Raw genomic sequence first — 57671 nt, forward strand, 5'->3', positions numbered from 1 at the left:
TGCGATGCAATTTGGCCGCGCGACGGCGCACATTCAGGCCACCGGGCAGGATGCCCTCGTGCTTGAGGCCGTGCTCGACGCAATCCTGCATGGCGCGCCACAGGTGCATCAGGCCACTGCGGATTTCCTCTTCGCTGCGCCAGACCTTCTCGTTGGCCATCATCAGTTCGGCCACCCGCAGGTTGTGCGTTTTACACAGTTCCAGCAACTCGGCCGCGCTGGAAAAATCGTATGGCAGCTCGGTGCGATCCATGTCGACCACCCCGCTGCTGGCTTGCGCCTCATCGACGACAAAACCGCCGCCGACCGAATAGTAGGTGTCGCGATGCAACTCGCCGTCATCGCCTTCGACAATCAGGGTCATGGCGTTGGGGTGAAACGGCAGGTTTTCATCGATCAGGCGCATGTCCCTGGACCAGATGAACGGGACCGGCAAACGTCCGTCGAGCAACAACGTATCCGTTTCGCGCAGGATGTCGATGCGCAGGCCGATTTGCGACGGATCGATCGCATCCGGCCACTCCCCCATCAGGCCCATGATCACCGCGTTGTCGCTGCCGTGACCGATACCGGTGGCCGACAACGAACCGAACAGCTGGACCTCGACACGCCGTACCTGTTCCAGCAACCCACGCTCACGCAAGCCTTGCACGAACAAAGCCGCAGCCCGCATCGGCCCCACGGTGTGGGAACTGGAAGGGCCGATACCGATTTTGAACAGATCGAAAACACTGATAGCCATGACTGCCGAACTCCTGGGTGTACCTGCGCCGCACGCAAAAGCGCCCGGTGGCGGAGCTGCTACGCTCAAGCTGCAATCCGCCGAGATGGCCGCATGATCGGGCTTTTACCGTGTCTTTCGACGTCTCACACCGACGCACTCATGCCCACTAACGCCGCGTGTCTTTTACGCAGCGTTTTCGCCGTTTTTTTGCGGATCAGAGGGACAAAGAGGGCTGAAAAAATCTGTAAACGACGTCACCGACACTGGATGCGACCCTCCCTGTACTGGATACGACGCACCCTGTAGGCGTCAGATTTTCACTGGTACATGATCATATCGACTCGATTGCACGGCGCCGTAGTAGAGCTGTCTCCAAACGCCACCCAACCGCAACCTATAAGTGCGGTGGTCCAGTCGGAACACTGCCAAAAAAAACACCAAGGAGTCCATCCATGAAAGGTTCCCCGTCGTTGTTGTTGGCCGCCATGCTAAGTCTGCCGGTTCTGGCGCATGCCGCAGAACCGGCGCAATGCAGCACCGTAAACTTCTCCGATGTCGGCTGGACCGATATCACCGCAACAACCGCGACCACCAGCGTCGTGCTCAACGCCTTGGGCTACAAGACCAAGACCACCATGATTTCCGTGCCCGTGACCTATAAGTCCCTGGCCGATGGCAAGAACATGGACGTGTTCCTCGGTAACTGGATGCCGACCATGGAAAACGACATCAAGGCTTATCGCGAGGCCGGCACCGTGGAAACCGTGCGCACCAACCTCAAGGGCGCCAAGTACACCCTCGCCGTTCCTCAAGCCTTGTACGACAAGGGGCTGCACGATTTCGCCGACATCGCCAAATTCAAGAAAGAACTCGACGGCAAGATCTATGGCATCGAGCCCGGCAACGACGGTAACCGTCTGATCCAGACCATGATCGACAAGAACGCCTTTGGCCTCAAGGACGCCGGTTTCAAAGTCGTCGAGTCCAGCGAGGCAGGCATGCTGTCGCAGGTCGAACGCGCACAGAAACGCGACACCTCCGTGGTGTTCCTCGGCTGGGCGCCGCATCCGATGAACAAGCGCTTCAAGATTCAATACCTGACCGGTGGTGATGACTTCTTCGGCCCGGACTTCGGTGCCGCCACCGTGGCGACCAACACCCGCAAGGGCTATGCGCAGGAGTGCAGCAACGTCGGTCAGTTGCTCAAGAACCTGGAGTTCACCGTCGACATGGAAAGTGAACTGATGGGCAACATCCTGGACGACAAAATGAAGCCTGATGCGGCCGCCAAGGCCTGGCTGAAAAACAATCCACAGGTGCTCGATACCTGGCTCGCTGGCGTGACCACCATTGACGGTAAACCTGGCCTGGAGGCCGTGAAAGCCAAGCTTGCGCAGTAATTGTTTATGCCGGACGGCTCCGGCCGTCCGGGCTGTTATTTCCTTGCATGCGGACGTTCAATACCATGCTGATTGATCAGAAAATCCCTTTAGGCCAGTACATCGCGGGCTTCGTTGAATGGTTGACGCAACATGGCGCCAACACCTTTGACGCAATCGCCGTGACCCTGGAAACGATGATCCACGGCGTGACGTTTGCGCTGACCTGGTTCAACCCGCTGGCATTGATCGGCCTGATTGCACTGCTGGCACACTTCATCCAACGCAAATGGGGCCTGACCGCGTTCGTCGTCGCTTCCTTTCTGCTGATCCTCAACCTTGGGTACTGGCAGGAAACCATGGAAACCCTCGCCCAGGTGCTGTTCGCCACCCTGGTGTGCGTGCTGATCGGCGTGCCACTGGGCATCGTCGCGGCGCACAAGCCGATGTTCTACACGGTAATGCGTCCGGTACTCGATCTTATGCAGACCGTACCGACCTTCGTTTATCTCATTCCTACCCTGACCCTCTTCGGGCTGGGCGTGGTCCCGGGCCTGATCTCCACGGTGGTGTTTGCGATTGCCGCGCCCATCCGCCTGACCTACCTGGGTATCCGCGATGTCCCGCAAGAATTGATGGACGCCGGCAAAGCCTTCGGCTGCTCGCGTCGCCAACTGCTCACACGGATTGAACTGCCCCACGCCATGCCGAGCATCGCGGCCGGCATCACCCAGTGCATCATGCTGTCGCTGTCGATGGTGGTGATCGCGGCACTGGTAGGCGCCGATGGCCTGGGCAAACCGGTGGTCAACGCACTGAACACTGCTGATATCGCCCTGGGCTTCGAAGCGGGCCTGGCGATCGTACTGCTGGCGATCATGCTCGACCGTATCTGCAAACAACCCGACGCCAAAGTAGGGGGTGACGCATGAGCATAATTCGCTTTGAAGACGTAGACGTGATCTTCACCAAAGATCCGCGCGAAGCACTGAAACTTCTCGATCAAGGTTTGACCCGTGGCGAGATCCTGAAAAAGACCGGGCAGATCGTTGGCGTCGAAAAGGCCAGCCTGGATATCGAAAAAGGGGAAATCTGCGTGCTGATGGGCCTGTCCGGCTCCGGCAAGTCCAGCCTGCTGCGTTGCATCAACGGCCTCAACACCGTCAGCCGTGGCAAGCTGTTCGTCGAGCACGAAGGCAAGCAGATCAACATTGCGTCCTGCACCGCCGCTGAACTGAAAATGATGCGCACCAAGCGCATTGCGATGGTATTCCAGAAGTTCGCCCTGATGCCCTGGCTGACGGTGCGCGAAAACATCAGCTTCGGCCTGGAAATGCAGGGCCGACCAGAGAAGGAACGACGCAAGCTGGTGGACGACAAGCTTGAGCTGGTAGGCCTGACCCAATGGCGCAACAAGAAACCCGACGAGCTTTCCGGCGGGATGCAGCAACGGGTGGGCCTGGCCCGCGCCCTGGCGATGGACGCCGACATCCTGCTGATGGACGAACCGTTCTCCGCACTCGACCCGCTGATCCGCCAGGGTCTGCAAGACGAACTGCTGGAACTGCAGCGCAAGCTGAGCAAGACCATCGTGTTCGTCAGTCACGACCTCGATGAAGCCCTGAAACTGGGCAGCCGCATCGCGATCATGAAAGACGGGCGGATCATCCAGTACAGCAAGCCGGAGGAAATCGTCCTCAACCCTGCGGACGACTACGTGCGGACCTTCGTCGCCCACACTAACCCGCTGAACGTACTTTGCGGTCGCAGCCTGATGCGCACCCTGGACAAATGCAAACGCATCAACGGTTCGGTGTGCCTCGACCCGGGTGGCGATTCGTGGCTGGACCTGGCCGAAGGCAACACCATCAAAGGGGCACGGCAGAACGGATCAGCGCTGGATTTGCAGAACTGGATACCGGGTCAGGCGGTTGAAGGTCTGGGTCGTCGACCAACCTTGGTGGACTCGAACATCGGCATGCGTGACGCGCTGCAGATTCGTTACCAGACAGGTAACAAGCTGGTGCTGCACGATAACAACCATGTGGTCGGGATTCTGGGGGACAGCGAGCTGTATCACGCTTTGCTTGGGAAGAACCTGGGGTAAGGCGGGATGAAAAAAGGGATCGCGATGAGCGATCCTTTTTTATTGGGTCAGGGAAAAAGCCCCTCACCCTAACCCTCTCCCAGAGGGAGAGGGGACTGATTGGGGGATGCTTCAGAGCTACACCGACCTGATCCTGCTTCATCGAATCCATAATCGACTCGATTTTTCAGGTCGACGCATTGCGCAAGACAACGCGGTCGACTCCCTCTTCAACGTTACACCCGCCTGCTGCTCCTCCATCGGATCCATAATCGACTCGATTTTTCAGGTCGACGCATTGCGCACGACAACTCGGCCGGCTCCCTCTCCAGCGTTACACCCGCCTGCTCTTGCTCCATCGGATCCATAATCGACTCGATTTTTCAGGTCGACGCATTGCGCATGACAACTCGGTCGGCTCCCTCTTCAGCGTTACACCCGCCTGCTCCTCCTCCATCGGATCCATAATCGACTCGATTATTCAGGTCGACGCATTGCGCATGACAACTCGGTCGGCTCCCTCTCCCTCTGGGAGAGGGCTGGGGTGAGGGCTGGATTGCGGATCAATCGATGGCCGCAGGAACAACGCGGCCCTAACCCCGGGCCGCGTCACTGCAACTTCAGCTATAAACCCGGCCAAGGAGCTGCCGATGGCTTTCAAAGTGATCGAGCACGTCACGGGTGATCTGATCCTGGGTGAAGCCCATCAAGTCGTAGTCCTGGCTACCGTTGTGCAGGTACACCTCGGCGCGGTAGTAACGCTGACGCGTCTCATCGGACTGGGCCGACTCGGTCGGCGTCGCCAGATAGCCATCCAGGCTCACTTCGTAGACAAAAGGGTTGCCCTCTTCCATCTCGACCCGCACGCCCATGCAGCGCTTGGATTTACCCAATAACGTCTGCACTTGCAGCCCTTGAGCACGCATCTGCGCCGTCGCATCGGCCAATGCCGGGCTCACCTGCTTGTCCATGAAACGCTGTACCACCGACTGGCTCGGTTGCAGGTCCAACTGTGTCAGACGCTCGCTGAAGCCACGGCGACCGCGTGCAGCCAGTTCCGCTTGCTCCTGTTCGATCTGCACGTCCTGGCGCATGGCCTTGTGCAAGCCAAACATGAAGCAGACAAGCACCACCGAGAACGGCAGGCCGGCCAGCACCACCATGGTCTGCATGGCTTCGAAGTTACCGGCGAACAACAGACCGATAGTCACCAGGGTGATCACCGCCGACCAGAAGATCCGCAGCCAGTGTGGGGCGTCTTCGTCGACGGTGCCGCCCTTACAGGACAGGTTGGCCATCATCACCGCGCCGGAATCCGCAGGCGTCAGGAACAACACGAAACCAACAAAAATCGACACGCCGATCACAACCTTCGACGCCGGGTAATGCTCAAGCAACTGGTAGATCGCCATGGACGGCTGTTCCAGAGCCGTCTTCCCGAGTTCCACCGCCCCGTGGTTCATCACCAGGTCCAGGGCCGAGTTACCGAAGATCGACAGCCATGCCAGGGTGAAGCCCAGAGGAATCAGCAACACGCCAGCCACCAGCTCACGCACCGTACGACCACGGGAAATACGCGCGATAAACATGCCTACGAATGGCGCCCAGGAAATCCACCAGGCCCAGTAGAACAGGGTCCACAGGCCCAACCAGCGGTCGGACTTCTCGCTGTCGCCTTCATACACGTAAAGGTCGAAAGTCTTCAGCACCACGCCGTTCAGATAGTCACCGACGTTTTGCACGAAGCCATTGAGCAGGTGCAGGGTCGGACCGAACAGCAGGACGAAAATCAGCAGGCCGCTAAACAGGATGATGTTGAGGTTGGACAGACGACGAATGCCGTTTTCCACCCCGGACACGGCAGCGATGGTCGCCACGGTGCTCATCACGATGATCACGATCAGCAGGTTGGTGTTGCTGTGTTCCATGCCGAACAGGTTTTCAAGGCCCGACGACACCTGCAGCGAACCAATCCCCAGGTTGGTCACCAGCCCCAACAGGGTCACGAACATGCCGAAGCCGTCCACCGCATGACCGGCCGCGCCTTTGACCCAACGCTCGCCCACCAGCGGATACAGCGCCGAACGCAATGCCAGCGGCTGGTTATGCCGATAAGCAAAGTACGCCACCGCCAGGCCGACCAAGGCATAAATTGCCCAGCCATGCAGGCCCCAGTGCAGGAACGTCAACTGCACGGCCTGACGAGCGGCCAGGTTGCTGGCGGCCACGCCTTCCGGCGGGTTGAAGTAGTGGTCCAGCGGCTCGGAAGCACCGAAGTACAGCAACGAAATGCCGATGCCCGACGAGAACAGCATCCCCGCCCAGGCGCCGTAGCTGAAGTCCGGGGTGTCGTCCTTGCTGCCCAGCTTGAGCTTGCCGTAGGACGAGAACGCCAGGCCGACCACGAAAACCAGGTAGGCGGCAATCACCACCATGTAGTACCAGCCGAAGCTGCGCGACAACCAGGCCTGCGCCGTGCCGAGCATTTTGCCGGCCTCCTGCGGGGCGATAATCAGAATGGCGGTCAACAACAGAATCAGCGCGGTAGAGGTGTAGAACACCCAACCGTTGACCGTCACCTTCTCGGGTGGGGTCTTTATTAGCGAGGCAGAACTCATGGCACAGATGCTCCGGGCAGTGCGAGAGAAGACGCAAGACAAACGAATTACCCGACCAATCGCTTTGTGAGCAGCCGACCAGCGGGTGATATAAAGACAGCCATAAAAAGCTCGAACCCTCTTGAGCGCCGTGGCGCGTAGGTTTCGAGCATTTTCGGAAGTCGTTTTTTTCGCCGCGATGCGTAGGAAAAATCTGTAGGCAGCGACGATTTGTCGCAGATCTTATTCTTTGTTGATTGAACGTTCAATCAAAACAAAATAGACTGGCCCTCGATCCGATAGACGTTTTGCGTCTGCCGGAAGGCCTAAGGAGATGTGCAAGATGCCCAAGGTCGGTATGCAACCCATCCGTCGCCAACAGTTGATCGAAGCTACTTTGCAGGCGGTCGACCAGGTCGGAATGGGGGACGCCAGCATTGCGCTGATCGCCCGTTTGGCCGGTGTCTCGAATGGCATCATCAGTCACTACTTTCAGGACAAGAATGGCCTGATCGCCGCCACCATGGGGTACCTGATGACTGTCCTGAGCGAGAACGTCACCGCACGTCGACAGGCGCTGACAGATGACAGCCCGCGGGCGCATCTGCAGGTGATTATCGAAGGCAACTTCGACGCCAGCCAGGTCAATGGCCCGGCAATGAAAACCTGGCTGGCCTTCTGGGCCACCAGCATGCACCAGCCGTCTTTGCACAGGTTGCAGCGGATCAACGATCACCGCCTGTATTCCAACCTGTGCTGCCAGTTCCGCCGTGTGATGGCGCTCGATGATGCGCGCAGCGCGGCCCGTGGCCTGGCAGCGTTGATCGACGGATTGTGGTTGCGCGGCGCGCTGTCGGGAGATGCTTTCGACACCGGGCAGGCGCAAAAGATTGCTTACGAATACATGGATATCCAATTGGCCAAGCGGGTGAGTTAGAGCACACATAAACGCTCAACCCCTGAACCGCCACTGATCAGCGTCGCCCGGTTGCATGGCGCGCCCGGTGGTCAACGCCAACCACTTATGCACTTGCGAGGACTATATGGCCCGTTTCGAACTGCAAAAACTCTACATCGATGGCGCGTACAGCGACGCCAGCAGCGACGCCACTTTCGAAGCCATCAACCCGGCTAACGGAGAAGTCCTCGCAAAAGTACAACGTGCGACCAAGGAAGACGTCGAGCGCGCCGTAGTCAGCGCCGAAAAGGGCCAGAAAATCTGGGCCGCCATGACCGCCATGGAGCGTTCGCGCATCCTGCGTCGCGCCGTGGAAATCCTGCGCGAGCGCAACGACGAACTGGCTGCCCTGGAAACCCTGGACACCGGCAAGGCTTACTCCGAAACCCGTTACGTCGACATCGTCACCGGTGCAGACGTGCTGGAGTACTACGCAGGCCTGGTGCCGGCCATCGAAGGCGAGCAGATCCCACTGCGCACCACTTCGTTCGTCTACACCCGTCGCGAGCCACTGGGCGTTGTCGCCGGTATCGGCGCGTGGAACTACCCGATCCAGATCGCGCTGTGGAAATCCGCACCGGCCCTGGCGGCCGGTAACGCAATGATCTTCAAACCAAGCGAAGTCACTTCCCTGACCACCCTGAAGCTGGCCGAGATCTACACCGAAGCCGGCGTGCCGAATGGCGTGTTCAACGTTCTGACCGGCAGCGGCCGCGAAGTCGGCACCTGGCTGACCGAGCACCCGCGCATCGAGAAAGTCTCGTTCACCGGCGGCACCGACACCGGCAAGAAAGTCATGGCCAGCGCTTCGAGCTCCTCGCTCAAGGACGTGACCATGGAACTGGGCGGCAAGTCGCCGCTGATCATCTGCGACGACGCCGACCTCGATCGCGCCGCCGACACCGCGATGATGGCCAACTTCTACAGCTCCGGTCAGGTCTGCACCAACGGCACTCGCGTGTTCGTACCGGCGCACCTGAAAGCCGCTTTCGAAGCCAAGATTGCTGAGCGCGTTGCACGCATCCGCATCGGCAACCCGGAAGACGAAAACACCAACTTCGGCCCGCTGGTCAGCTTCGCCCACATGGAAAGCGTGCTGGGCTACATCGCCAAGGGCAAGGAAGAAGGTGCACGCCTGCTGTGCGGCGGCGAGCGCCTGACTGACGGTGAATTCGCCAAAGGTGCGTTCGTGGCACCCACCGTGTTCACCGACTGCACCGACGACATGACCATCGTTCGTGAAGAGATCTTCGGCCCGGTCATGGCGATCCTGTCTTATGAAACCGAAGAAGAAGTGATCCGCCGTGCCAACGATACCGACTTCGGCCTGGCCGCCGGCATCGTCACCAAGGACCTGAACCGCGCTCACCGCGTGATTCATCAACTGGAAGCCGGTATCTGCTGGATCAACGCCTGGGGCGAATCCGACGCGAAGATGCCGGTCGGTGGCTACAAGCAGTCGGGTGTTGGTCGTGAGAACGGCATCAGCTCGCTGAACAACTTTACCCGCATCAAATCGGTACAGGTCGAGCTGGGCGATTACGCCTCGGTGTTCTGATTCGCACGCATTCTGGAGTGAACGCCATTGTGGCGAGGGGGCTCGCCCCCGCTGGGCTGCGAAGCAGCCCCATCCAGACGCCGCATGCTTTCAGATAGAACGAGGTCGCTGAATTTGCGACTGCTGCGCAGCCGAACGGGGGCAAGCCCCCTCGCCACGGGTGCGCGGCGTCACGGCGACCTTTGACCTGACCAACTCCAAAGAGGGTGCATTCAATGTCCCAAGAATTCGATTACATCATCATCGGTGCCGGCTCGGCCGGTAACACCCTGGCGACCCGTCTGACTGAAGACGAAGGCGTCACCGTCCTGCTGCTCGAAGCCGGCGGCCCGGACTACCGTTTTGACTTCCGTACGCAAATGCCGGCTGCGCTGGCGTTCCCGCTGCAAGGCCGTCGCTACAACTGGGCCTACGAAACCGATCCGGAGCCACACATGGACGGCCGTCGCATGGAATGCGGCCGCGGCAAGGGCCTGGGCGGTTCCTCGCTGATCAACGGCATGTGCTACATCCGCGGCAACGCCATGGACTACGACGGCTGGGCGAAACTGCCAGGCCTGGAAGACTGGTCGTACCTGGACTGCCTGCCGTATTTCCGTAAAGCGGAAACCCGCGACATCGGCCCGAACGACTACCACGGTGGCGACGGTCCGGTCAGCGTGACCACGCCAAAAGCCGGCAATAACCCGCTGTTCCACGCCATGGTCGAAGCCGGCGTGCAGGCCGGTTACCCGCGTACCGAAGACTTGAACGGCTACCAACAGGAAGGCTTCGGCCCGATGGACCGCACCGTGACCCCGAAAGGTCGTCGCGCCTCCACTGCCCGTGGCTACCTGGACGTGGCCAAGAAGCGTTCGACCCTGACCATCGTCACCCACGCCCTGACCGACAAGATCCTGTTCGAAGGCAAGCGTGCGGTCGGCGTTCGTTACCTGGTCGGCGATGCTGAAGAGCGTGTTGAAGCCAAGGCGCGCAAGGAAGTGCTGCTGTGCTCTGGCGCCATCGCTTCGCCGCAGATCCTGCAACGCTCCGGCGTCGGCCCTGCGCAACTGCTGAACAAGCTCGACATTGCGGTGGTCCACGACCTGCCGGGCGTCGGTGAAAACCTGCAGGATCACCTTGAGCTGTACCTGCAATACGCGTGCACCCAACCGGTCTCGCTGTACCCGTCGCTGCTCTGGTACAACCAACCGGCCATTGGTGCCGAATGGCTGTTCAACGGCACCGGCATCGGCGCCAGCAACCAGTTCGAAGCCGGCGGTTTCATCCGCACCCGAGAAGAGTTCGAGTGGCCGAACATCCAGTACCACTTCCTGCCGGTGGCGATTAACTACAACGGCAGCAACGGTGTGAAAGAGCACGGCTTCCAGGCGCACATGGGTTCCATGCGTTCGCCAAGCCGCGGTCGCATCCAGGCCAAGTCCAAGGACCCACGCCAGCACCCGAGCATCCTGTTCAACTACATGGCTACCGAACAGGACTGGCAGGAATTTCGCGACGGCATCCGCCTTACCCGTGAAATCATGCAGCAGCCGGCACTGGATGCCTTCCGCGGTCGCGAGATCAGCCCGGGCATCGAAGTGCAAACCGACGAGCAACTGGACAAGTTCATCCGCGAACACGCCGAAACCGCGTTCCACCCGTCCTGCTCGTGCAAGATGGGCACCGACGACATGGCCGTGGTCGATGGCGAAGGTCGCGTGCACGGCATGCAAGGCCTGCGCGTGGTCGATGCCTCGATCATGCCGATCATCACCACCGGCAACCTCAACGCCCCGACGATCATGATGGCCGAGAAAATCGCCGACAAGATCCGTGGCCGCCAGCCGTTGCCGCGCAGCAAGGCTTCGTACTACGTGTGTGGTGATGCGCCGGTGAAGGGCAAGCCGATGCGGGAAGTGGGCCAGACTGCGTAAGACGCTGCACCGCGTCACGGCTATTCGCGAGCAAGCCCGCTCCCACACTGGATCTTCGGTGAACATATATATTGTGAACACCCGAGGGTAAATGTGGGAGCGGGCTTGCTCGCGAAGGGGCCTTATAAAGCGACACCCCTCTATCTGGCTCACCCGAGTCAAACCTTCCCAAACCGCTCCATCCTTGCTCCCACCACCACGCAGGCCTAATCTAGCGCCACGCAAATGTTTCACCCTCCCCTCGCAACATCGATGCTCCATACCAAGGAGGTTTCTGAATGTTCGATTTCTACCCCCAGCTCAAGCAGCGCTTCGCTGCCTTGCGCACGGGCGCTGAATTCTTTTCCCTGCGTTATGTGCGCGAGTCTGGCCAGTACCTGTCGGTGCGCAAGAACGTCGCCGAACCGCCAAGCCTGAGCCGTGACGAAGGGGCGATGCTGACGGTGCGGGTCAACGGCGTCGAAGCCTATGCCGCCACCAATGACCTGTCGCAACAGGGCTTGCAAGCCGCCCTCGAACGCGCCGAGCACCAGGCGCGCCGGCTCAAGCCTCACGCCCTGCTGGATCTGCGCGAGCAATCCGTTTCCAGCGACCGTGCCGACTACTTTTCGCCGAACCTCGATCAACCCTTCCCGACCCTGAGCGACTGCTACGCATTGCTCAGTGCCGAATCCGCCGCCGTCCCCAAGGACGAGCGCCTGGTGAACTGGCAGGTGAGCATCGGCATCACTCATGTCGAACAGATATACCTCAGCAGTGCCGGTGCCGAACTGCGTCAGGCCCAGCGTTTCGTCTACCCCGGCCTCGATGTCACCGCCTACGACGGCAATGACAGTCAGACCCGTACCCTCGGCCGGGAAAACTTCGGCCAACAAGGTGGCTTCGATGTCATCAGTCGTTGCGGCCTGATCGGGGCCGGCGCACGAGTTGCCGATCAGGCTCTGCAATTGCTGTTGGCGCCGAACACGCCGCAAGGTCCGCGCGACCTGCTGCTGATGCCCGACCAGATGATGTTGCAGATCCACGAATCCATCGGCCACCCGCTGGAGCTGGACCGCATCCTCGGCGACGAACGCAATTACGCCGGCACCAGCTTCGTCAAAGCCGAAGACTTCGGCAGCCTGCAGTACGGCTCGAAACTGCTCAATGTGACCTTCGACCCGGACATTCCCGAACAACTGGCCAGCTACAGCCATGACGACGACGGTACGCCCGCCAGCAAACAATTCCTGATCCGCGAGGGTCTGTTGCTGCGCCCGCTGGGCGGTGCCCTGTCGCAATTTCGCGCCGGCATGGAAGGCGTCGCCAACAGCCGCGCCTGCGGCTGGAACCGTCCGCCAATCGACCGCATGGCCAACCTGAATATCGAGCCCGGCGATCAACCGCTGGAGCAACTGATCGGCAACATCGAGCACGGCATTCTGATGAGTACCAACCGCTCCTGGTCCATCGACGATGCGCGCAACAAATTCCAGTTCGGCTGCGAATGGGGCCAGTTGATCGAAAACGGCGAACTCAAGGGTGTGGTGAAGAACCCGAACTACCGGGCAATTTCCGCGCAGTTCTGGAAAAGTCTCAGCGCCGTCGGCGATGCCAGCACGTTCAAGGTCCTCGGGACGCCGAACTGCGGCAAGGGCGAGCCGAATCAGGTAATCCGCGTCGGCCATGCTTCACCTGCCTGCGTGTTCAGCAACGTTGATGTGTTCGGGGGAGATGCCTGATGACTACTTTCACGATCTCGTCAAAAGCCCAGGCCGAATCGTTCCAGGCCTTGGTCGCCGGATTGCGCGCAGCTCTGCGCGAACCGGAACAGTTCACCCTCAGCTACGCCGCCGAGTCGTCGGCCTTCGTGCGTTTCAACCACGCCAAGGTCCGGCAAGCCGGGCAAGTGCAGCAGGCGAGCATCGGTTTGAAACTAATCAACGAGGGCCGTCACGCCGACCTGCAAATCACCCTGGCGGACGATCCGCAAGTCGACCTTCAGCGTCTGACCGAAGGTCTGCAACAGCTGCGTGAAACCTTGCCACTCCTGCCGAAGGATCCGTACCTGCTGCTCAACCACAATGGTTGGCAAAGCAGGAACGTGCAGGAGCATCCACTGCCGGACAGCGAGCAGGTGATTGCTGAAATCACCCAGGCCGCCGAAGGTCTCGATCTGGTCGGCTTCTATGCCGCCGGGCCGATCAGCCGTGGCTTTGCAAGCTCCGCCGGGGCGTTCGGCTGGCATCAGGCCAACAGTTTCAACTTCGACTTCAGCCTGTTCCATGAAAACGGCCAGGCAGTGAAAGCCAGCTACGCCGGGCACGACTGGAGCAGTGAGGGTTTTGCCAAGCGCTTCCAGCAGGCCCGTGAGCAACTTGAGTTTCTGGGGCGGCCGTTGCGCACGTTGGCGCCGGGGCAGTACCGCGCTTACCTCGCCCCCGCCGCGCTGGAGGAGATCATGGGCATGCTGTGCTGGGGCGGTTTTTCCGCGCAGTCGATTGCCAGCAAAAGCAGCCCATTGCAGAAGCTCTACGCAGGAGATCAGACGTTCAGCCCACTGGTTTCGCTGGATGAAAAAGTCACCGGCTCGCTCAGCCCGGCGTTTTCCGCCGAGGGTTACCCGCGCAGCGATCTGCGCTTGATTGTCGAAGGCAAGGCCGGGGCGCAAATGGTCGGCTCGCGCAGTGCCGCCGAATACGGTCTGACCGCGAACGGCGCCAGTGGCGGTGAATCGCCGAGTGCGTTGAACTTGCAGGCGGGTGATTTGCCTGAGGCAGATGTACTCAAACAACTCGGCACCGGTTTGTACATCAGCAACCTGTGGTACCTGAACTACTCGGACCAACCGGCGGCACGCCTGACTGGCATGACCCGGTTTGCGACGTTCTGGGTCGAGAATGGCGAGATTCAGGCGCCGGTGAGCACCATGCGGTTTGATGACAGCGCCTATAGCCTGCTGGGTTCGCAACTGGAAGCGTTGACCCAGGAACGCGAGATGCTGTTGTCGGCGAGTACCTATAGCCAGCGGGACACTGCGTCGTCCCTGTTGCCGGGGGCGCTCGTCAGCCGGTTGACCCTGACCTTGTAAACACAAAACCCTGTGGCGATGGGGCTTGCCCCCGTTCGGCGGCGAAGCCGTCGTAAATCCAGGATGCGTTTTTTCTGATGAAACGCATTTGCTGTGCAGGGACTGCTTCGCAGTCCAACGGGGGCAAGCCCCCTCGCCACAATGGTCCATTCCAACCCAACAGAGGTCCCATGCCCAACCGCCCGCCTCTCGACGCTGTCACCGCCCGCTGGATACCGTGGGTCGTGGCCATTGCCTTCTTCATGCAGTCCCTCGACGGGACGATCCTCAATACCGCCTTGCCGGCCATGGCCGCAGACCTGGCGGAAGACCCGCTGCGCATGCAGGGCGTGATCATCGCCTACATGCTCACGGTCGCCTTGCTGATTCCCGCCTCTGGCTGGATCGCCGACCGCTTCGGCACCAAGAAAATCTTCTTCAGCGCGATTCTGCTGTTCAGCCTCGGCTCGCTGCTCTGCGCATTGTCCACCAGCCTGACCCAGTTGAACGGCGCCCGGGTGATTCAGGGCCTGGGCGGTGCGCTGATGCTGCCGGTCGGGCGGCTGGTGGTGCTACGCGCCTACCCGCGCTCGGAACTGGTGCGGATCATGGGCTTCATCACCATTCCCGGCCTGCTCGGACCGTTGATCGGCCCGACCATGGGTGGCTGGATGGTGCAATACCTGACCTGGCACTGGATTTTCCTGATCAACCTGCCGGTGGGGCTGGTCGGTTGCTACGCCGTGTGGAAATTCATCCCCGACCTGCGCGGTTCCGAGCGTACCCGTTTCGATAGCCTGGGCTTCGTGCTGTTCGGCGCGGCCATGATTCTGATCACCGTCGCCATGGAAGGCCTGGGCGAACTGCACCTGCCGCACTTGCGAGTGATGCTGCTGCTGTTCGCCGGCATGGCGTGCCTCGCGGCCTACTGGTTGCGCGCCGGACATATCGAGAACCCGCTGTTTGCACCGTCGCTGTTCAAGACCCGGACTTTCGCCGTCGGCATCCTCGGCAACCTGTTCGCCCGCCTCGGCAGCGGCGCGCTCCCCTTTCTGGTGCCGTTGTTGCTGCAAGTCGCATTGGGCTATTCGCCGTCCCAGGCCGGGATGAGCATGCTGCCGCTGGCTGCAGCGGCGATGGTCGCCAAGTGGGTGGCGCGGCCGCTGATCGAGCGCCTGGGGTATCGCATCGTGCTCACCGGCAACACCCTCGCCTTGGGAATCATGCTGGCGGGCATGGGCCTGGTCAGCGAACAGACGCCGTACTGGCTGCTGTTGTGCCTGCTGGCGGTTCTCGGCGCGATCAACTCCTTGCAGTTCACCGCGATGAACACCGTGACCCTGATTGACCTCGACGACGCCAGTGCCAGCAGCGGCAACAGCCTGTTGTCGGTGGTCGCGCAATTGTCCCTGAGCCTGGGGGTGGCCTGTGCCGGTGCGCTGCTCGGCGGGTTTACGGCGGAAATCGGAAATGACGGCGTCGAGACCGTATTGGGTGCATTCCAGCTGACGTTTGTAACCGTTGGAATCATGGCCATGCTGGCCGCTACGATCTTCTCGCAGCTCTCAAAGGAAGACGGACGGCGCGTCAAACGTCCGGAACAGCACATCGAACCTTAGGGCGAATGGCCACTGGGCTGGTACACTGCGCGACATTTTGTTTTGCAGGCCAGTCCCGTGACCACCATCGCCACCGAATTTAATACTTTGCCGCTGTCCGCCGCCATGCTGGCTAACCTCGACTCCCTCGGTTATGCCCAGATGACGCCGATCCAGGCGCAAAGCTTGCCGGTGATCCTCAAGGGGATGGACCTGATTGCCCAGGCCAAGACCGGCAGCGGCAAGACTGCCGCCTTCGGTATCGGCCTGCTGAACCCGATCAATCCGCGCTATTTCGGCTGCCAGGCATTGATTCTTTGCCCGACCCGCGAGCTGGCTGACCAGGTTGCCAAGGAAATCCGTCGCCTGGCCCGTGCCGAAGACAACATCAAGGTTCTGACCCTGTGCGGAGGCGTGTCCCTCGGCCCGCAGATCGCTTCGCTGGAGCACGGCGCGCATATCATCGTCGGCACCCCGGGGCGCATCCAGCAGCACCTGCGCAAAGGTTCGCTGGTGCTTCACGGCCTGAACACCCTGATCCTCGACGAAGCCGACCGCATGCTCGACATGGGTTTCTACGATTCCATCGAAGAAATCATCATGCAGGCCCCGGAGCGCCGCCAGACCCTGCTGTTCTCCGCCACCTACCCGGTAGGTATCAAGCAGTTGGCCTCGAAATTCATGCGCAACCCGCAGCAGGTGAAGGCCGAGGCGTTCCACGACGACACTCAGATCGAGCAACGTTTCTACGAGATATCCCCGGAAGAGCGCATGAGCGCCGTGACCAAGGTCCTGGGCCACTTCCGCCCGGCGTCCTGTGTAGCATTCTGCTTCACCAAGCAGCAGGTGCAGGAAACCGTCGATCACCTGACCGCCAAAGGCATCTCCGCGGTCGGCCTGCACGGCGATCTGGAACAGCGCGACCGCGACCAGGTACTGGCCATGTTCGCCAACCGCAGTACTTCGGTACTGGTTGCCACCGACGTTGCCGCCCGCGGCCTTGATATCGATTCCCTGGACATGGTGATCAACGTCGAGCTGGCCCGTGATTCGGAAATCCACATCCACCGCGTGGGCCGTACCGGCCGTGCCGGTGAGAAAGGCCTCGCGATCAGCCTGGTCGCACCGTCCGAAGCCCAGCGTGCGCAGGCCATCGAGCAGTTGCAGAAATCGCCGTTGACCTGGGATCAGGTAGACAACCTCACCAATCAGGGCGGTGGCCCGCTGCTGCCGCAGATGAGTACCCTGTGCATCGGTGCTGGCCGTAAAGACAAGGTTCGTCCGGGCGACATTCTGGGCGCACTCACCGGTGATGCCGGCATCCCCGGCGCCCAGGTCGGCAAGATCGCGATCTTCGACTTCCAGGCCTACGTGGCCGTGGAACGTGGCATCGCCAAGCAGGCCTTGCAGCGTTTGAACGATGGCAAAATCAAAGGCCGCTCGTTGCGCGTGCGTATTTTGTAAGCGATCTTCCAATCAAAGAAGGTCCCCTGTGGGAGCGGGCTTGCTCGCGAAAGCGGTCTATCAGTCGACATTGATGTTGAATGTGATGGCCCCATCGCGAGCAAGCCCGCTCCCACAGTTTGTTTTGTGGTGATACATCGAGAGGACACCGTTTTGCGCTCTACCGAAGTCGTGATCATTGGCGCTGGCGCCGCAGGGTTGATGTGTGCACTGACCGCCGCCGGGCGTGGGCGCAAAGTGTTGTTGCTCGACCACGCCAACAAGGCTGGCAAGAAAATCCTGATGTCGGGCGGTGGACGCTGCAATTTCACCAACATGTACACAGAACCGGGCAATTTCCTTTCGCAGAATGCGCATTTCTGCAAATCTGCCCTGGCCCGCTATACCCAGTGGGACTTCATCGGCATGGTGGCCAAGCACGGCGTGCCATACCACGAGAAAAAACTCGGCCAGCTGTTCTGCGATAACAAATCCAGCGACATCCTCGAAATGCTGCTCAACGAGTGCGATCAGGTCGGCGTCAGCCTGCACCTGGACACCTCGATCCAGACCATCGAGAAACTCGAAAGCGGTTACCTGCTGGACACCACGCTCGACCAGATCACCTGCGAATCCCTGGTAATCGCCACCGGCGGCCTGTCGATCCCGACTCTGGGTGCCACCGGTTTCGGCTATCAGGTGGCCAGGCAATTCGGCCACGAACTGCTGCCGACCCGCGCCGGCCTGGTGCCGTTCACCATTACCGATCAGCTCAAGGTCCTGTGCACCGAGTTGTCCGGTACGTCGGTGGATTGCCTGGTGAGCTGCAACGACCAGAGCTTTCGCGAGAACATCCTGTTCACCCACCGCGGCCTCAGCGGCCCGGCGATCCTGCAGATTTCCTCGTTCTGGGAATCCGGCGACACCGTTGAAATCAACCTGATGCCGGACCACGACGTGCCGAGCTGGCTGCAACAGCAGCAAGCCGAACGTCCGAACAGCGAACTGAAAACCCTGCTCGGAGAAATTTTCACCAAGAAAATGGCCAACCTGCTGGCGGACAACTGGTTCGTCTCCAAACCGATGAAGCAGTACACCCATGCGGAACTGGCGGACATCGCGGAAAAACTGGCGAGCTGGAAAGTGGTCCCGGCCGGCACCGAAGGCTATCGCACCGCCGAAGTGACCCTGGGCGGCGTCAACACCAACGAGGTGTCTTCCAAGACCATGGAATCGTTGAAAAGCCCCGGCTTGTATTTCATCGGCGAAGTGCTCGATGTCACCGGGCACCTGGGCGGTTTCAACTTCCAGTGGGCCTGGGCATCCGGCTACGCCGCCGCGCAGTACGTCTGACCAACTGGCGTACACAAAACAACTGTGGGAGCGGGCTTGCTCGCGAAAGCGTCGGATCAGTCAACATTGATGTTGAATGACACACCGCCTTCGCGAGCAAGCCCGCTCCCACATTGGGTCTGTGATGATTTGCAGAGTGTATTCGCACAAGGAAGGAACAGATTTTGCTGTCTGATGTGATCGCCGCCATTGCGTCGACGTCATTAGTGGCTCAATTTAGCGTCATTGCCTCGGAAGGCCTTCGCACTTCATGTCATCGACTTCGTTCAGCCAGTCTCTGCGTCGCCTTTGGGCGCTGGATAAATTCAGCTACAGCGTGCGGGTGTTCATCGCCCTGACCGGCACCATGGCGCTGTGTTGGTATCAGGATGAAATGGGCCTGTTGATCCCGTTGTTCCTGGGGATCATTGCCAGCGCCCTGGCTGAAACCGACGACAGTTGGCAGGGCCGTCTCAATGCACTGGCGGTCACGCTGGTGTGTTTCCTGGTCGCTTCGCTGTCCGTCGAACTGCTATTCCCCTACCCGAAAATCTTTATCGTCGCCTTCGCCCTGGCTGCCTTCTGCCTGACCATGCTCGGCGCCCTCGGCGAACGCTATGGCGCGATTGCTTCAGCGACCTTGATCCTGTCGGTCTACACCATGATCGGCGTGGACCAGCGTGGTGGTGCGGTCACCGATGTCTGGCACGAACCGGTGCTGCTGGTGGCCGGTGCAGCCTGGTACGGTCTGCTTTCAGTGCTTTGGCAGGCGCTGTTCTCCAACCAGCCTGTACAGCAGAGCCTCGCGCGGCTGTTCCGGGAGCTGGGGTTTTACCTGAAGCTCAAATCATCGCTGTTCGAACCGATCCGGCAAATGGACGTTGAAGCGCGACGCCTGGAGCTGGCCCAGCAGAACGGCCGGGTGGTGGCGGCGATGAATGCGGCCAAGGAAATCATCCTGCATCGGGTTGGCAACGCCCGGCCGGGATCGAAAGTCAGTCGCTACCTCAAGCTGTACTTCCTCGCCCAGGATATCCACGAGCGCGCCAGCTCATCGCACTACCCCTACAACGCCCTGGCCGAAGCATTCTTCCACAGCGACGTGCTGTTCCGCTGTCAGCGCCTGCTGCGCCAGCAAGGCAAGGCCTGCCGGGCACTGGCCGAATCGATCCAGATGCGCCAGCCATTCATCTATGACGCCAGCTTCGCTGAAGCCCTGAGCGACCTGGACGCCTCCCTCGAACACCTGCGGGTGCAGAGCAACCCAGCCTGGCGCGGCTTGCTCCGCTCCTTGCGGGCACTGGCGGCGAACCTGGGTACCCTCGACCACCTGCTCAGCGACGCGAGCAACCCTGATGCCCTGGCCGACGCCACTGACAGTAGCCTGCTCGATCGCTCGCCACGCAACCTCAAGGACGTGTGGACCCGCCTGCGTACGCAACTCACGCCGACCTCGCTGCTGTTCCGCCACGCCCTGCGATTGCCCCTGGCCTTGAGCATCGGCTACGCCATGGTGCATTTGATCCACCCTTCCCAAGGCTACTGGATCATCCTCACCACGCTGTTTGTCTGCCAACCGAACTACGGCGCGACACGACGCAAACTCGGCCAGCGGATCATCGGCACCGCCTTTGGCCTGACGCTGGCCTGGGCGCTGTTCGATCTGTTCCCGAACCCGCTGATCCAGTCATGCTTCGCCATCGCCGCCGGGGTGGTGTTCTTTATCAATCGCACCACCCGCTACACCCTGGCGACGGCGGCAATTACCTTGATGGTGCTGTTCTGCTTCAACCAGGTGGGCGACGGTTACGGGCTGTTCCTGCCACGACTGCTCGATACCTTGCTCGGCAGCCTGATCGCCGGGCTGGCGGTGTTTCTGTTCCTGCCGGACTGGCAAGGCCGACGCCTGAACAAGGTGCTGGCCAATACGCTGACCTGCAACAGCATTTACCTGCGCCAGATCATGCAGCAGTACGCCGCCGGCAAGAGCGACGACCTGGCCTACCGCCTCGCCCGACGCAACGCACACAACGCCGACGCTGCGCTGTCGACCACCTTGGCGAACATGCTGATGGAGCCGGGGCACTTCCGTAAGGAGGCGGATGTCGGCTTTCGCTTCCTGGTGCTGTCACACACGCTGCTCAGCTATTTGTCAGGCTTGGGGGCACACCGGGAAACGCAGTTGCCGGCCGATGTTCGCGAGCACCTGATCGAAGGCGCCGGGGTGAAGCTCGCCACCAGCATCGACGAAATAGCCCAGGGGCTGGCCAGTAAATCCTCGATTGCGATCCAGAGCGACGAAGAAGAGGCGCTGGCCGATACCCTTGAGCAGATGCCCGATGAAATCGATGAAGGCCAGCGGTTGGTGCAGACACAACTGGCGTTGATCTGCCGGCAATTGGGACCGTTGCGGACGCTGGCGGCGCATCTGATCAAGGACACCAGCGAAGCTTGAGACATGCGGCGCCTGGAGGGGCCTCATCGCGAGCAGGCTCGCGATGAGGCCCGCTCAAACAACGCCGAACCCGCCGCTGGCAGCTAACGCCCTACATCCCATGCTGCCTCATCAACCTGGCATAACTCCCATCCGCCTTCATCGCCGCAATCGCGCGGTCGAAACCAGCGACGATCTGTTCGTGCTCCGGGTTCTTCAGGCTAACCAGAATGTGCAGACTGTTTTCGCTCAACGGCTTGGGCAGGAACTCCACGGCATTGCGCACCTTGGGCACTTCGCGAGCGAGGTAGTAACGGGCGACATATTCGTCTTCAAGGGTCAGTTTGACCCTGTTCGCCGCGACCATGCGCACTGCCATGGCGAAGCTGTGCACCGGGACTTTTTGCAACGACTGGTCTTCATCGAAGGTCGATGAATAGGCGTAACCGCGCACCACCGCAATCGGATAGGTGTGCAGTTGCTGCAGATCATTGAATTCGATGGGGGCATCTTTGCGCTTGAGAAACCGCACGCGGTTGAGCAGGTACTGCGCGGAAAACTGGCCAAGTTTTGTGCGCTCGTCGTTGTACCAGGCGTTGACCAGCACGTCGTACCGCCCCTCGCCCACCCCCCGCAGAGCCCTCGCCCAGGGCACCTGTTCAAACTCACTGGCATAACCGGCCCTGGCCAGTGCGGTACTGACAATATCCGTGGCCAGGCCGCCATTGATCAACGTGGCATCGGTAAAGGGAGGCCAGGCATCGGCGACCAGACGCAGCCTGTCAGCGGACACCCCCTGGACCTGCAACAGCAATCCGATCAAGGCCAAAGCTCGATGCAATCGCGGCATGCTGGAAAATCCTTAGCGGGCGGTTTGCCCGGTGTGCTTTCAGCCAGAACCCCAAGGCCCCTTACCGGCATATCCCGGGTACTCAAAGTAGCTCATCGGAGCCACTGCAAAGCGCTTCATTGCAGAGTACACAAAGGCGGCGCAACCGCGAGCAATCAATGATGGCATTTTGGACATTGTTACAGATTGATCCGCCATAAAGACTTCTGCCACCAGTGCGCTTAGTATCGGAGGTACGTTTTCAGGAAATCAAAACATGACAGTCGATTGGATCTGCAAACACCACAGCGATCTGGGCAAAGAGCAGCTGTACGCCATTCTGCAGTTGCGTACCGAGGTATTTGTCGTCGAACAGAAATGCGTTTATCAGGACATTGATGGCCAGGATCTGGAAGGTGACACCTGCCACGTGATGGCCTGGGACGGCAACCGACTGGTGGCCTACCTGCGGCTGCTGGACCCGCAATCACAGGGTGGTGACGTGGTGATCGGCCGGGTGCTCACCGCACCGCACGCTCGTCGCAGTGGCCTGGGTCACGAGTTGATGGAGCAGGCGCTCAAGCAGATCGAAAAATACTGGCCCGACATGCCGGTCTATCTCTCGGCACAGGCACATTTGCAGGGGTATTACGGGCGATACGGGTTTGTCGTGTCGGGTGAGGAATATGTCGAGGATGGCATTCCACACATCGGGATGCGTCGCTCCTGAAGTGCTTCAACCCGGATTGCCGCAGGGGATCCGGGTTATACGGCAGGCTGCACAATACTGAAGCTCAGGGATACTCCAGCACTGCCTTGATCTGCTGCAGATTGCCCTCGATCCAGCCACGATCGATCGCGCCCCACTCGCGAATCCGGTAGCGCCCCGCATGGTTGCGCGCTCCCTCTTCCTGCTCGAACTCGCAAACAATATCCAGATCCGCCAAGGCCGCGATGGTGTCCTGGGCGGTGCGCCGTGGCATGCCGGTGGCTTCGGTCAACGCCGGGACGCTGCTGGCCAGCCCGCTGTCGATCAGGTACGCCACGTACAAGCGGCGATAGAAACTGCTTTTGGTCTTGCTTACGTCCATCTAACGCTCCTTGAAAGATCGTCTATTGCATATCCCGCCACGTCAGGTACACCCGAACATCAAACTCGACTTGGTGATACCCCGGCAACATGTGCTCGCAAAGCTTGTAGAACGCCTTGTTGTGGTCCGATTCCTTGAAGTGTGCCAGTTCGTGCACCACGATCATTTTCAGGAACTGCGAAGGCGCATCCTTGAACAGCGAGGCAATGCGAATTTCCTTTTTGGCCTTGAGTTTGCCGCCCTGCACCCGGGAGATCGTGGTGTGCAGGCCAAGGGCTCGGTGAGTCAGGTCCAGACGGTTGTCGAACAGTACCTTGTCGATGGCCGGGGCATTGCGCAAGTATTCCTGCTTGAGGTCGAGCGCATAGGTGTACAGCGCCTTGTCACTCTGCACTGCGTGTTTTTCCGGGTAACGCTGGCTCAGGTAATCACCCAGCCGACCGTCGGTGATCAGTTGGCGCACCTGAGCCTGCAGGGAAGCGGGATAGGCCTGGAGGTATTTCAGAACGGTCATCGGGGCGGTAAATACAAGTCACGAAAAGATCGCCAGTGTAGCGAATTCAGCCGGACAACGCGCTCCAGTCGAATGGTTGCACAAAGCCGCCGACCTCCTCGGCCATCATCGGCCGCGCCACCAGTGAACCTTGCACATAGCCGCAACCATTGGCTTGCAGCCATTGATATTGCACGACGTTTTCCACTCCTTCGGCAACCACCTCCATGGCCAACTGGCTGCACAGGTCGATCACGCTACGCACCAGTGCCGCATCCCGTTCGGATGAAGGTAACCGCGCGATCATATGGCGGTCGAGTTTCAGCGTGTGGAGCTCCAGGTCGCGAATAAGCGAGAGGGAGCATGGCCCGCAACCAAAATCATCGAGAGCCACCCGCACCCCCAGATTGCGCAGCAGACGCAGTTGCTTGCGGGTTTCCTCGGTGTTATGCATCAAGGCCTCCTCGGTGACCTCGATTTCCAGATGGTGTGGCTGCAAGCCATGGCGCTCAAGTACCTGACGCAGTTCTGTTGCCAGGCCAGGCATAGCGAATTGCGTACTGCTCAAGCTGACACTCAATACCAGATCCTCGGCAAATACGGCTTCCCAGGCTTTGCGTTGCCCTGCGCTGCGATGGTAAATCCAGCTGCCAAGCCGGCTGATCAACCGTGCCTCTTCCAGCAAGGGTAAAAACAGCCCCGGGGGAACATCGCCGACGCTTGGATGCTGCCAGTGCAGCAACGCCTCGAAACCACGGAGCCGCCCGCCAGCAATCGCGACCTGGGGTTGATACACCAGATTGAACTCACGATTCTCGATGGCCGTTCGCACACTTTCCTCGAGCATCAGCCGCGAACGCGCCCGCCCGTTCATTTCGTGGTCATAAAAGCGATATTGCTGACGGCCCGCACGCTTGGCTTCGTACATGGCGATGTCGGACGCTCGCAACAGCCCGTCGAGATTGGTAGCGCAATCGGGAAACGTGGCAATGCCGATACTGGCGCCCAGCGCAATATCCAGCCCATCGATTTGCTGGCAGATCGATACTCGCTCAATAAGCTTCTCGGCAATCTTGGCCGCCTGCTCGGGAAACTCAAGATCCAGCAGCGCTGTGAACTCGTCGCCGCCTATCCGCGCCAGGATATCGAAAGGCCGCAGGCAGGTCTTGAGCTGCTCGGACACCCAGCGCAGGACCCGATCACCGGCATCGTGCCCAAGAGAGTCGTTGACTCGCTTGAAACCATCGAGATCCAGGAACAGCAATACCCAGTGGCTGTCCGCTCGCTCGCCGCGCAGTAGCAGGTTTTCCACCGTCTGGTAAAACCCCCGGCGGTTGAGCAGCCCGGTCAGCGGGTCGGTCACGGCCTGAAACTCCAGCTGCTGATGCAGGTGACGCACCACGGACATGTCCAGCACGGTCACCACCATCGCATGTTGCTCCGAAGGCAATGGTGCACAGGAAAGCGTCACCGGCACCTGCTGACCCAGAGCCGTGCGCAACAGCGCATCGTGCAGACGCAGGGTCTCGCCGCGTCGGTAAGCGGCAAAGAAGTCGGAATCGGCCCATACCGGAATATGCGGTTTTTGCAGGCAGTCCAGAAAATCCTTGCCTTGCAGCTCCTGCACCGTGGCATTGAGCAACCGCGACATTGCCGGGTTGGCAAACCGTATCAACCCATCCTCACCCACTACCGCAATGCCTTCGGCGGCGTTGTCCAGTATCGAAGCGTTGAAGGCGCGTGCGGACTCCAGATCATGGCTCAGGTGCTGCAACTGCCGGCGATTGCGCTGATGCTCGAGCAGGGCCTGGACCTTGGGTTTAAGAATCTGTGGATCGAAGGGTTTGAAAAGGTAGTCCACAGCACCGCTGGCATAGCCTTTGATCACGGCGTCCTGGGTCTGTTCGGCGGCGGTCAGGAAAATGATCGGCGTAAGGCGCGTTCGCTGGCTGCCGCGCATCAGGCGCGCGACTTCAAAACCATCCATGCCCGGCATCTGCACATCCAGCAGCACCAGGTCGATATCGTGTTCGAGCAGCAGACCCAGCGCTTCGAAGCCCGACGCGGCGGTGATGACCTGCCAGTCCTGCCGAGACAGCAAGGCGTGCAGGCTGATCAGGTTTTCAGGGTAGTCATCGACGATCAGTAAGGTTGAGTTGCCTTCACCCGGCGTGGGTTGCGCGCATTCCATGCTGCTTCTCTTTGGCGGGGGTCAGGCCGGGCTCTTGTGAAAACCGGACAAATAGTAAGTGCTTACTCTAGACGCGGATCTACTAAAGCAGTAGGTGTCATAGCGCCATCATCTACCAATAAGTCTTTTTGCCGACTAACGGTCAGTCCTTGAGGCCCAATAAAACCGGGAAGGATGGCATTTCGACAACATGCTGGCGCCAATTAAATACCGGGCCAGCGTTAACAAGCTCACCTCGTACGCTTATAAAGACCGCCGTCAAAGGCACGTGCCAGAGCGTTTGGCACGTTCGTACAGGAAGCAGCAGATGGAAGCACTGACATGATCGACCTCGCAACCTGGAACCTCAGTGTTCCCGTCGGCAGCCCGCCCTACACCGTTGAAACGTCAAAACTGGTGAACGGCTTCAAGGATCAATACTTCCACTCCGACACCGGTACGTTGTTTTTCTGGGCTCCAGTGACCGGCTCCCGTACCGCAAACGCCATTTATCCGCGTACCGAACTACGGGAAACCTACAGCAACGGCACCCTGCGCAATTGGTACTACCCGGACGCCGACAACACATTGCGCGCCACCCTGGCGGTGAACCAGGTGCCAAGCTCGGGAAAAATCGTCATAGGCCAGATCCATGCCTATGAAAGCCAGAAACCCATGGTGAAGGTCGAATACCAATACAAAACCACGACCGCCACCGGCAATATCGTCGCCAAAGTGCGCATGCACCCCTATGACGCCGAAGGCCGGGTGATCACAATCGCCACGGGAGTGAAGCTTGATCGGGAGTTCTCGTATCTCATCCACCTCAGTCCTGGAGGTGCGCTGGGCATCAGCGCTGCGGGCTATCAATGGGACACCAATATCAGTGCGACGTGGCGGGACAAACCACTGTACTTCAAGGCTGGCGTTTATGTGCAGGACAACACCGGGTACACCAGTGAAGGCGGGAAAGTGACGTTCAGCAAGCTGGATATCGATCACGATAAGTAAACAGGCTGCAATCTTTAGATCTTGCGCCCACAAAAAACCCGCCTCCGGGCGGGTTTTTCATTCGATCCAAACGCTGCGGGTCTTAGTTGACCTTGGCGTTCAACTCACCTTTCAGATAACGCTGGAACATTGCTTCCAGGGAGATCGGCTTGATCTTCGAAGCGTTGCCTGCGGTACCGAAGGCTTCATAACGAGCGATGCACACGTCGCGCATGGCGGTCACGGTGGCGCCGAAGAACTTGCGCGGGTCGAATTCGCTCGGGTTGGTGGCCATCAGGCGACGCATGGCGCCGGTGGATGCCAGGCGCAGGTCGGTGTCGATGTTGACCTTGCGCACGCCGTGCTTGATGCCTTCGACGATTTCTTCAACCGGTACGCCGTAGGTTTCTTTGATGTCGCCGCCGTACTGGTTGATGATCGCCAGCCACTCTTGCGGAACCGAAGACGAACCGTGCATCACCAGGTGAGTGTTCGGAATACGCTTGTGGATCTCTTTGATGCGGTCGATCGCCAGCACATCGCCGGTAGGCGGCTTGGTGAACTTGTACGCGCCGTGGCTGGTACCAATGGCGATGGCCAGGGCGTCGACCTGGGTGCGTTTGACGAAGTCAGCGGCTTCTTCCGGGTCAGTCAGCATCTGGCTGTGATCCAGAATGCCTTCGGCGCCGATGCCGTCTTCTTCACCAGCCATGCCGGTTTCCAGCGAACCCAGGCAGCCCAGTTCGCCCTCTACCGATACGCCGCAGGCGTGAGCCATGGCCACGGTTTGTTGGGTTACACGGACGTTGTAGTCGTAGTCGGTCGGGGTCTTGCCGTCTTCGCCCAGGGAACCGTCCATCATTACCGAGCTGAAGCCCAGTTGAATGGAACGCTGGCAGACGTCAGGGCTGGTGCCGTGGTCCTGGTGCATGCACACCGGGATGTGCGGGAACTCTTCGATTGCCGCCAGGATCAGGTGGCGCAGGAATGGGGCACCGGCGTATTTGCGAGCACCGGCCGAAGCCTGGACGATCACCGGGGAGTCAGTCTTGTCAGCGGCTTCCATGATGGCGCGCATCTGCTCAAGGTTGTTGACGTTGAAGGCTGGAACGCCGTAGCCGAACTCGGCTGCGTGGTCCAGCATCTGGCGCATGCTGATAAGTGCCATTGTGTGTATCTCTCCCGGTTGAGGGTCGTTAATCGTGCCAGCCTGCCGTAGCGGCGGCGGCTATTCAAGTTATTGCAGATCGGGGGTTGGCCCCGCGCTGCGAATTCGGTGTTGCCTTGTGGCGAGGGGGCTAGCCCCCGTTGGAGTGCGAAGCGCTCCCATGCGACATTTCTGACTTACCAATTGGGGGCTGCTGCGCAGCCCATCGGGGGCAAGCCCCCTCGCCACAAAAGCCCCCTCACCATAAAAACCCGTTTACACACGGGATTGGTGGTGTATCGATTACTGCGCCTTGCAACCACGGCCAATCAAATCATTGGTGGCGACCCAGTAAACCAGGCCTTCCTCACCTTTTATGTGAAACGCCAGCATGTCGTTGCTGTACAGCGAACCCGACGCGCCCGGCTCCTGCTTGAGGCGGTAGACCTGATCGGCTCCGCCGAGGCGGACGTCGACTTGCTCACGGCTGTCGTCGGTATAGCGCCAGACAACCTTCGCCTGGCTGTCGCAGGTCCAGGTAGTCCAGTTGTCCACCGGTGCGGACGACTCGAACGGGTTCAAGCTGGTGCACCCGGCCAACAGTGCCAACGCCGTAATGGCGATAAATCCTTTCATCCGTGTCCCTCGACCAACGGCGCACGCCGCCAGCCCTGAGTAAAGAGTCAGACCCGTCAAGGACATCCATGTTCCTTGACGGGGGTCTGGGTTTCGTATTTGTCCAGGCCATCAGGCCCGGAACGCTTGTTGAGCACCGGATTGGTTTCCGCCTGCCAGTCAGCCTGGTAGCAGCCCTTTTCCGCTGCAGACGGCGCAGGCTCCGGCGTGGCTTTCGGATTACTCCCGCAAGCGGCCAGCAAACCCGCGACGATCATCAGCGCTAACGTCTTGACCATTTCAACACTCCCTTGCCTGGTCAAACGGGCGACCCTCAGGCCTTGGCCCGGCTTTCCAGGACTTCAACGGCTGGCAACACCTTGCCTTCGACGAATTCGAGGAACGCGCCGCCACCGGTAGAAATGTAGGAAATTTGCTCGGCCACGCCATATTTGTCGATGGCAGCCAGGGTGTCGCCACCGCCCGCGATGGAGAACGCCGCGCTGTCTGCGATAGCCTGGGCCAGCACTTTGGTGCCGTTACCGAACTGGTCGAACTCGAATACACCCACCGGGCCGTTCCACAGGATGGTCTTCGACGACTTCAGCAGTTCGGCGAAATTCGCCGCGGTCTGTGGGCCGATGTCGAGGATCATGTCGTCGTCCGCAACGTCGGCGATCAGCTTCACGGTGGCCGCAGCGCTTTCAGCGAATTCCTTGGCAACTACCACGTCAACCGGCAATGGCACACTGACCTTTGCGGCGATGGCGCGGGCCGTGTCCAGCAGGTCCGGCTCGTACAGGGATTTGCCAACCGGGTGACCGGCAGCCGCCAGGAAGGTGTTGGCGATACCGCCGCCGACGATCAACTGGTTGCAGATCTGGCTCAGGCTGTTGAGCACGTCGAGCTTGGTCGAAACCTTGGAACCGGCCACGATGGCAGCCATTGGCTGGGCCGGGGCGCCCAGGGCCTTGCCCAGTGCGTCGAGCTCGGCAGCCAGCAACGGGCCGGCAGCGGCAACCTTGGCGAACTTGGCCACGCCGTGGGTCGAGCCCTCGGCGCGGTGCGCGGTGCCGAAAGCGTCCATCACGAACACGTCGCACAGGGCGGCGTATTGCTTGGCCAGTTCGTCAGCGTTCTTTTTCTCGCCCTTGTTGAAGCGCACGTTTTCGAACAGCACGATGTCGCCGGCCTTGACGTCGACGCCGCCCAGGTAGTCAGCCACCAGCGGCACTTCGCGGCCCAGGGCGCGGCTCAGGTAATCGGCGACTGGCTTGAGGCTGTTCTCGGCCGAGAACTCGCCTTCAGTCGGACGGCCAAGGTGCGAGCAAACCATTACGGCCGCGCCTTTTTCCAGGGCCAGCTTGATGGTCGGCAGCGAAGCCAGGATTCGCGCATCGCTGGTGACAACTCCGTCCTTGACTGGGACGTTGAGGTCTTCGCGGATCAATACGCGCTTACCTTGCAGATCGAGGTCGGACATCTTCAACACGGTCATGGGTCGCATTTCCTGGGTTACTGTTTTGTAGAGACGATGGGTGAAGCTGTTTGCAGGTAGTGCTCTGCAACATCCAGCATTCGGTTGGCAAAACCCCATTCGTTGTCGAACCAGGCCAGGATGTTCACCAGCCGAGGGCCGGAAACACGGGTCTGACTGGCATCGACGATGGCCGAATGTGGGTCATGGTTGAAATCACAGCTGGCATGGGGCAACTCGGTGTAAGCCAGAAGACCTTTGAGCGGGCCGCTGCTGGCGGCCTCGCGCAAAATCCGGTTGACCTCGGTGGCGTCGGTCGCGGTGGCGGTCTGCATCGTGATATCGAGGCAGGACACGTTAACCGTTGGCACCCGTACGGCTTTGGCCTGAATTCGCCCTGCAAGTTCCGGCAACAGCCGTTCGATGCCGCGCGCCAGACCGGTGGACACCGGAATCACCGACTGGAACGCCGAACGGGTGCGGCGCAAGTCTTCGTGATGATAGGCGTCGATGACCGGCTGATCGTTCATCGCCGAGTGAATCGTGGTGATCGACACGTAGTCCAGGCCAATGGCCTGGTTGAGCAGGCGCAACAGCGGCACACCGCAGTTGGTGGTGCAGGACGCGTTGGACACCAGCCGCTCGTCGCCGGTCAGGCAATCCTGATTCACACCGTAGACGATAGTGGCGTCGACATCCGCCTCGCTGGCCATTGGCTGGGAAAACAATACTCGCGGCGCGCCGGCGTCGAGAAACCGCTGGCCGTCTTCACGGGTGTTGTAAGCGCCGGAGCATTCCAGCACCAGATCGACGCCCAGGGACGCCCAATCGATGCCTTCGGGGGCGGCACTGCGCAAGACCTTCACGCAGTCGCCATTAATATGCAGACAATCGCCTTCGACTTTCACCTCGCCGGGAAAACGCCCGTGGGTGGAGTCGAAGCGTGTCAGGTATTCGATGCTGGCCATGTCGGCCAGATCGTTGATCGCGACAATCTCAAACCCGGCCTTGTCGCCTCGCTCGAACAACGCACGCAAGACGCAACGACCAATCCGGCCGTAGCCGTTGAGTGCAACTTTGTAGGGACGCGGTTGAGGCATGGGGTTCTCGATTACCGTGGTGAATCCATCAGTGTTGCGTTGACTGGCCCGACGCCTTCGCGAGCAAGCCCGCTCCCACAGGAGAATGCGATCTCATGTGGGAGCGGGCTTGCTCGCGAAGGCGACAGTCCAGACGACACATTTTCTGGATCAGTCTTCCAGCAGCTCTTCAGCCTGACCCAGGATGTTTTCCAGGGTGAAACCGAACTCTTCGAACAACGCGCTCGCAGGCGCCGACTCACCGTAAGTGGTCATGCCGATCACGCGGCCTTCCAGGCCCACGTACTTGTACCAGTAATCCGCGTGAGCGGCTTCGATGGCGATACGGGCGCTGACCTGCAGCGGCAGGACCGATTGCTTGTAACCGGCGTCCTGGGCATCGAACACGCTGGTGCACGGCATGGAAACCACGCGAACCTTGCGGCCCTGCTCGGTCAGTTTGTCGAAGGCTTGAACGGCCAGGCCGACTTCCGAACCGGTGGCGATCAAGATCAGCTCTGGCTCACCAGCGCAGTCTTTCAGCACATAACCACCACGGCTGATGTCGGCGATCTGGCCGGCATCACGGGTTTGGTGCTGCAGGTTCTGACGCGAGAAGATCAGGGCCGAAGGACCGTCCTTGCGCTCCAGTGCGTATTTCCAGCTCACGGCCGATTCAACAGCATCGGCTGGACGCCAGGTGTCGAGGTTCGGCGTGCAACGCAGGCTGGCCAGTTGTTCGATTGGCTGGTGAGTCGGGCCGTCTTCGCCCAGACCGATGGAGTCGTGGGTGTAGACGTGAATCACGCGCTGCTTCATCAGGGCCGACATGCGCACGGCATTGCGCGCGTATTCCATGAACATCAGGAAGGTCGCGCCGTAAGGCACCAGGCCGCCGTGCAAGGCAACGCCGTTCATGATGGCGGTCATGCCGAACTCGCGCACGCCGTAGTACATGTAGTTGCCGCTGGCATCTTCAGCGGTCACGCCTTTGCAGCCTTTCCACAGGGTCAGGTTGGAACCGGCCAGGTCAGCCGAACCACCGAGGAACTCAGGCAGCAGCGGGCCAAATGCGTTCAGGGCGTTCTGGCTGGCTTTACGGCTGGCGATGGTTTCGCCCTTGGCAGCGACTTCGGCGATGTAGGCGTCAGCCTTCTCGGAGAAATCAGCCGGCAGTTCGCCACTCAGGCGACGCACCAGTTCGTTGGCTTCGGTCGGGAATGCGGCGGAGTAGGCAGCAAAACGCTGGTCCCACTCGGCTTCGGCAGCGCGACCGGCTTCCTTGGCGTCCCACTCGGCGTAGATGTCGGCCGGGATTTCGAACGGGCCGTGGTTCCACTTCAGCGCCGCACGGGTCAGGGCGATTTCCGCGTCACCCAGTGGGGCGCCGTGGCAGTCTTCCTTGCCTTGCTTGTTCGGCGAACCGAAACCGATGGTGGTCTTGCAGCAGATCAGGGTCGGCTGCTCGCTTTTGCGTGCAGTCTCGATTGCCGTCTTGATCTCTTCCGGGTCATGACCATCGACATTGCGGATCACTTGCCAGTTGTAGGACTCAAAGCGCTTGGGCGTGTCATCGGTGAACCAGCCTTCGACTTCGCCGTCGATGGAGATGCCGTTGTCATCGTAGAAGGCAATCAGCTTGCCCAGGCCCAGCGTGCCAGCCAGGGAGGCGACTTCGTGGGAAATGCCTTCCATCATGCAGCCATCACCCAGGAATACGTAGGTGTGGTGATCGACGATGTTGTGGCCAGGACGGTTGAACTGCGCCGCCAGGACTTTTTCCGCCAGGGCAAAACCCACGGCGTTGGCCAGGCCTTGGCCCAGCGGACCGGTGGTGGTTTCAACGCCCGGGGTGTAACCGAGTTCCGGGTGACCCGGAGTGCGGCTGTGCAGCTGGCGGAACTGCTTCAGGTCTTCGATCGACAGGTCGTAGCCGGTCAGGTGCAGCAACGAGTAGATCAACATCGAGCCGTGACCGTTGGACAGCACGAAGCGGTCACGGTCGGCGAACGATGGATTGCTCGGGTTGTGCTTGAGGTAGTCACGCCAAAGTACTTCGGCGATATCCGCCATACCCATAGGGGCACCGGGATGGCCGCTGTTGGCTTTTTGCACGGCATCCATGCTGAGGGCACGAATGGCGTTGGCACGCTCACGACGGCTTGGCATCGCTGTTCTCCTGGGGATTGATTAAAACGAAACGGAAAAAAGGCGAGCATTTTCCCTCACCGGGACGCCTCGGGGCAATGACAGATAGTCATCTGAAGGCGTTTTTCCAACGGATAACGGTGGATTCTTCTGATGAAACCTTTCCGCTATCCGTTTGTAGAGTGAAGCGGCCCGTGAGAAGTGCCATCTATCGTGCAATATCAAAACTTTTTGATATTGCCCTTGCGATGCTTTCGGCCCATGACTAGACTGCCGGCCTTATGAATCTACGCGTGCCCTCCATTCAACATGACGATTGCGATGAGCTGGCGGCCTTGTGCAAGGCCGGCGGTGATCCCCTGCGGTTGAATGTATTGCGCGCGCTGGCCAACGACTCGTTCGGGGTGCTGGAACTGGCGCAGATATTCGGCATCGGCCAGTCGGGCATGAGTCATCACCTCAAGGTTCTGGCCCAGGCCGACCTGGTGGCGACCCGCCGTGAAGGCAATGCGATTTTCTACCGTCGCGCCCTGCCCCACACCGAACTGCTGGGCGGCAAGCTGCACGCTGCCTTGCTCGATGAAGTGGATAACCTGACGCTGCCGGCCGATGTAAAGTCGCGTATCGCCCAGGTTCACGGACAGCGCGCGGCGGCCAGCCAGGACTTTTTCTCACGGGTTGCGGAGAAATTTCGCGCCCAGCAAGACCTGATCGCCGGCCTGCCACAGTACCGCGAAAGCGTGCTGGCCCTGCTCGACAAGCTGAGTTTCGGCCCAGGCGCCACGGCCATTGAAGTCGGCCCCGGCGACGGTGCATTCCTGCCCGAACTGGCGCGCCGCTTCAACCAGGTCACGGCGCTGGACAACAGCCCGGCGATGCTGGAACTGGCACGTCAGGTCTGCGAACGCGAGACGCTGACTAACGTTAACCTGCAACTGGCCGATGCATTGAACGGCGTCAGCCTGCAAGCCGATTGCGTTGTACTGAACATGGTGCTGCACCATTTTGCCGCGCCGGCCGATGCGCTCAAGCACATGGCCAATTTGCTGCAACCAGGCGGTAGCCTGTTAGTGACAGAGTTATGTAGCCATAACCAGAGTTGGGCCAAGGAGGCCTGCGGTGATCTCTGGCTAGGGTTTGAACAGGACGATTTGGCCCGTTGGGCCACCGCTGCGGGACTCGTTCCCGGGGAAAGCCTCTATGTAGGCTTACGTAATGGTTTCCAGATCCAGGTACGCCACTTTCAGCGACCGGCTGGCGACACTCACCATCGGTAAATTCAGGAAAACATCGAGATGAGCGAATACTCCCTTTTCACCTCCGAGTCCGTGTCTGAAGGGCATCCGGACAAAATCGCCGACCAGATTTCTGATGCGGTGCTGGACGCCATCATTGCAGAAGACAAGTTCGCCCGCGTGGCGTGCGAGACTCTGGTGAAAACGGGCGTGGCGATCATCGCCGGCGAAGTGACCACTTCGGCCTGGGTTGACCTGGAGCAGATCGTTCGTGATGTCATCACCGACATCGGTTACACCAGCTCCGACGTCGGCTTCGACGGTGCGACCTGCGGCGTGATGAACATCATCGGCAAGCAGTCCCCTGACATCAACCAGGGTGTCGACCGTGCCAAGCCTGAAGATCAGGGCGCCGGCGACCAGGGCCTGATGTTCGGCTACGCCAGCAATGAAACCGACGTGCTGATGCCAGCACCGATCACTTTCTCGCACCAGTTGGTGCAGCGCCAGGCTGAAGCCCGTAAATCCGGCCTGCTGCCTTGGCTGCGCCCGGACGCCAAGTCGCAAGTGACTTGCCGTTACGAAGGCGGCAAGGTTGTCGGTATCGACGCCGTGGTCCTGTCGACCCAGCACAATCCGGAAGTGTCGTACAAAGACCTGCGCGAAGGCGTGATGGAGCTGATCGTCAAGCACGTACTGCCTGCCGAACTGCTGACCAAAGACACCCAGTTCCACATCAACCCGACTGGCCAGTTCATCATCGGTGGCCCGGTGGGCGACTGCGGCCTGACCGGTCGCAAGATCATCGTCGACAGCTACGGCGGCATGGCCCGTCATGGTGGCGGCGCGTTCTCCGGTAAGGATCCATCGAAGGTTGACCGTTCGGCGGCCTATGCCGGTCGTTACGTGGCCAAGAACATCGTTGCCGCCGGCCTGGCCGAGCGCTGCGAGATCCAGGTTTCCTACGCGATCGGTGTTGCCCAGCCGACTTCGATCTCGCTGAACACCTTCGGCACCGGCAAGATCAGCGACGACAAGATCGTCAAACTGGTCCGCGAAGTGTTCGACCTGCGTCCATACGCGATCACCACCATGCTCGACCTGCTGCACCCGATGTATCAGGAAACCGCTGCGTACGGCCACTTCGGTCGTACCCCGGCGACCAAGACCGTGGGCGACGACACGTTCACCACGTTCACCTGGGAAAAAACCGACCGCGCCGACGACCTGCGTTCCGCTGCCGGCCTGTAAGACTTTCCCCGCAGTACCCAAAGCCCCGCACGGTTCGCCATGCGGGGCTTTTTCGTGGGTAACCGCCAGACTTTGCGGACATCGAAACACACGGAAAAATACTGTTCGAGCGGCCTTCGGAATCTTTCCTAACCTTCAGGCAACCCACTGAGCAAGGACGCTCGCGATGCTCCTCGACCCACGCCTGTTTATTACCTGCCTGCTTGCCCTCTCCTGCCTGACCGCCCGCGCCGCCCAATGCCCCGACTGGCCACCCGAACGCGCCTCGAACGAAATCACCACCCTGCAAACCCGGATCGACCTCTGGGACGACAGCTACCATCGCCAAGGCCACTCGCTGGTCGCCGATGAACTTTACGATCAGTCCCACGCGCGACTTACCCAATGGCGTACATGCTTCGGCCTGACTAAACCGGCGGACCCGTTGCGCACTGCCGGTGGCCCTGTCACTCACCCTATTCCTCACACCGGCCTGGAAAAGCTCAGTGATGCCCAGGCCGTGGAAGACTGGTTGAAAGATCGCCGCGAGGTCTGGATTCAGCCGAAAGTCGACGGCGTCGCCGTGACCCTGGTCTACCGCAGCGGCGTATTGACTCAGGCGATCAGCCGGGGAGACGGTACCAAGGGGCGGGACTGGACTGCATCGGCGCGCCAGATCCCCGGTATCCCCCGGCAATTGAGCCAGGCCCGGGACCTGGTAGTGCAAGGCGAGCTTTATTGGCACGCGACCGGCCATGTCCAGGCCGAAGCCGGCAGCCTCAATGCTCGCGGCACAGTGGCCGGCTTGATGGCACGCAAAACAATGAGTGCGCAACAGGCGTCGGGAATCGGCCTGTTTGTCTGGGACTGGCCCCAGGGGCCGAGCGACCTGCTCGAACGCGTGGCTGCGCTGGACGAGTTGGGCTTCCCGAGCACAGCGCCTTACAGTCACCCGATCAAGACACTGGCGGACGTTGAAGGCTGGCGGGATCACTGGTATCGCTCACCCCTGCCCTTTGCCAGCGACGGTATCGTCCTGCGCCAGAACCAGCGCCCAGTCGCCGAACGCTGGCAAGCCAAGCCTCCTTACTGGATTGTTGCCTGGAAGTATCCTATCGCCCAGGCCCTGGCTGAGGTGCGCAAGGTAAACTTCCAGATTGGACGCACAGGCAGGATTACACCGGTGCTGGAGGTGACACCGTTCTGGCTTGATGACCGGCAAATCAAGCGCGTCAGCGTCAGCTCTCTGCGGCGTTGGCAGGAGCTGGACATTCGCCCCGGCGACCAGGTGTCCATCAGTCTCGCGGGCCTGACGATTCCAAGGCTCGACGACGTGGTACTGCGCAGCACCGCACGCCAGGAATTGAATGCGCCCAAGGCCGCGGACTTTCATGCGCTCAGTTGCTGGCAGCCCACAGCGCAATGCGAAAGCCAGTTTCTTGCGCGCCTGACCTGGCTCAGCGGCAAGCAAGGTCTGGCCCTGCCCCATGTCGGCCCAGGCACCTGGGAAAAACTTCTTGCAACAGGTCGCCTGGGCAACCTGCTGGATTGGTTGACCCTTGATGCCCAAGAGCTTGCTAACATTGACGGTTTCGGCGAACGCAATGCTGCCCGCATCGCCGACAGTTTCAACATTGCCCGCCAGCGCCCTTTCGCCAATTGGCTCAAAGCACTGGGGCTGCCGCCGACAGGCCAGGCGCAACTCCCTGACTCATGGCAGGAACTGGCGCAAAGAGACACCGAACAATGGCAGACCGAAGCCGGTATCGGGCCGGGGCGCGCGGCGCAACTGAGCGCATTTTTCCGCGACCCGCAGATACTGGCCTTGAGTGAAACATTACATGACGCGGGGATTAACGGTTTTTAGCCAGTGCCCGCCCGGGAACCCGAACGGACCAATAGGCTCAAACAGCCAGCGCCGTATCGACCTGTTGCTTTCTTGACTGGAGCTTTTATGAAATTTCTTTCACCGCTTGCCCTGTTAACCCTTTGCAGCGTGATGGCCGCCCCGTTGATGGCGGACGAAGAAGCGCCGGGGCTGACAGGTTGCGCCGCCAAGAAGCAAGGCATCATCAACCAGATCGAACTGGCCAAGTCTCGCGGCAACGCCGACCAGCAGGCCGGCCTGGAAACGGCCCTGAGCGAAGTCACCGCGAACTGCACTGACGCCTCACTGAAGAAAGAACGGGAAAACAAGGTGCTCGACGCCAAGCATGAAGTCAGCAAGCGTCAGGCCGATCTCGACAAGGCCATGAAACAAGGCGACCCCGACAAGATCAACAAACGCAAAGACAAACTCGCCGAATCGCGCAAGGAATTGCAGGAAGCACTCGACGAGCTGGATAAGTAAGGCCGTAAGGACCAGCAATCTTTGGTGCGGCCAAAGCAGCCTTCGCGGGCAAGCCCGCTCCCGCAGTTGAGAACACTCCCTGTGGGAGCGGGCTTGCCCGCGAAAGCGTCAGCATGAGCAACACCAATCAATGATCGCGAAAAGCCTTATGACACGCACTGCAGGCATCTTCGACTTTCTGCACCGCCGGCCCGAGGTTGCTGGCCTTGTAGGGTTGAACCTGGCTGACAACTACCAGCTCTCCCGTGGCCGTCTCAAGGTCGCGAGCCATGCCCTGAAAACGCGCCTGCTGCTCCCAGACATCGCTTGTGGCGCTGGTGTGATCTTCTTCACGCACCTGGGGGAAATGTTTCCACGGTTCACGGGACAACGCATCGAGCTTCACAGCGCCTTCGGCGAACTTCGGGCCGTCGAATGGAATACGGCCACGCAACATGCCACCCAGGTCTTCGCCCGTCTTGAGCATCTGCTTGAAAATAGCCTTGCGCTGACCGAGTGGAGAGTTGGGGTCGACACCGCCGCAAGCGGACAGTGTCAGGCAGGCCAGCAATACAACAGAAAGTCTTTTAAGAGTCATGGTGGCTTCAGGTTACGGGAAACGGCGGCCAGTATCCTCGCCTGATCGGCAAAGACCAATAGCCCTATTATTAATACGGGTTGCGTGAGCACATGAAGCGCTCGGGCAACCGACAAAGGAATCACTCCATGAACAGCTGTTTCAAGGCATGGCGTCACAGCCTGGCCTGGACCCTGCCGGTGGTGGCCCTGCTCGCAGGTTGCACCGGTGGTGAAAACAAACAACCCAAGACCCACGCCCTGGCCACTTACTCCAGTGCCACGTGGGAGGCGTTGCCGGCGGTGTCCGACACTGATCTGGTCGCCGGTTTCGGCTCGTGGCGCAGCGCCTGCACCCGACTCAAGGCCGATCCGGTCTGGGGTGGCACCTGCGCAGCGGCCGCCAATGTGCCGCAGACCGCCAGCGACATTCGCGGTTTTCTCAAGCAGAACCTGGACGTCTACGGCCTGCGCGCCGCCAATGACAACCCCAACGGCCTGATCACCGGTTACTACGAGCCGGTCTATCCCGGCAGCCTGACTCAGACCAGCGTGGCGAATGTGCCGGTGTATGGCGTGCCCGAGGACATGATCATTGTCGCCCTGGACAGCATTTATCCCGAGCTCAAAGGCAAACGCCTGCGCGGTCGACTCGAGGGTCGCGTACTCAAGCCCTACGACGACTCGGCGACTATTGAAAGCAAGGGGGTCAAGGCGCCGGTCGTGGCCTGGCTGACCGACCCGATGAACCTGCAGTTCCTGCAGATCCAGGGTTCGGGCCGTATCCAGCTCGACGACGGCCGCCAGTTGCGCATTGCCTATGCCGACCAGAACGGCCACCCCTATCGACCGATCGGCCGCTGGCTGGTGGAACAAGGCGAGCTGAAAAAAGAAGAGGTGACAATGGGCGCGATCAGCACCTGGGCCAAAGCCAATCCGTCGCGTATCCCGCAACTGCTCGCCAGCAACCCAAGCTATGTGTTCTTCACCCGCAACCCGGACAGCAACGAAGGCCCGCGCGGCTCACTGAACGTGCCGCTGACCGCAGGCTATAGCGCGGCGGTGGATCGCAAGGTGATTCCGTTGGGCAGCCTGTTGTGGTTATCCACCACCAAACCAGACGGCACGGCACTGGTACGTCCGGTAGCGGCGCAAGACACCGGTGGCGCGATTGCCGGTGAAGTACGCGCGGACCTGTTCTGGGGCACCGGCGAAGCAGCCGGACAGCTGGCCGGGGACATGAAGCAGCAGGGGCAAATCTGGATGTTGTGGCCCAAGGGGGCGACGTTGCCGCAAGTTCCTCAAGTGGCTGACAAACCTTAAAGCAACAGATCGCAGTCTTCGCCAGCTCCTGCATTTGCGCATCCGCCGACTCATCGCGGATGCGCCCGAACCCTGTAGGAGCTGTCGAGTGAAACGAGGCTGCGATCTTTTGACCTTGGCCCTAAGCCGACACCACAAACAGACTCACAATCAGTCCCATCCCCACAAACCACACCAACGATCGCAAAATCGCCCAGTCCGCCAGGTAGCAAATGATGTAAAGCAACCGACTGGTGATAAACAACACCGACAACACATTGATCGTCACCAGTTCGGCATTGCCAGCCAGGTGCGCGACGATCACCGCCGCCGCGAACGCCGGGGTCACTTCAAAACTGTTCAGTTGCGCTGCATGCGCGCGCCGCCCCAAACCCTCCAGCGAATCCAGAAAATCCCGGGGATCATGGTTATCTCTCAGCCTGTAACCGCCACTGGCCTTGGCGACGCCCGTGCAGATATACGGCAGGAAAATTGCGATCAAAATGCACCACAGAGCAACCGTCATAACGCCGTCCTTTCTTCAAGTTATGGAAAATCGAGTTCATCAAAGGGCGATCAAAACTTCATCACCAATATGCCGATCAATACCAGCCCACAGGCCAGCAGCCTGGGCCTGCCAAATGGCTCTTTCAGGTAACGCATACCAAACAGAACCACCAGAATCACACTGATCTCGCGCAGCGCCGCCGCTTCGGCAACCGAGCCCAGTTGCATCGCCCAAAGCACCAGAGCGTAGCTGAACAACACGCAAAACCCGACGGCCAGGCCCAGCCGCCACTGCTCTCGCCAAAACAAGCTGAACGCTGGCCGCTTGCGCACCAGCGCCAATAACGGAAACGGCCAGGCGCTGAGCAAGGTAACCCAGACCAGGTAATCCAGCGGATGAGACCAGCGCCGCAATGCCTGCCCGTCGATGTAGGTGTAGCAACCGATGCACAGCCCGATCAGTGCCACCACCGGCAGCATCGACCAGGGCAGACGCGCACCGCCACCCCCCTGCCAGAGCAGGCAGAGCATGCCGAACGGGATCAACAGGATTCCGAAGATCTGCTGGTGAGACAGCACTTCCCCGGCAAAGATCAATGTCAGCGCCAGCACCACCAGTGGCGAAAGGCCGCGCATCAACGGATAGACCAGCCCGAGGTCGCCGACCCGGTAGGCCTGGATCAACAAGTATCGATAGAGCAACTCGAACGCCGCCGACGCCAGAATCCACGGCCATATTTGCGGCGGCGGCATTGCCACAAATGGCAGCATCAAGGCAACGAAGAGCAGCGCCACGCTGTCCATGCAGGCCACCACCAACAGTCGCTCCGCACTGAATTTGATCAGGGTATTCCACGCTGCATGCAACAGCGCCGCCACCAACACCAAGGCCGTTGCAAACACGGCACACTCCTTATTCATGCCAGGCGGAGAATTGATTCGCCATATTTCAGCAGCTGTTTATACTGCATCCGACCGCGCCGCACTCAGTTGCACAACGACTAATTCCAATAAAAATCCTGCCCTGCCCGCTCTCGTGGAGAACGGTCATCGGCCTGCGTATGCCTGATCACAGCGTCAAGACTACTGACAGAGACCTTGCGCATGCCACTCGCTTTGCTTGCCCTCGCTGTTGCCGCCTTCGGCATCGGCACCACCGAGTTCGTCATCATGGGCCTGCTGCCTGACGTCGCCCGCGACCTCAGCGTGAGCATTCCTGATGCCGGCCTGCTGATTACCGGCTATGCCCTGGGCGTGGTGTTCGGTGCACCGATCCTCGCAGTGGGTACCGCCAACATGCCGCGCAAGGCCACGCTGCTGGGTATGACGCTGATGTTCATCCTCGGCAACGTGCTCTGCGCTTTGGCGCCGAACTACGCCACGTTGATGGCCGCGCGAGTGATTACCGCGCTGTGTCACGGGGCATTCTTCGGCATTGGCTCGGTGGTTGCGGCCGGCCTGGTGGCACCGAACAAGCGGGCCCAGGCGATTGCCCTGATGTTTACCGGCCTGACCCTGGCCAACGTGCTGGGTGTTCCATTGGGCACGGCGCTCGGCCAATACGCCGGCTGGCGCTCGACGTTTTGGGCGGTCTCGGTGATTGGTGTGTTGGCGGCCATCGCGCAGTGGGTCTGGCTGCCCAGGGACATCCCCATGGACAAGGCCAATCTTGCCAGCGAATTCAAAGTATTGGGCAAGCTCAATGTGCTACTGGCGCTGGGCATGAGCGTGCTCGCCTCCACCAGCCTGTTCAGCGTGTTCACTTACATTGCACCTATCCTGCAGGACATCACCGGTGTCAGCCCCCACGGCGTGACGATCATGCTGCTGTTGTTCGGTGTCGGCCTGACCGCCGGCAGCATGCTCGGCGGCCGATTGGCGGACAGCCGCCTGTTGCCTTCGCTGGTGGGCATGGCGCTGGCGGTACTGGTGGTATTGGGCGCATTCAGCCAGACCAGTCGCTCAGTCATTCCGGCCGCGATCACGCTGGTGCTGTGGGGGACTTTCGCTTTCGCGCTGTGCCCGATCCTGCAACTGCTGATCATCGATCAGGCCCATGAAGCACCGAACCTGGGTTCGACCCTGAACCAGAGCGCTTTCAATCTCGGAAATGCCGCCGGTGCCTGGATTGGCGGTCTGGTGGTGGCCAGTGGTGCAGACCTGGCCGACCTGCCCTGGACGGGTGCGCTGGTCAGCGGATTGACGGTGCTCACCGCGCTGTATTTTATCTACCTGCAACGGCGCGATGCCGCTGAGGTGAGCGTGCCAAGCTGATCATTTTTTGATCTTCTGTGAATCGGGTCCAGCCTGAGCCGCTGCGCTTTTTGGCGGCCCGCTCTCGCTGCGAATCTGCGCATGGCTGATCAACGCAAAGATAAAACTGCCACCGATGATGTTCCCTGCCAGCGTCGGCCCGGCGAACACCAGCCAGAAATCACTCCACGGCAACTCGCCGGCAAATACCAGATAGGAAACTTCCAGCGAACCGACCACGATGTGGGTGAAATCCCCCAGCGCCATGAGGTAGGTGATGAGGATGATGATCCACATCTTGGCGCTCTCCATGGACGGGATCATCCAGACCATGGTGGCGATCATCCATCCGGAAATGATGCCCTTGGCGAACATTTGGCTGACGTCGTTTTCCATGACCTTGCGGCCGATGTCGAGGAAGGCCACGTCGGTCTTGCTGTCGAAAATCGGCAGTTCCAGCATCACATAGGCCACCAGCAAGGTGCCACAGAGGTTGCCGACCAGCACCACCGTCCACAGCCGCAGCAGACGGCCGAAATTACCCAGCGTGGGCTTGGTCATCACCGGGAGTACTGCTGTCAGGGTGTTTTCGGTGAACAATTGCTGGCGGCCCAGGATCACCGCGAGAAATCCGGCGCAATAACCGAAACTCGCAATCACCTTGAACCCCTCGTCGTCCGGCAGACGCGAATTGAGCAGCCCCATGGCCATCAACGACAGGCCCATGGTCAACCCCGCCGCCAGCGCCGACCACCACAGCGCGGCGATGCTGCGCTCCAGTTCCTGATCACCCTGGGCGCGGATGATTTCATGCAACACCGCCGCGCGGGGTGGCTGGTTCTTTTCGACTTCGTGCTCTTCCTTGGCCGAAAGGTTCGGGGTCTTGCCGTCTTGTGCCGAATTCATGGGGTGCGCAACCGGTGGCGGGCTATTTAGCTACGACACGCAGGGTTCACGGCTGTTCAGTACCCAGAAAAATCTTCGGCGAAAACACCACCGCTTTCGCGAGCAAGCCCGCTCCCGCAGGTATCGCGCCACCATGTGGGAGCGGGCTTGCTCGCGAAGAGAGCGCCGCCACTGTCACTGATTGGCGTCATCATCCTGGAACTGGTCCTTGACGTACTTGATCTCGGTCCGCCCGTGCGGTGCCGGCAAGCCGTCTTCACCGAGGTTGACGAAGACCATCTTCTCGACCGTGAGGATGCTTTTGCGAGTGATCTTGTTGCGCACTTCGCACGTCAGGGTGATCGAGGTGCGACCGAACTCGGTGGCAGTGATGCCCAACTCGATAATGTCGCCCTGGCGCGAGGCGCTGACGAAATTGATTTCGGAAATGTACTTGGTCACCACACGCTGGTTGCCCAACTGAACGATGGCGTAGATCGCCGCCTCCTCGTCGATCCAGCGCAACAGGCTGCCACCGAACAGCGTTCCGTTCGGGTTGAGATCTTCGGGTTTAACCCATTTGCGGGTGTGGAAATTCATATTCACTCCTGAACGTCTTGCCGAATGATGGTGACCATCATGGCAGAGCCCGACCCAGAGCTCTATTTGGCTTCGACTATGGTCTCGATTACCGTTCGGACATTGACCAACAGAAACGCTTTGGAAGATCAGCATAGCCCGCTATAATCGCCCCCGTTTCAAAACGGTAACCTGTACTTGCTACCGTTTTCCCGCCACCTGTCCGAGGGGCGCTGCAGCAGGTTCGACCTGTCAGGCTCGGATGGGGCGTTGCTTGACCGTTATCGGTCAGACACTAAACGCACAACGGCGCCCATTCGCATACATTACGAATGGAGGCTCTTCATGAGCGCTGTTATCACGCCTGCAGATTTTAACGATTACAAAGTTGCCGACATGTCCCTGGCTGCATGGGGCCGTCGCGAAACCATCATCGCCGAATCCGAAATGCCAGCCCTGATGGGTCTGCGCCGCAAGTACTCCGAAGAGCAACCGCTCAAGGGCGCAAAGATCCTCGGCTGCATTCACATGACCATTCAGACCGCCGTGCTGATCGAAACCCTGGTTGCCCTGGGTGCCGAAGTTCGCTGGTCGTCCTGCAACATTTTCTCGACTCAGGACCAGGCCGCCGCTTCCATCGCCGCTGCCGGCATCCCGGTTTTCGCCTGGAAAGGCGAGACTGAGCAAGAGTACGAGTGGTGCCTGGAGCAAACCATCCTCAAAGATGGCGCGCCATGGGATGCCAACATGATCCTCGACGACGGCGGCGACCTGACCGAGCTGCTGCACAAGAAGTACCCGGCCGTTCTGGATCGCGTGCACGGCGTAACCGAAGAAACCACCACCGGCGTTCACCGCCTGCTGGACATGCTGGCCAAGGGCGAGCTGAAAATCCCGGCCATCAACGTCAACGACTCGGTTACCAAGAGCAAGAACGACAACAAGTACGGCTGCCGTCACAGCCTGAACGATGCGATCAAGCGCGGCACCGACCACCTGCTGTCCGGCAAGCAAGCGCTGGTCATCGGTTACGGTGACGTGGGCAAGGGCTCGGCCCAGTCCCTGCGTCAGGAAGGCATGATCGTCAAAGTCTCCGAAGTCGACCCGATCTGCGCCATGCAAGCCTGCATGGACGGCTTCGAGCTGGTTTCGCCGTTCATCGACGGTATCAACAACGGTACTGAAGCGAGCATCGACAAAGCGCTGCTGGGCAAGATCGACCTGATCGTGACCACCACCGGCAACGTCAATGTTTGCGACGCGAACATGCTCAAAGCCCTGAAGAAGCGCGCTGTTGTCTGCAACATCGGCCACTTCGACAACGAAATCGACACCGCTTTCATGCGCAAGAACTGGGCATGGGAAGAAGTGAAACCACAGGTTCACAAGATCCACCGTACCGGCGCTGGCGCATTCGATGCCCAGAACGACGACTACCTGATCCTGCTGGCCGAAGGCCGTCTGGTTAACCTGGGTAACGCTACCGGTCACCCAAGCCGCATCATGGACGGTTCGTTCGCCAACCAGGTTCTGGCACAGATCTTCCTGTTCGGCCAGAAGTACGCCGACCTGTCGCCAGCCCAGAAAGCCGAGCGCCTGACGGTTGAAGTGCTGCCGAAGAAACTCGACGAAGAAGTGGCCCTGGAAATGGTCCGCGGTTTCGGCGGCGTCGTGACTCAACTGACCAAGACCCAGGCCGACTACATCGGCGTGACCGTCGAAGGCCCGTTCAAGCCGCACGCTTACCGCTACTGATCGGTTCTGCTGCCTGCTCTCCCTGTGGGAGCGGGCTTGCTCGCGAAAGCGATGTATCAGGCGACATTGATGTTGGATGTGCTGACGCATTCGCGAGCAAGCTCGCCCCCACACAGGATGTGCAAGCCCCCCAGGCTTACGTGTTTCCAAGGATATGACCATGTCCCAAGATCGTCGCTACAGCTTCGAGTTCTTCCCTACGAAGACCGACGCTGGGCATGAAAAGCTGATCGCCACTGCTCGTCAGCTGGCCACGTATAACCCCGATTTCTTCTCCTGCACCTACGGCGCGGGTGGTTCGACTCGCGATCGCACGCTCAACACCGTGCTGCAGCTCGAAAGCGAAGTAAAAGTCCCGGCCGCCCCGCATCTGTCGTGCGTGGGCGATAGCAAGGACGACTTGCGCGGCCTGCTGAGCCAGTACCAGTCCGCCGGCATCAAGCGCATCGTAGCGCTGCGCGGTGACCTGCCTTCGGGCATGGGCATGGCCAGCGGCGAAATGCGCCACGCCAATGACCTGGTTGAATTCATTCGTGAAGAGACCGGCGACCATTTCCACATCGAAGTCGCGGCGTACCCGGAAATGCATCCGCAAGCGCGCAACTTCGAAGACGATCTCGCCAATTTCGTGCGCAAGGCCAACGCCGGCGCCGACAGTGCGATCACCCAGTACTTCTTCAACGCCGACAGCTACTTCTACTTCGTCGAGCGCGTTCGGGCGTTGGGTGTGAACATTCCGATCGTGCCGGGCATCATGCCGATCACCAACTACAGCAAGCTGGCGCGCTTCTCCGATGCCTGCGGTGCGGAAATTCCGCGCTGGATCCGCAAGCAACTGGAAGCCTACGGCGATGATGCCCAGAGCATTCAGAACTTCGGCGAGCAGGTCATCACCCAGATGTGCGAACGCCTGCTCGAGGGCGGCGCTCCGGGGCTGCACTTCTACACGCTCAATCAGGCTGAAGCGAGCCTGGCAGTGTGGAATAACCTGAAGCTGCCGCGCTAAAAGTCGTTAAAGCAAGATCAAAAGATCGCCGCCTTCGGTAGCTCCTACAGAGAAATGTGTATTCCCTGTAGGAGCTACCGCAGGCTGCGATCTTTTGCTTTAAACGCCCCCGTTAATGTGACACAACCCTCGGAGATAGAGCTTCAGGCTGCTGTTTCTGGCTCTTTGGGGCTTCTCGTCGTAATCTCAGCCCATGCCTTTGATTACGCAGTTACTCGCCGTGCTTGTCTTCACTTGCCTGAGCTTTGCCGCCCGGGGCGAGAAGCTGCGCATTGTCACGGAACCGTGGGCACCCTACGTCTACGAGCAAGACGGCAAAGCAATGGGGCTGGACTACGAAACCACGGCTATTGTCTTCAAGCGCCTGGGCATTGAAGTGCAATGGCAATTTCTGCCGTGGAAGCGTTGCCTGTCGATGCTTGAGTCGGGCCTGGCAGATGGTGCACTGGACATTTTCCACAGCAAGGAGCGCGACGCGACCTTGCTGTACCCCGCAGAACCACTCTCTGAAGTGCGGTTCGTAATGTTCTACGCCAATGACCGCCCCTACCCGTTTCGCACTCTGGACGAACTGCGCGGCCTGACCATCGGCACATCACCCGGCTACCTGTACAGCAAGGATTTCAGCGACTCCACGCTGTTCACCCGTGAACCGGCACCGAGTCATGAAGCCAACTTCGGCAAACTGCTGCGCGGGCGGATCGACCTGCTGATTACTGACCGCCGGGTAGGCCAGCATATGCTCGATGAGTTGAAAATCCGCGACAAAATCACCGAAAACCCGGTCGTGATCAGTCAGCAGAGCCAGTTCCTCGCCGTGCGGCGTAACGCCGGCATGGATTTGCTGGTGCAGCGTTTCGGCGCCGAACTCAAACGTTTCAAGCTCGAGCCGGGCTACGCTGAATTGAGTTCGCGCTACGGCGCAGAACCGGCGGCCAGCGTGCCGAGCGAAAAGGTAACGGCAGCTACGGAAAAAACCGTTGAGCAGCAGGAAAGCAGCGCGCAGTGATTGCTCTGTTATACTCCGTCCTTCCCGCCAGGCTCACGCCCGGACGCTCGGACTCGTTCAAGGCATCTCAAACCCGCTACTGCGCAGCTTTCAGCCCGCGCGAGCGCTTGCAGATGAGCCTTCGAGGCCCAGCAGGACCGGACGGGATTGCGTCTCCTTAAACGCGATTCGCGCCAGGCAAGACTCCCATTGGGCCAAGCCCTAACTAGAACAGGATTACTCATGTCCTTTGCTTCCCTCGGTCTCTCCGAGGCTTTAGTCCGCGCCATCGAGGCAGCGGGCTATACCGAGCCTACTCCGGTGCAACAGCGGGCCATTCCCGCCGTGTTGCAAGGTCGCGACCTTATGGTTGCGGCACAGACAGGTACTGGTAAAACCGGCGGCTTCGCCCTTCCGATCCTGGAGCGGTTGTTCCCAAACGGTCACCCGGACAAATCCCAGCGTCACGGCCCGCGCCAACCGCGCGTACTGGTCCTGACCCCGACTCGCGAACTCGCGGCCCAGGTGCATGAAAGCTTCAAGGTCTATGCCCGTGACCTGAAGTTCGTCAGCGCCTGCATCTTCGGCGGCGTCGGCATGAACCCGCAGGTTCAGGCCATGTCCCGTGGTGTTGACGTGCTGGTGGCCTGCCCTGGCCGTCTGCTCGACCTGGCCGGTCAAGGCAGCGTCGACCTGTCCCACGTGGAAATCCTCGTGCTGGACGAAGCCGACCGCATGCTCGACATGGGCTTCGTCCATGACGTGAAAAAGGTTCTGGCCCGTCTGCCGGCCAAACGGCAGAACCTGCTGTTTTCGGCGACCTTCTCCAAGGACATCACCGACCTCGCCGGCAAGCTGCTGCACAACCCGGAACGCATCGAAGTCACGCCGCCGAACACCACGGTCGAGCGTATCGAGCAGCGCGTATTCCGCCTGCCGGCCAGCCACAAGCGTTCCCTGCTGGCGCACCTGATTACCGCTGGCGCCTGGGAACAGGTACTGGTCTTCACCCGCACCAAACACGGCGCCAACCGCCTGGCCGAGTACCTGGACAAACACGGCCTGAGCGCCGTTGCGATCCACGGCAACAAGAGCCAGAACGCGCGCACCAAAGCCCTGGCCGACTTCAAGGCCGGTACCGTGCGCATCCTGGTTGCCACCGACATCGCCGCGCGCGGCCTGGACATCGACCAGTTGCCACACGTGGTCAACTTCGAACTGCCTAACGTTGACGAAGACTACGTACACCGCATTGGTCGTACCGGTCGTGCCGGCCGTTCGGGCGAGGCCATCTCTCTGGTAGCGCCAGACGAAGAGAAACTGCTGAAAAGCATCGAACGCATGACCAAGCAGAAGATCGCCGACGGCGACCTGATGGGCTTCGATGCCAGCGCCGTGGAAGCCGAGAAACCGGAAGCACGCGAGCGTCCGGACATGCGTAACCCCCGCAATCCACGTGGCCCGCGCGGCGACGGCCCGAACGGCGGTGGCGGCGGTGGTGGTCGCAAGGACAAAGGCAAAGACAAGGGCAAGGAAAAACCTGCCGCCTCCGGTCGCGGCGAGCGCCCGGCCCGCGAACAAAAACCACGTGAAGGCACCCCGGCCCGCGAACAGCGTCAGCCAAGCCAGCCGCCACGTGCCGCTGCCGACCGTGCTCCGGACGAGTTCCTGGACGACGATATCGATAACTTCGGTAACCGCGTCGACTACGTCCCGCAACAGAAACCGGCACAGGGTCGTGGCCGCCGTCCGGGTGCTCCGGCACAAGGCACAGCAGCCGGTTCGGGCGCACCACGTGGCGGCAAGCCACAAGGTCGCCAAAGCGGTCCACGCAACAGCGATGGCGCCAGCACCGGCACACCGCCAGCCAAGCGCAGCGGCCCACGCAATGGTGCGCCACGTGATGGCCAGGCCCGTCGCGAAGATTCGCGCAATCGCCGCCCGGCCCGTGACGACCAGCCGCGTTCCGAGCCAGCCGTGCAGAACCCGCGCGGTCCAGCGCCGAAGATCATGCACAAGGAGTCGAAGGCTGATCGCTTCCCGACACCTGAGCAGCTGGATCAACTGCCAAGCCGTCCTCGCGGTGAAAAACCGGCATTGCTGACCCGCAATCGCTGATTTGTCGCTGCAATAAAAATGCCCCGTGCCGAAAGGTCCGGGGCATTTTTTATGAGCGATACAAATCCTGCAGGAGCGAGCCTGCTCGCGATGGTCGTCAACGATAACGCTGGGAACCTGACACCCCGCGGCGTTCTCAGGCTTATCGCGAGCAGGCTCGCTCCTACAGGGGATTATGCACAGCAATAAAAAACGCCCGCGCTCGAAAGAGCAGCGGGCGTTTTTTGTCAGGCGCGAAAGTTATTTCGCTTTGACACCTTCAAAGGTTACGTACATTTCAACTGCATCGGACGATGGACCGAGGTCTTTCTGCTTGCCGAAGTCGGAACGCTTGAGGCTGAAGGTACCCTCGAAGCCAGCACGGTAGCCGCCCCATGGATCCTTGCCTTCACCCAGGAAAGTAGCCTTGACCACGATTGGCTTGGTTACACCGAGGATAGTCAGGTCGCCTGCCACGTCCGCAGTGTCCTTGCCAGCGGCGTTCTTGCCAGTGGATTTGACGCTGGTGGAAACAAACGTGGCTTTGCTCCCATTCAGGAAGTCTTTGCTGGAGATGTGCTTGTCGCGTTCGGCGTTGTTGGTGAACACGCTGGCGGTGTTCACGTTGAACTCGATCTTGCTGTCTTCAGGCTTGGCAGCGTCGAAGCTGAACTTGCCGTCGATGTCCTTGAAAGTACCGGTGATGTAGCTGTAGCCCAGGTGGCTGATCTTGAAGTCAACGAAGGCGTGCTGGCCTTCTTTGTCGACGACGTAGTCAGCAGCCATCGCATTGGCGGACAACAGGGCGGAACCGATTGCCAGAGCGGCCAGAGTCTTTTTCAACATGCTTTCATTTCCTTTGGAGTCGAGGTTGAACATCAGGCTTTGCGCCCCAGCATTCGCGTCAGGGTCGCATCACGATCGATAAAATGGTGCTTCAGTGCTGCCAACGCATGGAGACCGGAAAAAATGACCAGTGCCCATGCCAGGTACAAATGAATCACCCCGGCGGTATCTGCCTGGTCCGGCAGCCCGGACACCAGAGCAGGCACTTCAAACAGGCCAAACACCGATATCCCGACACCTTCTGCGGTGGAAATCAGGTAACCGGCAATCATTACAGCGAACAGCGCGAAATACAGGAACAGATGACCAAACGTGGCACCCATGCGCGTCAAGCGGCTGTAGCTTTGCAAAGCCGGCGGCGGCGGACTGATCCAGCGCCACAGCACTCGCAGCGCCATGACACCCAACAGCACCAGGCCGATGCTCTTGTGCAATTCCGGTGCATCTTTGCGCCAGGTGCTGTAGTAATCGAGATCGATCATCCACAGGCCCAAGGCAAAAAGACCGAAGACCGCCAGCGCCACACCCCAGTGCAGGAAGATGCTGACCCAGCCGTAGCGGGAGGTAGAGTTACGTAGCTGCATTTGCCTGGATCCCTGTAAGTGCTGGCTCAAGACTATCGACTTATCTATCGAATTAAAGCCGAAAATTTCGCTTTGAAATATCGAGAAATGCGATCAAGAGTCTGGAATGGGTGCGTTAAGGAAAGATTAAAAGGCAAAACTGTCAAAAAAAGTGAATACAGAACCAAAGAACACCTGAGTCAAAAGGTTTATTCGGCTTTGGGACACGGGCAGCGTGGCAAGTCACCACAGAGCAGGATCTGGCAGGAGCCAGCGGGGCGCCAGGAGAGCATCTCCCGATCAGGAAATGAAATTATCGTCATGCCCTCTCCAATCAAGATAAATACCTTGATTATCTCGGGCCCTGGAACAGCGGAGGTGGGTCAATGCAATCAGGGTCGTACGGATTTATCTGGCATTTATGGGCCAGCTCCGGACTCAAACCTTTGGGAAACCACCTGCCGTTTGCACAGCCAGAAAGTGCTATCAACATGACTATTACTACGAGTTTTACTGTTTTCATATGTTCTCCAGTTACGTGAAGAACATAAATCTAACGATCAGGCTCAGCCTATCATTTCGTTCCGAAACCTTTGTGAGACATATCTGATGCCTCGCAGCAGCATGTAGGACCACAGTCAAAATCGGGATGTCCCATACTTGAAAGCAAAAAAAACGCGGCCCTTGAGCCGCGTTTTTTACGCCTGAACGTTTACTGAGCTTTAGTCACAGTCTCCGTCGCCGGTTTAACCGCTGGCTTTTTCGCCGTCTCGGCTTTCTTCACCGGCGCCTTGGCCGGGGCTTTTTTGGTTTCGGTCTTGGCTGCCGGTTTGGCTGGGGCCTTGGCCGGTGCCTTTTTCGCAGGCTCGGCTTTTACCGGTGCCGCAGGCTTCGGCGGTTCGACCGGGGCCGGCGCAGCAGCCGGTGCTGGAGCAGGTGTCGGTGCTGGAGCAACCGCCGGCTCCGGGGCTTTCACTGGCTCTGGCTTCTTCTCGTCAGCCGAGCCGCCAAACAGGTTGCTGAAGAAGTTGCCCTTCTTCGCCGCCACAGCACCTGCCGCCGCGGCGGTTGCAGCCTTCGCCGGTTCAAACGATTTGCCCGCCGCCAGGTCTTCAACCTGGCTGGCTGCACGCTTGCCGGTACGCAACGCGCCCTCCAGGGTACCCGGATAAAGGGTATCAGTGTGTTCGCCGGCAAAGGCTACACGCTGAATCGGACGTTCCCACAGGCGCCAGAATTTACTGATCTGGCCCGGACCGAAGGCCAGGTAGGCACCACCGGTTGACGGGTCGGTGCTGTAGCGACGGATTTCATAACCGGTGAACGAACCGCGCGCCTGTGGATAGAACGCGTGCAGACGGATCAGCACCTGATCGGCCATTTGCTTGTCGCCAAAGGCCTGCATCACCCGCGCGTTGTCGCCAGACAGGTTGATCACCACGTTGGCGCCGCCCTTCAAGGCCGGCTCGATCCACAACATGCCCAAGCCGGTGTTGCTGTAGATCTCGCCGGTCATGCGCGCCTTCGTCTCCCACACTGGCGTCTTGAACTTCAGCATGATCTGGTCGCGCCAACCGTAGTTGGTGCCTTTGATCGCGGCCAGGTGCTGGGCGTCCAGCGCTGGGGTCATCTGGATCTTGTTCAGAGCACGCAGCGGCACGGCCAGCACCACATAGTCAGCCTGATAACCGACGCTACCGACTTTGACGGTCACGCCGTCCTTGTCCTGAATGATTGCCGAGACCGGGGAATCGGTCTTGATGGTTTTCAGCTGTTTGACGAAAGCCTGGGCCAGCACCGGGCTGCCGCCGACCAGGCGCGACGCGCGCAGGTCACGGTCGGAGACTCCGCGATAGACCCGGCTCTGCTGCGCGTAATACAGCATCGACAGGCGTGAAGGTTCGTCGTAGTGGGTGCGGATGTCCTGGTTGATCAACTGCCGCGCGGTGGCCGGCAGGTTCTGCTTGTCGAGCCAGTTGGACACGTTGATCTGATCCAGCGCCTGCAGGGTGCTGCTGGCGATCGGGTTCTGCGGGTCGTCAATCGAACGCGCGAGATCATCCCGGGTCTTTTCGAAGCGCTTGAGCGCCTCGGCGGTGGCCGGCTGCTTGGTGGCCAGGTCGGCAGCGGAGAAATACTCGCCGTCGATCAGGTAGCTCGGGGTCCGGACGAACTCAGGAGCTGGCGTGGTGCTCAGCTTGAAAGTCGAGACATACTGGTTCAGCACCGGCTGGGTCTTGTCGTTGCCGATCCACTCGCTGGTGGCCATGCCGGAACGACCGCCCAGGCTCGATCGGGCTTCCAGCAGGGTAACCTGCCAGCCTTTGTTCTGCAGTTCATAAGCGGCAGTCAGGCCGGACAGGCCGCCACCGATCACGATTGCGGTTTTATCCTTGGCCAGCGCAGACACGCTGAACAGCCCCAACATCACCAGCGCACAGGCGCGCAGCCAACCGACAGACATTCAGCGAACTCCGGAAATACACAGAAAGGCTATTTTTGTGGGTCAGGCGACCCAAAGAATGGCGAAGAATACGTCAGCCATCAAAAGGCCGCCAGCGACGTCTATCGCCCCATGGAAAGTAGCTCAATCACCACAATGGGTTGTTCCCGGGCGATGCATTGCATAGGCTTGCGCGATTGTTTGTCCGCGTGTGACACGGACCGCCTCCAGGAGACTTAAAATGGGCCTGAATAATCAGTGGATGCAGCGCGACCTGGCTGTTTTGTGGCATCCCTGCACCCAGATGAAAGATCACGAACAACTGCCACTGATACCGATCAAGCGCGGTGAAGGTGTCTGGCTGGAAGACTTCGAAGGCAAGCGCTATCTGGACGCGGTCAGCTCCTGGTGGGTCAACGTGTTTGGCCACGCCAACCCGCGGATCAACCAGCGCATCAAGGATCAGGTCGATCAACTGGAGCACGTGATCCTCGCCGGCTTCAGCCATCAACCGGTGATCGAGTTATCCGAGCGCCTGGTGAAGATGACCCCGCAAGGCCTGACCCGGTGCTTCTACGCCGATAACGGTTCGTCCTGCATCGAAGTCGCGCTCAAAATGAGCTTTCACTACTGGCTCAACCGCGGCCAGCCGAACAAGAAGCGCTTTGTCACCCTGACCAACAGCTACCACGGCGAAACCATGGCGGCGATGTCGGTGGGTGATGTGCCGCTGTTCACCGAAACCTACAAGGCCCTGCTGCTCGACACCATCAAAGTGCCGAGCCCGGATTGCTACCTGCGCCCCGAGGGCATGGGCTGGGAAGAGCACTCGCGCAACATGTTCGCCGCCATGGAGCAGACCTTGGCCGAGAACCATGACAGTGTGGCCGCAGTGATCGTCGAACCGCTGATCCAGGGCGCCGGCGGCATGCGCATGTATCACCCGGTGTACCTCAAACTGCTGCGCGAAGCCTGCGACCGCTACGGCGTGCACCTGATCCATGACGAAATTGCCGTCGGCTTTGGCCGTACCGGGACGATGTTCGCCTGCGAGCAGGCCGGTATCCGCCCGGACTTCCTCTGTCTGTCCAAGGCCCTGACTGGTGGTTACCTGCCGCTCGCGGCCTGCCTGACGACCGAGGACGTCTACGGTGCCTTCTATGACGACTATCCAACCCTGCGTGCCTTCCTGCACTCCCACAGCTACACCGGCAACCCGCTGGCCTGTGCGGCGGCCCTGGCAACGCTGGACATCTTCGAACAAGACAACGTCATCGAGACCAACAAGGCCCTGGCCCAGCGCATGGCGTCGTCCACCGCGCACCTGGTCGATCACCCCAATGTTGCCGAAGTGCGCCAGACCGGCATGGTACTGGCCATCGAGATGGTCAAGGACAAGGCGAGCAAAGAGGCTTATCCATGGCAGGAGCGCCGTGGCCTGAAGGTGTTCCAGCATGCATTGGAGCGCGGGGCTTTACTGCGGCCACTGGGCAGTGTGGTGTATTTTCTGCCACCGTATGTCATCACGCCGGAACAGATCGACTTCCTCGCCGAAGTGGCCAGCGAAGGGATCGACATCGCGACCCGCGACAGCGTCAGCGTGGCGGTGCCGAAGGACTTCCATCCGGGGTTTCGTGACCCGGGTTAATCAAGCACAGATCCCCTGTGGCGAGGGGGCTCGCCCCCGTTGGGTCGCGAAGCGACCCCAGACCCGGTAGTCCGGTTTCTCCAGTTAAGTTGCATCAGCCGGATTTACGACTGCTTCGCAGCCGAACGGGGGCAAGCCCCCTCGCCACAAAAGCGCCTTCGAACAATTTTTTGAGAACCTTAATGAGACTGTCCCGCTTCTTTATCGACGCCCCCCTGAGCATCGGCGAGCACGAGTTACCCGAAGCCCAGGCCCACTACATCAGTCGCGTGTTGCGCATGGCCGAGGGCGATGCGCTGCAACTGTTCGACGGTTCTGGCCATGAATTTCGCGCCAGGCTCATCGACGTCGGCAAAAAACGCGTCGTGGTACAGATCGATGAAAGCTTCGCCGGCCAGGTCGAGTCGCCGTTGCAGATCCACCTTGGCCAGGGCCTGTCCCGTGGCGAACGCATGGACTGGGCGATTCAAAAAGCCACTGAACTGGGCGTCAGCGAAATCACCCCGATTTTCACCGAGCGCTGTGAAGTCCGGCTCAAGGACGAACGCGCCGACAAACGCCTGCTGCACTGGCGTCAGGTGGCGATCAGCGCGTGCGAGCAATGTGGCCGCTCCAGGGTGCCGGTGATTCATCCACCGTTGCTGCTGACCGATTGGTTGAAACAGTCAGACGCTGAACTGAAGCTTGTGCTGCATCCGGTGGCCGAGCCATTGGTCAGCCATGCCAAGCCTGCGACCCTGGCCTTCCTGATCGGCCCTGAGGGCGGGTTGTCGGACGCCGAAATCGAGCAGGCCAAGGCCAGTGGTTTTCACGCCGCCCGCCTCGGCCCTCGAGTATTGCGCACAGAGACCGCGCCGGTGGTGGCGTTAGCGGTGGCCCAGCAGCTTTGGGGTGACTTCTAAGCCGCCATCGCTGACAAGTCGGATGCCGTACCGCAGCCCTACAAAAGCAGCGCGGTTCCTGTAGGAGCCGGCTTGCCGGCGATGGCCGCGGCTCGGTCTAAAGGACGTAAAAGAATATCGCCACAAAGTGCAGCAAGCTCCCGGCGATCACGAACAGATGCCAAATCCCGTGGGCATGGCGCAGTCGATTATCGAGGGCGAAAAAGATAATCCCCACGGTATAGAGCACACCGCCAGTCGCCAGCCAGGCAAAGCCGGCGGTGCCCAGCGCCGCCAGCAACGGCTTGACCGCCACCAGCACGATCCAGCCCATCACCGCATAAATCACGATCGACAGCACCCGCGCTTCCGATCTCGGCTTGATCTCCTGCAAGATGCCAATCAGCGCCAGCCCCCAGACAATCCCGAACAAGGTCCAGCCCCACGGCCCACGCAAGGTCACCAGGCAGAACGGCGTGTAGCTACCGGCGATCAACAGGTAGATCGAAAAATGATCGACCTTCTGCATGATCTCTTTCTTGCGTCCGCGCACGCTGTGGTACACGGTCGAAGCGCTGTAAAGCACCATCAAGGTAAAACCGTAGATCGCCACACTGACGATCTTCCATGGGCTGCCATCCATGGTGGCGATCACCAGCATCCACACCGCTCCGACCGTCGCTGCCACCGCCCCGACCAGATGCGTCCAGGCGTTCAATCTTTCCCCGTGATACATGTGTTGCTTACCTCGACATTCGTTACTGCAGTGCGCAAGGCTCAGGCTTCAAGCGTAAAAGCGCAATGTTTCCATACAACGCGATCCAGTACAGGGGCTGGCGCATTCGTTCGTTACAGTGGCGTCACTTTTAGATTGGTGGGCAGGGACCCGCTTCCACGGGAGATCGCATTTCAGGGTGGGAGCGGGCTTGCTCGCGAAGGGGCCGATGGAAACACCGCAGAGCCTCGATCAGTCGATCAGTCGATCAGTCGATCAACCCGGCATTCACCAGCAACCCTTCCAGCGCCAACAAATCCGGCACCTTCGCCACATGTTCCCCCACCTGCACCGCCGCCTGTTCCAGCGAACATAACGACACGTCCACATAACTCAACTGACTGTCGAGCTTGTAAGACCGTGGAATCCCCTGCACCAGCAATGCGATGAATTTCAGGTCCGGGCGCCCTCCCAATGCATTGAGAATGACGATCCGCGCGCGCTCGCCGATGACGGTTTTCTGTCCGCAAGCCGATTCGAAACTCAGCAACGGAATCTGCCGGTCGCGCCAGGTCACCAGGCCCAGGTACCACGGCGGAGTATCGAGGTCGAAGGTCCCCTGCTGGTAGTCGATCAGCTCCGCAACCGCAACGTTGGGCAGGATCAGATTGCGGTCGGCCAACGGCAACAGCAGGCCGGTGAGGTTGCTGGTGCGGTGTT

At 60.1% G+C, this 57671-nt stretch carries 50 protein-coding genes and 1 riboswitch (3 of these 51 running past the window's edge); of the genes, 27 read left to right on the forward strand and 23 right to left on the reverse strand.

Annotated features, from left to right (window positions below; all coding sequences use genetic code 11):
- Nucleotides 1-742: the 5' portion of an L-serine ammonia-lyase gene (locus ASE98_RS16205; protein WP_060542351.1), read on the reverse strand. It extends 635 nt beyond the left edge of the window; the window shows 742 of its 1377 coding nt (coding positions 1-742); the start codon lies at nt 740-742; its stop codon lies beyond the left edge, outside the window.
- A gap of 434 nt (nt 743-1176) precedes the next feature.
- On the opposite strand from ASE98_RS16205, the gene ASE98_RS16210 reads away from it, so the two are divergent.
- The 3 genes from ASE98_RS16210 to choV all read left to right on the forward strand — a co-directional run bounded on the left by ASE98_RS16210 (nt 1177) and on the right by choV (nt 4210).
- Nucleotides 1177-2124: a choline ABC transporter substrate-binding protein gene (locus ASE98_RS16210; RefSeq protein ID WP_060542352.1), complete on the forward strand. Its 948-nt coding sequence runs from the start codon at nt 1177-1179 to the stop codon at nt 2122-2124.
- Between the two features lie 65 nt (nt 2125-2189).
- The gene (gene choW, locus ASE98_RS16215; protein ID WP_060542927.1) at nt 2190-3035 is read left to right on the forward strand and encodes a choline ABC transporter permease subunit; all 846 of its coding nucleotides are present in this window, start codon (nt 2190-2192) and stop codon (nt 3033-3035) included.
- Complete coding sequence (gene choV, locus ASE98_RS16220; protein ID WP_060542353.1) at nt 3032-4210, forward strand: choline ABC transporter ATP-binding protein; 1179 nt, start codon at nt 3032-3034, stop codon at nt 4208-4210. The genes choW and choV overlap by 4 nt, the downstream gene beginning before the upstream one ends.
- Before the next feature lie 599 nt (nt 4211-4809).
- Here choV and ASE98_RS16225 read toward each other — a convergent pair.
- Complete coding sequence (locus ASE98_RS16225) at nt 4810-6750, reverse strand: BCCT family transporter (protein ID WP_236707812.1); 1941 nt, start codon at nt 6748-6750, stop codon at nt 4810-4812.
- A 379-nt stretch (nt 6751-7129) separates the two neighbouring features.
- Here ASE98_RS16225 and betI point away from each other — a divergent pair, with 379 nt between their 5' ends.
- The 9 genes from betI to yccS all read left to right on the forward strand — a co-directional run bounded on the left by betI (nt 7130) and on the right by yccS (nt 21095).
- Nucleotides 7130-7723: a transcriptional regulator BetI gene (gene betI, locus ASE98_RS16230; protein WP_060542355.1), complete on the forward strand. Its 594-nt coding sequence runs from the start codon at nt 7130-7132 to the stop codon at nt 7721-7723.
- A 106-nt stretch (nt 7724-7829) separates the two neighbouring features.
- Complete coding sequence (betB, locus tag ASE98_RS16235; RefSeq protein WP_060542356.1) at nt 7830-9302, forward strand: betaine-aldehyde dehydrogenase; 1473 nt, start codon at nt 7830-7832, stop codon at nt 9300-9302.
- Nucleotides 9303-9517: 215 nt separating this feature from the next.
- Entirely contained in the window at nt 9518-11218 is a 1701-nt protein-coding gene (betA, locus tag ASE98_RS16240) for a choline dehydrogenase (protein ID WP_060542357.1), read from the forward strand.
- Nucleotides 11219-11496: 278 nt separating this feature from the next.
- Entirely contained in the window at nt 11497-12939 is a 1443-nt protein-coding gene (locus tag ASE98_RS16245) for a TldD/PmbA family protein (RefSeq protein WP_060542358.1), read from the forward strand.
- Entirely contained in the window at nt 12939-14288 is a 1350-nt protein-coding gene (locus ASE98_RS16250; RefSeq protein ID WP_060542359.1) for a TldD/PmbA family protein, read from the forward strand. Before ASE98_RS16245 ends, ASE98_RS16250 begins: the two co-directional genes overlap by 1 nt.
- Nucleotides 14289-14458: 170 nt before the next feature.
- Nucleotides 14459-15886, forward strand: coding sequence for a multidrug transporter subunit MdtD (gene mdtD / locus ASE98_RS16255; RefSeq protein WP_060542360.1), 1428 nt, complete (start codon nt 14459-14461; stop codon nt 15884-15886).
- A 105-nt stretch (nt 15887-15991) separates the two neighbouring features.
- Entirely contained in the window at nt 15992-17329 is a 1338-nt protein-coding gene (gene dbpA, locus ASE98_RS16260; protein WP_236707813.1) for an ATP-dependent RNA helicase DbpA, read from the forward strand.
- 153 nt (nt 17330-17482) lie between these two features.
- Entirely contained in the window at nt 17483-18661 is a 1179-nt protein-coding gene (locus tag ASE98_RS16265) for an NAD(P)/FAD-dependent oxidoreductase (protein ID WP_060542362.1), read from the forward strand.
- Between the two features lie 250 nt (nt 18662-18911).
- The gene (gene yccS / locus ASE98_RS16270; protein WP_060542363.1) at nt 18912-21095 is read left to right on the forward strand and encodes a YccS family putative transporter; all 2184 of its coding nucleotides are present in this window, start codon (nt 18912-18914) and stop codon (nt 21093-21095) included.
- A gap of 91 nt (nt 21096-21186) precedes the next feature.
- Here the strand turns inward: yccS and ASE98_RS16275 are convergent, their stop codons facing one another.
- A complete protein-coding gene (locus ASE98_RS16275; RefSeq protein ID WP_060542364.1) occupies nt 21187-21924 on the reverse strand; it encodes a substrate-binding periplasmic protein in 738 nt (245 codons plus the stop codon).
- A gap of 256 nt (nt 21925-22180) precedes the next feature.
- Between ASE98_RS16275 and ASE98_RS16280 the strand changes: the two genes are divergently transcribed.
- Nucleotides 22181-22633 (forward strand): GNAT family N-acetyltransferase, encoded by a 453-nt coding sequence (locus tag ASE98_RS16280; RefSeq protein ID WP_060542365.1) that lies wholly within the window; start codon nt 22181-22183, stop codon nt 22631-22633.
- Nucleotides 22634-22697: 64 nt separating this feature from the next.
- Here the strand turns inward: ASE98_RS16280 and ASE98_RS16285 are convergent, their stop codons facing one another.
- From ASE98_RS16285 to ASE98_RS16295, 3 genes are read right to left on the reverse strand one after another with little or no spacing between them, the layout of a single operon-like run.
- Nucleotides 22698-22994 carry a winged helix-turn-helix domain-containing protein gene (locus tag ASE98_RS16285; RefSeq protein ID WP_060542366.1) on the reverse strand — a complete coding sequence of 99 codons (297 nt, stop codon included), beginning with the start codon at nt 22992-22994 and terminating at the stop codon, nt 22698-22700.
- 22 nt (nt 22995-23016) lie between these two features.
- Nucleotides 23017-23508 (reverse strand): M48 metallopeptidase family protein, encoded by a 492-nt coding sequence (locus ASE98_RS16290; RefSeq protein ID WP_060542367.1) that lies wholly within the window; start codon nt 23506-23508, stop codon nt 23017-23019.
- 46 nt (nt 23509-23554) lie between these two features.
- A complete protein-coding gene (locus ASE98_RS16295; RefSeq protein WP_060542368.1) occupies nt 23555-25678 on the reverse strand; it encodes a putative bifunctional diguanylate cyclase/phosphodiesterase in 2124 nt (707 codons plus the stop codon).
- A gap of 321 nt (nt 25679-25999) precedes the next feature.
- Between ASE98_RS16295 and ASE98_RS16300 the strand changes: the two genes are divergently transcribed.
- Nucleotides 26000-26668 carry a polysaccharide lyase family 7 protein gene (locus tag ASE98_RS16300; RefSeq protein ID WP_060542369.1) on the forward strand — a complete coding sequence of 223 codons (669 nt, stop codon included), beginning with the start codon at nt 26000-26002 and terminating at the stop codon, nt 26666-26668.
- 82 nt (nt 26669-26750) lie between these two features.
- Here the strand turns inward: ASE98_RS16300 and fba are convergent, their stop codons facing one another.
- The 6 genes from fba to tkt form a co-directional block, all read right to left on the reverse strand.
- Complete coding sequence (fba, locus tag ASE98_RS16305) at nt 26751-27815, reverse strand: class II fructose-bisphosphate aldolase (protein WP_060542370.1); 1065 nt, start codon at nt 27813-27815, stop codon at nt 26751-26753.
- A gap of 282 nt (nt 27816-28097) precedes the next feature.
- Nucleotides 28098-28430 (reverse strand): MliC family protein, encoded by a 333-nt coding sequence (locus tag ASE98_RS16310; RefSeq protein ID WP_060542371.1) that lies wholly within the window; start codon nt 28428-28430, stop codon nt 28098-28100.
- Nucleotides 28431-28486: 56 nt separating this feature from the next.
- The gene (locus ASE98_RS16315; protein ID WP_060542372.1) at nt 28487-28708 is read right to left on the reverse strand and encodes a hypothetical protein; all 222 of its coding nucleotides are present in this window, start codon (nt 28706-28708) and stop codon (nt 28487-28489) included.
- A gap of 35 nt (nt 28709-28743) precedes the next feature.
- Nucleotides 28744-29907 carry a phosphoglycerate kinase gene (locus ASE98_RS16320; protein WP_060542373.1) on the reverse strand — a complete coding sequence of 388 codons (1164 nt, stop codon included), beginning with the start codon at nt 29905-29907 and terminating at the stop codon, nt 28744-28746.
- Between the two features lie 17 nt (nt 29908-29924).
- Nucleotides 29925-30986 carry an erythrose-4-phosphate dehydrogenase gene (gene epd, locus ASE98_RS16325; RefSeq protein ID WP_060542374.1) on the reverse strand — a complete coding sequence of 354 codons (1062 nt, stop codon included), beginning with the start codon at nt 30984-30986 and terminating at the stop codon, nt 29925-29927.
- Between the two features lie 150 nt (nt 30987-31136).
- A complete protein-coding gene (gene tkt, locus ASE98_RS16330) occupies nt 31137-33134 on the reverse strand; it encodes a transketolase (RefSeq protein ID WP_060542375.1) in 1998 nt (665 codons plus the stop codon).
- A 260-nt stretch (nt 33135-33394) separates the two neighbouring features.
- Between tkt and ASE98_RS16335 the strand changes: the two genes are divergently transcribed.
- The 4 genes from ASE98_RS16335 (at nt 33395) to ASE98_RS16350 (ending at nt 37928) form a co-directional block, all read left to right on the forward strand.
- Nucleotides 33395-34390, forward strand: coding sequence for an ArsR/SmtB family transcription factor (locus tag ASE98_RS16335; RefSeq protein ID WP_060542376.1), 996 nt, complete (start codon nt 33395-33397; stop codon nt 34388-34390).
- Nucleotides 34391-34408: 18 nt separating this feature from the next.
- Nucleotides 34409-35599: a methionine adenosyltransferase gene (gene metK / locus ASE98_RS16340; protein WP_060542377.1), complete on the forward strand. Its 1191-nt coding sequence runs from the start codon at nt 34409-34411 to the stop codon at nt 35597-35599.
- Between the two features lie 166 nt (nt 35600-35765).
- Nucleotides 35766-37445 (forward strand): NAD-dependent DNA ligase LigB, encoded by a 1680-nt coding sequence (gene ligB / locus ASE98_RS16345; protein ID WP_060542378.1) that lies wholly within the window; start codon nt 35766-35768, stop codon nt 37443-37445.
- An 87-nt stretch (nt 37446-37532) separates the two neighbouring features.
- On the forward strand, nt 37533-37928 hold the full coding sequence (locus tag ASE98_RS16350) for a DUF1090 domain-containing protein (protein WP_060542379.1): 396 nt from the start codon (nt 37533-37535) through the stop codon (nt 37926-37928).
- Nucleotides 37929-38055: 127 nt separating this feature from the next.
- Here the strand turns inward: ASE98_RS16350 and ASE98_RS16355 are convergent, their stop codons facing one another.
- Nucleotides 38056-38505, reverse strand: a complete 450-nt coding sequence (locus tag ASE98_RS16355) for a c-type cytochrome (RefSeq protein WP_060542380.1) — start codon at nt 38503-38505, stop codon at nt 38056-38058.
- Nucleotides 38506-38633: 128 nt separating this feature from the next.
- Here ASE98_RS16355 and mltA point away from each other — a divergent pair, with 128 nt between their 5' ends.
- Complete coding sequence (mltA, locus tag ASE98_RS16360; protein WP_060542381.1) at nt 38634-39806, forward strand: murein transglycosylase A; 1173 nt, start codon at nt 38634-38636, stop codon at nt 39804-39806.
- Nucleotides 39807-39927: 121 nt separating this feature from the next.
- Here the strand turns inward: mltA and ASE98_RS16365 are convergent, their stop codons facing one another.
- Both ASE98_RS16365 and ASE98_RS16370 read right to left on the reverse strand, forming a co-directional pair.
- Nucleotides 39928-40311: an MAPEG family protein gene (locus tag ASE98_RS16365; RefSeq protein WP_060542382.1), complete on the reverse strand. Its 384-nt coding sequence runs from the start codon at nt 40309-40311 to the stop codon at nt 39928-39930.
- A gap of 50 nt (nt 40312-40361) precedes the next feature.
- Nucleotides 40362-41195 (reverse strand): EamA family transporter, encoded by an 834-nt coding sequence (locus tag ASE98_RS16370; protein ID WP_060542383.1) that lies wholly within the window; start codon nt 41193-41195, stop codon nt 40362-40364.
- Between the two features lie 201 nt (nt 41196-41396).
- Here ASE98_RS16370 and ASE98_RS16375 point away from each other — a divergent pair, with 201 nt between their 5' ends.
- Nucleotides 41397-42566, forward strand: coding sequence for an MFS transporter (locus ASE98_RS16375; RefSeq protein ID WP_060542384.1), 1170 nt, complete (start codon nt 41397-41399; stop codon nt 42564-42566).
- Here ASE98_RS16375 and ASE98_RS16380 read toward each other — a convergent pair whose 3' ends face one another.
- Nucleotides 42567-43451: a formate/nitrite transporter family protein gene (locus ASE98_RS16380; RefSeq protein WP_060542385.1), complete on the reverse strand. Its 885-nt coding sequence runs from the start codon at nt 43449-43451 to the stop codon at nt 42567-42569. It abuts the gene before it with no gap.
- A gap of 174 nt (nt 43452-43625) precedes the next feature.
- The gene (locus tag ASE98_RS16385) at nt 43626-44030 is read right to left on the reverse strand and encodes an acyl-CoA thioesterase (RefSeq protein WP_060542386.1); all 405 of its coding nucleotides are present in this window, start codon (nt 44028-44030) and stop codon (nt 43626-43628) included.
- A 198-nt stretch (nt 44031-44228) separates the two neighbouring features.
- Nucleotides 44229-44331: riboswitch (S-adenosyl-L-homocysteine riboswitch) on the forward strand.
- Between the two features lie 23 nt (nt 44332-44354).
- Here ASE98_RS16385 and ahcY point away from each other — a divergent pair.
- From ahcY to ASE98_RS16405, 4 genes are all read left to right on the forward strand, one after another.
- Nucleotides 44355-45764 carry an adenosylhomocysteinase gene (gene ahcY / locus ASE98_RS16390; RefSeq protein WP_060542387.1) on the forward strand — a complete coding sequence of 470 codons (1410 nt, stop codon included), beginning with the start codon at nt 44355-44357 and terminating at the stop codon, nt 45762-45764.
- 160 nt (nt 45765-45924) lie between these two features.
- A complete protein-coding gene (gene metF, locus ASE98_RS16395) occupies nt 45925-46770 on the forward strand; it encodes a methylenetetrahydrofolate reductase [NAD(P)H] (protein ID WP_060542388.1) in 846 nt (281 codons plus the stop codon).
- Between the two features lie 193 nt (nt 46771-46963).
- Entirely contained in the window at nt 46964-47779 is an 816-nt protein-coding gene (locus ASE98_RS16400) for a substrate-binding periplasmic protein (RefSeq protein ID WP_060542389.1), read from the forward strand.
- A gap of 222 nt (nt 47780-48001) precedes the next feature.
- Nucleotides 48002-49876 carry a DEAD/DEAH box helicase gene (locus ASE98_RS16405; protein ID WP_060542390.1) on the forward strand — a complete coding sequence of 625 codons (1875 nt, stop codon included), beginning with the start codon at nt 48002-48004 and terminating at the stop codon, nt 49874-49876.
- Between the two features lie 240 nt (nt 49877-50116).
- Here ASE98_RS16405 and ASE98_RS16410 read toward each other — a convergent pair whose 3' ends face one another.
- Together ASE98_RS16410 and ASE98_RS16415 are read right to left on the reverse strand one after the other, a co-directional pair.
- The gene (locus ASE98_RS16410) at nt 50117-50734 is read right to left on the reverse strand and encodes a YceI family protein (RefSeq protein ID WP_177336980.1); all 618 of its coding nucleotides are present in this window, start codon (nt 50732-50734) and stop codon (nt 50117-50119) included.
- Complete coding sequence (locus ASE98_RS16415) at nt 50734-51285, reverse strand: cytochrome b (protein ID WP_060542391.1); 552 nt, start codon at nt 51283-51285, stop codon at nt 50734-50736. The genes ASE98_RS16410 and ASE98_RS16415 overlap by 1 nt, the downstream gene beginning before the upstream one ends.
- Nucleotides 51286-51303: 18 nt before the next feature.
- On the opposite strand from ASE98_RS16415, the gene ASE98_RS26645 reads away from it, so the two are divergent.
- The gene (locus ASE98_RS26645; RefSeq protein ID WP_156465518.1) at nt 51304-51759 is read left to right on the forward strand and encodes a hypothetical protein; all 456 of its coding nucleotides are present in this window, start codon (nt 51304-51306) and stop codon (nt 51757-51759) included.
- A gap of 217 nt (nt 51760-51976) precedes the next feature.
- Here ASE98_RS26645 and ASE98_RS16420 read toward each other — a convergent pair whose 3' ends face one another.
- The gene (locus tag ASE98_RS16420; protein WP_060542392.1) at nt 51977-53728 is read right to left on the reverse strand and encodes a flavin monoamine oxidase family protein; all 1752 of its coding nucleotides are present in this window, start codon (nt 53726-53728) and stop codon (nt 51977-51979) included.
- 220 nt (nt 53729-53948) lie between these two features.
- Here ASE98_RS16420 and ASE98_RS16425 point away from each other — a divergent pair, with 220 nt between their 5' ends.
- Entirely contained in the window at nt 53949-55355 is a 1407-nt protein-coding gene (locus tag ASE98_RS16425; protein WP_060542393.1) for an adenosylmethionine--8-amino-7-oxononanoate transaminase, read from the forward strand.
- Between the two features lie 182 nt (nt 55356-55537).
- Nucleotides 55538-56257: a 16S rRNA (uracil(1498)-N(3))-methyltransferase gene (locus tag ASE98_RS16430; RefSeq protein ID WP_060542394.1), complete on the forward strand. Its 720-nt coding sequence runs from the start codon at nt 55538-55540 to the stop codon at nt 56255-56257.
- A 97-nt stretch (nt 56258-56354) separates the two neighbouring features.
- On the opposite strand, the gene trhA is transcribed toward ASE98_RS16430, so the two are convergent.
- Nucleotides 56355-56972 carry a PAQR family membrane homeostasis protein TrhA gene (trhA, locus tag ASE98_RS16435; RefSeq protein WP_060542395.1) on the reverse strand — a complete coding sequence of 206 codons (618 nt, stop codon included), beginning with the start codon at nt 56970-56972 and terminating at the stop codon, nt 56355-56357.
- 247 nt (nt 56973-57219) lie between these two features.
- A protein-coding gene (locus ASE98_RS16440; protein ID WP_060542396.1) for a chemotaxis protein CheW crosses the window boundary here: on the reverse strand, nt 57220-57671 show its 3' portion. Its footprint extends 7 nt past the window's final position; 452 of the gene's 459 nt are visible here — the last part of the coding sequence; its start codon lies off the right edge, out of view — the gene reads right to left on this strand; it ends in the stop codon at nt 57220-57222.
- Nucleotide 57671: a 1-nt sliver of an Hpt domain-containing protein gene (locus ASE98_RS16445; RefSeq protein ID WP_060542397.1), read on the reverse strand. Its footprint extends 5906 nt past the window's final position; just 1 of its 5907 coding nucleotides falls inside the window; its start codon lies beyond the right edge, outside the window — the gene reads right to left on this strand; the stop codon is cut by the window's right edge — 1 of its three bases falls inside, at nt 57671. The genes ASE98_RS16440 and ASE98_RS16445 overlap by 8 nt, the downstream gene beginning before the upstream one ends.

Source organism: Pseudomonas sp. Leaf48, from assembly GCF_001421885.1.
Taxonomy (GTDB): domain Bacteria; phylum Pseudomonadota; class Gammaproteobacteria; order Pseudomonadales; family Pseudomonadaceae; genus Aquipseudomonas.

Bases quoted from the DNA above. Each gene is read 5' to 3' on its own strand.
- ASE98_RS16210 (WP_060542352.1), top strand. From the start codon at position 1,177: ATGAAAGGTTCCCCGTCGTTGTTGTTGGCCGCCATGCTAAGTCTGCCG.
- choW (WP_060542927.1), top strand. From the start codon at position 2,190: ATGCTGATTGATCAGAAAATCCCTTTAGGCCAGTACATCGCGGGCTTC.
- choV (WP_060542353.1), top strand. From the start codon at position 3,032: ATGAGCATAATTCGCTTTGAAGACGTAGACGTGATCTTCACCAAAGAT.
- betI (WP_060542355.1), top strand. From the start codon at position 7,130: ATGCCCAAGGTCGGTATGCAACCCATCCGTCGCCAACAGTTGATCGAA.
- betB (WP_060542356.1), top strand. From the start codon at position 7,830: ATGGCCCGTTTCGAACTGCAAAAACTCTACATCGATGGCGCGTACAGC.
- betA (WP_060542357.1), top strand. From the start codon at position 9,518: ATGTCCCAAGAATTCGATTACATCATCATCGGTGCCGGCTCGGCCGGT.
- ASE98_RS16245 (WP_060542358.1), top strand. From the start codon at position 11,497: ATGTTCGATTTCTACCCCCAGCTCAAGCAGCGCTTCGCTGCCTTGCGC.
- ASE98_RS16250 (WP_060542359.1), top strand. From the start codon at position 12,939: ATGACTACTTTCACGATCTCGTCAAAAGCCCAGGCCGAATCGTTCCAG.
- mdtD (WP_060542360.1), top strand. From the start codon at position 14,459: ATGCCCAACCGCCCGCCTCTCGACGCTGTCACCGCCCGCTGGATACCG.
- dbpA (WP_236707813.1), top strand. From the start codon at position 15,992: ATGCTGGCTAACCTCGACTCCCTCGGTTATGCCCAGATGACGCCGATC.
- yccS (WP_060542363.1), top strand. From the start codon at position 18,912: ATGTCATCGACTTCGTTCAGCCAGTCTCTGCGTCGCCTTTGGGCGCTG.
- ASE98_RS16275 (WP_060542364.1), bottom strand. From the start codon at position 21,924: ATGCCGCGATTGCATCGAGCTTTGGCCTTGATCGGATTGCTGTTGCAG.
- ASE98_RS16280 (WP_060542365.1), top strand. From the start codon at position 22,181: ATGACAGTCGATTGGATCTGCAAACACCACAGCGATCTGGGCAAAGAG.
- ASE98_RS16285 (WP_060542366.1), bottom strand. From the start codon at position 22,994: ATGGACGTAAGCAAGACCAAAAGCAGTTTCTATCGCCGCTTGTACGTG.
- ASE98_RS16290 (WP_060542367.1), bottom strand. From the start codon at position 23,508: ATGACCGTTCTGAAATACCTCCAGGCCTATCCCGCTTCCCTGCAGGCT.
- ASE98_RS16295 (WP_060542368.1), bottom strand. From the start codon at position 25,678: ATGGAATGCGCGCAACCCACGCCGGGTGAAGGCAACTCAACCTTACTG.
- ASE98_RS16300 (WP_060542369.1), top strand. From the start codon at position 26,000: ATGATCGACCTCGCAACCTGGAACCTCAGTGTTCCCGTCGGCAGCCCG.
- fba (WP_060542370.1), bottom strand. From the start codon at position 27,815: ATGGCACTTATCAGCATGCGCCAGATGCTGGACCACGCAGCCGAGTTC.
- ASE98_RS16310 (WP_060542371.1), bottom strand. From the start codon at position 28,430: ATGAAAGGATTTATCGCCATTACGGCGTTGGCACTGTTGGCCGGGTGC.
- ASE98_RS16315 (WP_060542372.1), bottom strand. From the start codon at position 28,708: ATGGTCAAGACGTTAGCGCTGATGATCGTCGCGGGTTTGCTGGCCGCT.
- ASE98_RS16320 (WP_060542373.1), bottom strand. From the start codon at position 29,907: ATGACCGTGTTGAAGATGTCCGACCTCGATCTGCAAGGTAAGCGCGTA.
- epd (WP_060542374.1), bottom strand. From the start codon at position 30,986: ATGCCTCAACCGCGTCCCTACAAAGTTGCACTCAACGGCTACGGCCGG.
- tkt (WP_060542375.1), bottom strand. From the start codon at position 33,134: ATGCCAAGCCGTCGTGAGCGTGCCAACGCCATTCGTGCCCTCAGCATG.
- ASE98_RS16335 (WP_060542376.1), top strand. From the start codon at position 33,395: ATGAATCTACGCGTGCCCTCCATTCAACATGACGATTGCGATGAGCTG.
- metK (WP_060542377.1), top strand. From the start codon at position 34,409: ATGAGCGAATACTCCCTTTTCACCTCCGAGTCCGTGTCTGAAGGGCAT.
- ligB (WP_060542378.1), top strand. From the start codon at position 35,766: ATGCTCCTCGACCCACGCCTGTTTATTACCTGCCTGCTTGCCCTCTCC.
- ASE98_RS16350 (WP_060542379.1), top strand. From the start codon at position 37,533: ATGAAATTTCTTTCACCGCTTGCCCTGTTAACCCTTTGCAGCGTGATG.
- ASE98_RS16355 (WP_060542380.1), bottom strand. From the start codon at position 38,505: ATGACTCTTAAAAGACTTTCTGTTGTATTGCTGGCCTGCCTGACACTG.
- mltA (WP_060542381.1), top strand. From the start codon at position 38,634: ATGAACAGCTGTTTCAAGGCATGGCGTCACAGCCTGGCCTGGACCCTG.
- ASE98_RS16365 (WP_060542382.1), bottom strand. From the start codon at position 40,311: ATGACGGTTGCTCTGTGGTGCATTTTGATCGCAATTTTCCTGCCGTAT.
- ASE98_RS16375 (WP_060542384.1), top strand. From the start codon at position 41,397: ATGCCACTCGCTTTGCTTGCCCTCGCTGTTGCCGCCTTCGGCATCGGC.
- ASE98_RS16380 (WP_060542385.1), bottom strand. From the start codon at position 43,451: ATGAATTCGGCACAAGACGGCAAGACCCCGAACCTTTCGGCCAAGGAA.
- ASE98_RS16385 (WP_060542386.1), bottom strand. From the start codon at position 44,030: ATGAATTTCCACACCCGCAAATGGGTTAAACCCGAAGATCTCAACCCG.
- ahcY (WP_060542387.1), top strand. From the start codon at position 44,355: ATGAGCGCTGTTATCACGCCTGCAGATTTTAACGATTACAAAGTTGCC.
- metF (WP_060542388.1), top strand. From the start codon at position 45,925: ATGTCCCAAGATCGTCGCTACAGCTTCGAGTTCTTCCCTACGAAGACC.
- ASE98_RS16400 (WP_060542389.1), top strand. From the start codon at position 46,964: ATGCCTTTGATTACGCAGTTACTCGCCGTGCTTGTCTTCACTTGCCTG.
- ASE98_RS16405 (WP_060542390.1), top strand. From the start codon at position 48,002: ATGTCCTTTGCTTCCCTCGGTCTCTCCGAGGCTTTAGTCCGCGCCATC.
- ASE98_RS16410 (WP_177336980.1), bottom strand. From the start codon at position 50,734: ATGTTCAACCTCGACTCCAAAGGAAATGAAAGCATGTTGAAAAAGACT.
- ASE98_RS16415 (WP_060542391.1), bottom strand. From the start codon at position 51,285: ATGCAGCTACGTAACTCTACCTCCCGCTACGGCTGGGTCAGCATCTTC.
- ASE98_RS16420 (WP_060542392.1), bottom strand. From the start codon at position 53,728: ATGTCTGTCGGTTGGCTGCGCGCCTGTGCGCTGGTGATGTTGGGGCTG.
- ASE98_RS16425 (WP_060542393.1), top strand. From the start codon at position 53,949: ATGGGCCTGAATAATCAGTGGATGCAGCGCGACCTGGCTGTTTTGTGG.
- ASE98_RS16430 (WP_060542394.1), top strand. From the start codon at position 55,538: ATGAGACTGTCCCGCTTCTTTATCGACGCCCCCCTGAGCATCGGCGAG.
- trhA (WP_060542395.1), bottom strand. From the start codon at position 56,972: ATGTATCACGGGGAAAGATTGAACGCCTGGACGCATCTGGTCGGGGCG.